The sequence below is a fragment of the Chitinophaga sp. NPDC101104 genome (genome assembly GCF_050277495.1).
In the GTDB taxonomy this organism is placed as follows: domain Bacteria; phylum Bacteroidota; class Bacteroidia; order Chitinophagales; family Chitinophagaceae; genus Chitinophaga.
The window spans coordinates 3,204,072-3,261,742 of the sequence record NZ_JBNNSF010000001.1 but is presented as its reverse complement, the minus strand read 5'-3'; the positions used below and the strand labels follow the sequence as shown (position 1 = coordinate 3,261,742).

Here is a 57,671-nt window from a genome sequence, read left to right as displayed (position 1 = left end):
AAAATATAACCGCCATGCTCGAGGCGGGTGGTGTCGGGCAGGTTTTGTATAATGAATTGTTCGATAAGCGCTACGGTCATATAACGGCGTTTGACCGCTAAGTTAATGCGATGCCGTACATTTGAAAAGTACTGGCAAGCTTGTCAGCTACTGACAACAAGTAAAGCATTCAGCATGGCCGCACCGCTCACGAAGAAAAAAAATCCGGCACCTTGTCCGTTCCAGGAGTCGATGGACTTACTTTCCGGCAAATGGACGATGTCTGTCATCAACGCACTGATGGGCGGGGTGTTGCGATTCGGGGAACTGGAGCGCGCGGTGCCGGGCATCAACACGCGCATGCTGGCCAGAACGGTGAAGGAGCTGGAGGAGCGGAAGATCATTTCGCGAAAACCCTATCCTACCGTGCCTCCCACCGTCGAATACTCGCTCACGGAAAAAGGTTTGGCACTCAAACCGGTGATGCAGGCGCTCCAGGCCTGGGCTATTTCCAATTATCACAAGGCGCAGGCTGCACAGGGCTGAAGGGCTGTCAGCGGATGTAAAACGTTTGGCTGAAAGCACCATTCACCGCCACGTCCCAGGCTTCAACTCGCACCCATTTGCGGCCGGCCAGTTTCGCTTCCAGCCGGAATTCCCTGTCGCCGAAAGCCTCCGTATCAGAAAGATCGATCCGCTCCCGGAATACTGATTTCCCGTCGCCAGAAATAATTTCAATGAACTGCATGGGGAACGTCCAGCGCAGGCGCAACGCGATCTCCGCAAGCCCGTTTGCGGGCAGTTGCAGGCTATCGCCGGAAATGCGCCCGTTGATCTTCAGGGACGGCATGAGCACTTCACCCGTTGTGCTGAAGAACCGCCCGTATTGCATGGCGTCCAGGATGGGCAGCCAGCTGTCCTGGTACGCCGGCAGCTTGTCTAGCATGAGGTAATTGACGTTCATATGGGCGTACATTTCGTTGTCGGGCGTGATGGTAAAAAGGTCGGCTTCGGCGATGACCGTTTTCCGCGTTCCCCAGTTGTTCATATCGTCGAGCAGATCGAGCACCCGCTTGCCGAGGCGCGGCTCAGAAAGATCGGCGGGCATGGCTTTCCAGGCTGCGCCCATGAACCTGTCTGACTGGAAAAAAGCTTCATGGTTGTAAATGTCCGGGGTGTTGACGGAGCCTTTCGTTCGCGGATGCGCCGTCCAGGCCAGGCCCTTTTCATCTTTGAGCAGTTGCAGCATTTCGGATTTATTGCCGATGTGGTATACTTTGCCGAAGCCTGGCCGGTCTTCGACATAGGGCGTCTGTTCCCGGCGCGACATCACCCAATATACCGGCCGCGGGAAAATATTCAGCCAATGCCCTCCGAAAAACTCGTTGGGCTCTTCCCCCGGTAACAGCAGAAAATCCTTATCCGACTGCTTTTCGCAAAGTTCGAACAGCGCTTTCAGCTGCGGGAGCCGCTTTTCGTCCGGCCCTTTGGGGTCGGCGGTATAATGGAATTCCGCCAGGTGCACGATGTCTACGCCCAGCCGTTTGAACACGTCCACGAACTCTGGCCGTTCCGGCACCGGCTTTCCCGCCAGCATCACTTTCATGACGAATTCGTTATGGAAATGGCTCGACATCGTTTTGAATCCCGGCAGCGGAACGTACCGGTCGTTATGCGTAAACCGTTTTACCGCGGCAAAGGCCGCCGTTTCGCTTTCCGTATCGAGCAGACAGAAAAAGTTCATGCGTTGCTGCGTGCCTGGCGGCGCGTTGAACCAGGGAACGAAGCGCTTGTCACCCTGCAATTCCTGCCGGATGCCGATCCCGTTTCCCGGCACCAATCCGCGGTAACCTTTGCCGAACCAGGTGAACCGGAGGTTGAAGGCTTCGTCCAGCGGATAGAAATACTGATGCGGCGGCGGGAATACGGCCAATGTACCCTGTTTCCCGGAAGCCGCGATGGAACGATATTTCACGGCAACGTTGCGGGCGGTATCCGCTTTTGCGGCAGTTGCGCGCATGAGCGAATCACCGGTATTGATCCATGAAAAAGTTTGCCAGTCGGTCGATGCGCTCGTCAAACCGGCATCGAACACGATCGCTTTGGCGTCTGATTGGGTGGAGACAACGGCCGCCACGTTGAAGAGCGGACTGCCGTGATAAAATGTGATTTCCAGGTTGCCTTCGAAGGTTTCTGCGGATATGGGCCCGATGGTGACGATCGTTCTGTTACCTTCCGTCCTCACTGCGGCGGTGGTTTTCCGTACCGTCAGAACATGGCTCTGGAAGGGCCTTTCGGGTACTTTATCGAAAAAAATGTTCCAGCGGTTTTGGGATAGCAGGTCTCTCTTTCCCACACTGATGACAAAAACCGGGTCAGCCTGTGCAGCGATCCGTTTGCCGTCGAGGGAAATTTCCTGAAAAAGCGGATGGCCGGGCGCCAGGTTGAAAACGACTTTGCCGGTCCGGGAGTTGCCGGCGGGCCAGGTTACTTCCATCTTACCGTTAATAGTCGGGTCAGCCGTTTGTGCTTTGGCAAAACAAAGGTTCAGCAGGGCGATCAAAGACAATGCTAGTTTCATGACGTGGAATTTCATCTTTCAAAATACAGCATGAAGCCGGCGCGCCGTTCGTCGATCCGTTTCTAAATCTCGTCAATTTGTTTCAGGAAGCCGGCAGCGGTCAGAGATAGAGATAGAAAGGCTGCAGCAGGGCGGAAAACGCGGGGGTATATTGCCGGTGCTCGTCGTGGATAACAAGCGTTTCGGCGGGTTGTGCTTCGCCTTTTCCGAAGATGCCGACCGAACGAAAGGGCGCATGCGCGGGCGACTGTTGTATGTCGAGGAGCGCGCGGAGGGAATGGCCTTGCGCTGTGGCAAGTTCCAGGAAAATCCGGAACTCCGCGTATGGCAGCAAAATCGAAAACCTGCCTGCCGGAGAAAGCAATCTTGCGATGGCATCGAGCAGATCTGCGTATCCCAGTGTAGCGGTGTGCATCGCAGCGGTGCGCCGGGCATCGGGGCCGCGAAGGTCGTTCTGGAAAAACGGCGGGTTGGTGATGATGAAATCGTAGGGCTCGGGATGGAAAAATGTCCGGATGTCGGATTGCACGCCGCGGAGCCGGGTGCGCCAGGGCGATTCGGCGAAATTGGCGATGGCTTGCGCGGCTGCAGTTTCGTCCAGTTCCACGGCGTCGATGATTACCGGTGTTTCCTGGGCGAGCATCAGGCTGAGGAGGCCCGTTCCGGTGCCGATGTCCAGCACGCGGGCGGGCGGGCACGATTGGAGGCTAGCGGCCGTCCACGCGCCCTGGATGCACGCGTCGGTACAGACTTTCATGGCGCTGCCGGCCTGCTCTACCCTGAACTGCTTGAACTGGAACCAGGAATTGCCCATGTTTCGCTTATTCGAATGCCGCGCGGGCCGTGGGAACGGTATCCGCAGGACTGAAAGCCCCGGCGAGGTATTTATAATGCGCCGTCATGGCGATCATGGCGGCATTGTCCGTACAATACTGGAACTGTGGGATGTAGACATTCCAGCCGTTTTGCTTGCCGAGCGCCTCCAGGGCATTGCGCAGGCCGGAATTGGCACTTACGCCACCGGCGATGCAAATCTCCGTGATCCCCGTTTCCTGTGCGGCTTTCGCAAGCTTGTTGGTGAGGATCGTGACGATGCGATGCTGGATAGAAGCGCAGATATCGGCCAGGTGGGTTTCCACGAATGCCGGGTCTTTCGCCGTTTTTTCCTGCAGGAAGTACAGGATCGACGTTTTAAGGCCGGAAAAGCTGAAATCCAGGCCGGGGATCTGCGGCTCGGGGAAGCGGTAGGCTTTGGGATTGCCTTCTTTGGCGTATTTGTCGACCAGCGGGCCACCGGGGTACGGCAAGCCGAGGAGTTTGGCGGATTTATCGAACGCTTCACCGGCGGCGTCGTCGAGCGTTTCGCCGATGACTTTCATCTGCAGCGGCCCGTCTACCCGTACGATTTGCGTATGGCCGCCCGAAACGGTGAGGCAAAGGCAGGGAAATGTTGGTTTGGGATCGTCGATGAAATTGGCGAGCACGTGCGCCTGCATATGGTGAACGCCGATCAGCGGTAGATCGAGCGCCAGGGCCATCGACTTGGCGAAGCAACTGCCGACCAGCAGGGAGCCGATGAGGCCCGGGCTTTGCGTGAACGCGATGGCGCTGAGGTCTTCCGGCTGCATGCCGGCTTTCTTCAGTGCCAGGTCTACCACCGGAACGATGTTTTCCTGGTGGGCGCGGGAAGCCAGTTCGGGCACTACCCCGCCGTATTGTTGGTGAACGGCCTGTCCGGCGATGACGTTGGACAGGATGGTCCCGTCGGAGATGACGGCTGCGCTGGTATCGTCGCAGGAAGATTCTATGGCAAGTATGTTAACCGGCATAAGTCCGCAAAGTTACGCGAAAACCACCGGAAATGCATGCCTTGTCGGCACACATGCGCCTAAACCGTTATATAAAAAGGACATGGCCTGCGGGAACGGCTGTTCGGGCTGGCCATGGCCTTTTTCGACTGGCAGGTGGTTATTTGTTCTGGGCCTGCGAGCTGCCGAAGACCGTTTTGAGGAGCTCGGTGACACGGGCGGCGGGGTCTTTACGGATTTTTTGTTCCTCCGCTCCTACTTCATGGAAGATGCCGCTGATGGCGCGTTCGGTGACGTAGGCGGTAAGGTCGGTGTTGACAGGTGTTTTGGAGAATTTGTTATAGACGGTGAATACGTCTGCCCAATATTTGGTGGCATCTACTTTCTTCAGGGCGTTGTTGATGACGGGGCTGAAGGCGGTGGTGAGCGCAGAAGTGGTTTTTTGCTTGAAATAGTTGGTAGCTGCAAAGTCGCCCCCGCGGAGGATACCGATGGCGTCGGTGATGGACATTTGTTTGATGGCGTTCACGAAGATGGGCGCGGCTGATTTGGCGGCTTCTTCGGCGCCGCGGTTCATGGCGAGGATGGCTTTATCGACAACGTTGCCCATGCCGAGGTTGCGGAGGGTGGATTCCACTTTCTGTGCTTCGGGGGGCATGAGGATTTTGAGCATGGCGTTGGCGAAGAAACCGTTGGGCGCGGAAAGGCGGCTGGCGGAATTCTGGGCGCCTATGCTGAGGGCTTCTTTGAGGCCTGCGGCGATCTGGAAACTGTTGGGCTGACCGGTGGTTGTGGTGGTGGGCAGCGTACTGAGGATCTGTTGAGTGGTCTCGCATCCCGAAAAGAGCGTCATGCAAAGGGCGCCGGCAAGGAATATGTGTTTCATCGGTTGATTTGAATTGCGTGCAAAGATATGGAGGGGAAGGCAATTGGTGTGCCAAAGAAGGAAACTGCATCCGGGGACGCCTATGCAGCCGTTTCGCCGGACTGGAGCGCCCGGAGCACGAAATTCAGTATCTCCTGAATTCGTCAATTACTCCTGATCGCCACAACCGGGTCGAGCTTGCTGGCGGTGTAAGCGGGAATGAACCCGGCAATGATCCCCACGATCCCGGAAATGGAAAACCCGAGGATGATATTGCCGATCGATAGCCCGATCTGGAAGGAGCTGAACATGTTCCTGGCGATCAGGGCGCCCCCGTAGACGAAGAGCAGCCCCAGGCCGCCGCCTACCATGCAAAGGATCATGGACTCGATGAGGAATTCCGTCAATATGACGCCCGGGCGGGCGCCTATGGCCTTTTTCAGGCCGATGATATTCGTTCTTTCCTTTACCGTCACGAACATGATGTTCGCGATCCCGAAACCGCCTACCAGTAACGCGAATGCTGCGATCATCCAGCCACCGGCGTTGATGTAGGTAAAGAGCGTGGTGAGCTCCCCCTGCACCGTCGTGATCTCGTTCAGGGCAAAATCGTTCCCGTCTGCCGGTTTCAACCGCCGGATGGCCCGCATGGCCCCCGTGAGGTCGTCTTTCAGCTGTGCGGTGGGGATACCGTCGGCGGAACGGACCAATATGGTCGTATTCGTATTCCAGTTCCGCTCGTCCACGATCGTACGGGCGTAGAGATAGTTCATAAGTACGCAATCATCGTTCAGCACCCCGCCGATCATGCTGTCCCCTTTCCGTTTCAGCACCCCGATCACCCGGCACTTCCGGCTGGATACGCGGATCTCCTTGCCCACGGCAGCTTCCACGTTGCCGAAAAGCCCGTCGGCGATGTTCCAGCCCAGCACTACGGCGTTGGAACTGCTGTTAAACTCGGAGGGACTGAAATACCGCCCGGCCGCCAGCTCGATGGTCTGCATCTTGTCAAGATCGGCCGATGTGGCGATGAGGGCTACCTGGTCCATATAGTCCGACCCGAATTCCACTTTCCGCCCGCTGGTGGAAAAGGTGAAAGTGGCGGCATCTGCCGAGCCTACTTTGTCTTTGATCTGGCGGACTTCCTGGAATTTGGGCTGCGGGCGGTTTATGTACTGCCACCATTCGCCCCCGCCGTCCCATGGCCATTTTTCGACATAGATCACGTTGGTGCCCAGCGAGTTAAGGTCTTTCCGGATGGAAGTCTCCATACTCTCGGTCACCGTCAATACCGCGATGATGCAGAAAATGCCGATGGTAATGCCCAGCAGCGACAGGAAAGTCCGCAGCTTATTGACCCGCAGTTCCTGCAGGGCCATTTTCAGACTGTTCCAAAATATCTTGAGCGATGATAGCATAAACCAAAAATAACATATAAACCAATGCCATCCGCCTCGAAGGCGCTCCTTTTTCCCGGAAAAATGTACCTTTGCAGCCATTTATAAAACGATGAAGTACATCAACGAGATCAATAAAAGGAAAACATTCGCGATCATCGCCCACCCTGACGCCGGTAAAACCACCCTCACGGAGAAGTTCCTGCTCTTCGGCGGGGCCATCCAGACGGCGGGCGCGGTGAAATCCAACAAGATAAAAAAACACACCACTTCCGACTTCATGGAGATCGAACGGCAGCGCGGTATCTCCGTTGCCACCTCCGTAATGACGTTCGAATACCGGGACATTCTCATTAACCTCCTCGATACCCCCGGTCACAAAGACTTCGCCGAAGATACTTACCGTACCCTCACAGCGGTCGACAGCGTTGTGCTGGTGATCGACTGCGTGAAAGGCGTGGAAGAACAGACCAAGAAGCTCATGGAAGTCTGCCGCATGCGCGACACGCCCGTGATCATCTTCGTCAACAAGCTCGACCGCGACGGTAAAAACCCTTTCGACCTGCTCGATGAGCTGGAAGAACTGCTCAACATCCGCGTACGCCCCCTCAGCTGGCCCATCAATGGCGGCAAGGATTTCAAGGGCGTATACAACCTGTACGACAAAAGCTTCGTTTCCTTCGCCGCCAACCGCAAGGCGACCGACGAGGATATCGTGCCGCTGGCCGATCTGTCCAGCTCCCGGGTCGACGAGCTTTTCAGCGCCACGGACGCTGCGCAGCTGCGCAACGACGTGGAACTGATCGAAGGCGTATACGATACCTTCGACGCGCAACCCTACCTGGAAGGCAAACTGGCCCCCGTATTCTTCGGCTCCGCCGTGAACAACTTCGGGGTCAAAGACCTCCTCGATACTTTCGTGGACATCGCCCCCATCCCGCGCGACCGTGAGGCTAGCACCCGTGAAGTAAAAGCCACGGAAGACAAGTTCTCCGGCTTCATCTTCAAGATACACGCCAACCTCGATCCCCGGCACCGAGACCGTATCGCGTTCCTGCGCGTATGTTCCGGACGGTTCGAGCGGAATAAATATTTCCACCACGTACGGCTCGACAAGGACGTGCGCTTCGCCAACCCCTACAGCTTCCTGGCGCGGGAAAAGAACATCGTGGACGATGCATTCCCAGGCGATGTGGTGGGCCTTTTCGATACCGGCAACTTCAAGATCGGCGATACGCTCACCGAAGGAGAAAACTTCTTCTTCACCGGTATCCCCAGCTTCTCGCCCGAACTGTTTAAGGAACTGGTGAACAAAGACCCGATGAAAACCAAGCAACTGGAGAAAGGTATTTCCCAGCTGACCGACGAAGGCGTGGCCCAGCTTTTCACCCAACACAACGGCAACCGCAAGATCATCGGCTGCGTGGGCGACCTCCAGTTCGAAGTAATTCAGTACCGCCTGCTCCAGGAATACGGTGCTTCCTGCCAGTTCAATACACTACCCTTCTACAAAGCCTGCTGGATCACCGGCGATAAAAAGAAGCTGGAAGAATTCACCCGCTTCAAAGGCGCCAACGTTGTGCAGGACAAAGACGGCCACCTCGTGTACCTCGCGCAATCAGAATGGTACCTCAATACCGAACGGGCCAACAATCCCGATATCGAGTTCCATTTCACTTCGGAGATACATAAATAACCACGGCAGCAATTAAGTTCAACGTGATTACGCTTTCAACTTTGCACGAAGGAACGATAGAAGCATCTGCGAAGCAAAAAGCTGCCGAAGCCCGAAAGTCGAAACAAACTTCCGTTGACCTAAAACAAAAGCTGGTTACCGAAGAAACATCATAGCAGAAGGTATTGCCCCGTCCATGAAATGCCCTGATTGTGGTAAATTAAACCGCCTGCCGGATAAACAGCCGGCGGTTTAGTTCTTGTGCGATGTAAGTGGTAAGCAGTTCAGAAATATGTTGCACAAAGGCAAACACTATTAACTCAAAATCACTTCTTTGGGTTTATACAACAATTGGGTTAAAAAATATCTTTCTGGATCTGGAATTGTCGGCAACCACTTGCCTGGCCGCCTTTTGCCGATGCCCGTGATAGCAGCATCAACGAGTCAAAAGTAATGAGAAAATAGATTCAAAAAACGAAAGGGCTGACATATTTATAGCTGTCATGTTTGTGTGTTTTGATAAGCACCTAATATATACCACTGCCCATCGTCCGCTATCAAACACGCGATCAACCCTCCCATTCCCAGGCCACCAACATCCGCACCGGGCCCACCATACCGGATTCCAGCAGCGGGTCCCCGGGAAGGTAATTATCCCAGGTGGAAATGGTCACCCGGCGCCCGGGATTCTCCTTGTTGCCCGTCCACCATGCAGGAAGCACCGTCATGTAATTGGCGGAATTAAACGTATTTTCTTGCGGCAAATGCGCATCGCCCACCTGGCGGTTCGGCCATAGCGTTGCCACGCGGATGCGCAAGCGGTTTTCTCCTGCTTTCAGCAACGGCGTAACCTCGATCCGGAATGGCTCCTTCCAGCACAGGCCCGCATCCTTCCCATTCACCTCCACCTGCGCCACCACTTCCACCCTCCCCAAATCGAGAAAAACCCGTTTCCCCTTTTGCAACATCGGCGCCGGAATTCCGATACGCTTTTCATAAGTTGCCACCCCTGAAAAATGACGGACGTTAAAATCCTTATGCCGGTGCAACGACGTTAATTCTGGAATCAATATCTCCGCCGGCGCGCCCCTTCCCCGTTCAAACTGCACCCGCCAGTCACCCTTCACAGGCAACACCGAACATTTATCTTTTACGACGATTTCCCTTCCATCCAGCGCATAACGGCCATTCCGCCACACCAATGCTTTCAGCTGGTTTTGCTGCCGGTTAAGTCGGATTATTTCCGGAAGCGCCGGCGGCGGGAGCTTCGCGGCAAAAAGCGCCGCTATTTTTTTTGCGCCAAGGGCTTCGTGGTACAACTTCGGATCGGTTGTGTTCCCCTCAAATACACTGGAATAGAGCTCACCCGTAGGTTTCGTTCCCAGACCAGGGATCACGGAATTCCCGCTCGCAGGCGCCTGACCGGCGAGCTTTCCGTTAAGGTAGATGGAAGGAGCGCCGTTTTGATAGACGACCACCACATGCGTCCAGCCGGAAATCGGTTGCTGAACGGTCAGCACGTCTTTCGCGAAGTATGCCGCTCCTTTTATACGCTCGCATACCCGTACCATCTGCTGGCCCGCTGCGATGCCGACACATGCGCATTTGCTTCCCCCGATATCCCCGCCTTCCGCCGGGAACACCACAAACCCTTTCCCCGGCATGGCGATCGTATCCGGCCTGATCCAGGTCTCGATAGAAAATGTATTCCTGACCGATAAATACTGGCGAATGCCAGGTGCTGTGTCTGCCGAAGTATTGGCCAACACCATTCCGTCCATCTTTAACACCGTTGCGCCTTTCACACTGACCGGCTTCCTGAAAACAACCAGCCACGATCCCCCGGGCGTAAATTCCATCGGCAACCGAATGCCGTGCTCCGTTTCCTCAAACATCACCGCGTCTGCCACGCTGCCGTCTTCCGCGTTCCACAATTCCGGCTGCTTTCCTTTCACCCTGAATTCCGCCTTGATCCGTTCGTGACGCCGCAACCGGTTGCTGACGAAGTAAATATCCATCTCGTCCGTTTGCCGGTGTGTAAACCGGATAGCCGCATCGCTACGGACAGCCGTGTAACTGAAATCCGCCGGCAAGCCGATGATGTCGGCCAGCAGCTTCCCGCGGAACACAATTCCTTTGCCCAGCTTACGTTCGGTCACCACTTTCCCGTCAAGATCGCCCCAAAGTTCGTCTGCCGCCGCGCGCAGTGCAGCTACATCGCCACCGAGACCCGGCGGCGCTTCGGGCTTTTCATTGACGGCCAGCCACATCCCCGCTTCCACTAATGCTTTCAGGCGCTCCAGCACCGGCAGTGAAACCCTGTTCAGCTGGATCATCACCATCACTTTATACGTCATGCCGCCGGGGAAAATGATGCGGTTGTTTTCGATGCGGATATCGGAAAAAAGCGCGTCCGGCCCCATGACGTCCGCTCCATAACCCGTTGGCCGGTTGGGTGAAACGTGATCGATGTCGGGAATGGTGGCGGAAGGCTCTTCCCCTTTGAAAAACACGAAATCGGCCGCGTAATGCCCCTGTTGCAGCATGTATTGGGTGCGGGTAAGGTACTTCGTCCAGCCATAGGCAAAGGGCGACCAGGTATTCGTCCTGTCGAAATGGCTACCGAAATGTGCCATCGAAAACCCGGGCGCCCCGTGTGCGAAAGGCTGATGCACCATCGTATGGAATACCAGCCGATTGATGCCCATCGCCATGAAATGATCGCCCTGGATTTTGAGGGAATAGGGATAGTCCGTCCACCGCGAAGTTTCCGGCAAACCCGTAAACGCTTCCGCGCCGATGACGCGCTTTCCCATTACATGTCCTGCTGAAAGCGCCACCGCGATGGCGTTCATGGAGCCAGGCGCGTACCGTGTCCAGAATTCACCCATCGGCACATCGAGCGGCGCGGCGATCTGCAGGCTGTCGAACATTCCGTCGCCATAAGGTTCTCCCCACAAATGCCAGCCTTTCGACGCACAGAAATCCTTAAAGCCGCCGTAATATTCCGTGGCTACCAGCGTGGCCTGCGTGCGTCGGAAATCGGACAGGAACGCGTTCGTGGCGTCCGTATCCTTCACAATGCGGCCCGTAAGCGCCGGTAGCCATTGCAAGACCGGATAGCCGCGCTGCGCAAGGAAATCGTCCGGCATGCGCGCCGTCCAGTTTTGCACGCCCACTTCCCAGCTGTCGATTTCGATGCCGCGGAAAGCAGGCATATTTTGCAATGATGACAAAAGATAATCGTCCATTTTCGCCAGCCAGTCGCGGAGCGCCGTGCGGCTGAACGTATCGATCACGAGGCCTGTTGCAGCATCGGGCTGGGAAGCGCCTAACTGACCGGTGGGCGTAAACCCTATCCGCATGACCGTCCAGTTACCCGAAGGCGGCGCCCAGCGTAGGGAGCCATCCGGTTGCAGGTGTTGCGAAAGGTCGATGATCGTATCGGGATCGATACCGGCCGCAGTTTCCGGGTCTTTCGTATTGGTGGGTACGTGCTGATAGAAATTCGCTTTCCCGGGCCAGTTCTGCACGCCGGCATGCGTATGCCATTCCAGGCCCGACAGCCAGGTGCCGATATTGGTGCGCAATCGGAAATATTTCGCTTTCACCGCGGGAAATACCGCGGCGCCGGGTGCGTTCATTTTCCGGAGTTGCGGCATGGTGATGGAACATACGGGGGAAAAGTGCTCGCCGTCTGTAGAGCTTTCCAGCCGGAAGGTGGGCGGGTTGTCGGGCGGGCCGTTGTAAACGTCTGCCGGAGGTTCCGGCCGGCGCCAGCAGGTGACGGAGCGGAATTCGCTTTCTTCGGCGAACCCGAATTCCAGCACATCGGTACTTTCGAAGCGGATGGCGGATTCGGGGTTTTGGTCTTGCAGCGCCTCCCCGTTCTCCCGTTGCCCGTTGCGCGTGAATATGGTTACCTGCGGAGCGGGGGCTTCCGGAAATGCGAGCACGGCGATATCGCGATAATAACCGAGTTTGGTGAAGGGTTGCGGCAGGAGGTATTGTTGCTGACGGGGTGTTGCCGGCACGGAGCGCCAAACGATTTGCTGCATGGCCTGGTGCGGCTCCACGAACATCCCGCCCGTTCCCGAAAACCCCGCGGAATGATGCAGGGTGATTTCCAGGCCGAGGCGTTCGGCTTCGCGCAGGGTATGCAGCACCATGTTCCGCCATGCCTGGCTCCCCATATCTACCGGCCCGCGCGGCGCCGCCGCTTCCACATTGAACAGGATCGCGCCGCCGATGCCCATGGCGGCCATGGATTCGAGGTCTTTGGTGATACCTGCTTCAGAAATATTCCCATTGAGCCACATCCAGAAAACCTGCGGCCGGTAACCGGCTGGCGGATGCAGGAACCCGCGCTCGTCGGGCGCGTCGTTCCCTTCACCCGCACGGCTCAACGATGGCCAGACGAGGAGGCCGGTGGCGGTGATGACCGAGCTTCGGAGAAAATCCCTTCTTCGCATAATTCCGGGTATTGAATGAAGGGGCAACATAATGATTTTCGCGGGAAGGGGCATAAAAAAAGCTCCGGGGAACCGGAGCCTTTTTGCGGTACATTATTGTGACAACAAAAGATTACAAAATTAATGTCCGAACACGATCACGCCAGATACCCTGGGCCTCGGAGGAAGCGGAATGGGCGGGGGCGGCGGAGGGAACGGGTAGCGTGGCCGTACCACTACAACCCTTTCCGGGCGGCGCTCGTATCGCTCATACCGATAATAATCATGGTGGTGGTGCCTGTCGTAATATACGTGCTTGTTTTTCTTGTAATGCCCACGGCCCTTGCCGCGGCGATCGTCATCGTCACAATCGTCGTCATGCCGGCGATAATCTCTTTCGTAACGGGAATCTCTGTCGTGCCTTCCATGCTGTGCTTTTGTGGCATAAGCTGCTCCAAGGAGGAGCGTCATGAGGATTAGCTTTTTCATAGCTCGCTGGTTTTAGATTGATATGGGTCCGTTCATCCCCTTTTGATCTGGGCGGTTGCCGAACTTGATATTTGTAAAACCAAAAGTATGCCAATGTGGAATTTTCGCCCCAAACCCGCCACACACCTGATTTCTACTGCAACTCCCATTTTACTTTCCTCCTTCATTCTGAAAAATAAAACACAAAAAAAGACCGTCACGAAAGACGGTCTTTTACTTTATTCTATTTGGACTTGATTGGGGGCTATGTTATGTGCGTAACATTATGCAACCATCGTGCCAAAATATCTTACATGCGGAAACATTTCGAAAAATTTGTGCTGCGGTGCCCACCGGAACTACCGCCCAGGCGATAAAGGAACGTAATTCCGGTAAAGGTATACCAGTCTTTGTATTTCGCAGAGCCCCGCTTAGCACCATCGAGCGGATAGGAGCCGCCATGCACTTCATCACCGCGCCAGGCCCAGTCTACCGCCGTCTGCCCCCTTTCGGCCAGCAGGGTATTATAATCGACATAGGTGGTACTCACATCGTCGAGATAATCGGTGAAAGTGGGCCGCAATCCCAGCTCGATGCCGATGGTAAAGCGGTCGGTCAGCAAATACTTGAAACCTACGCCGAAAGGGATGGAAATCTGGTGCAGAGCATACTGGCCACCGCGCTCGGGATATTGCGGCAAGCCCTGCCCTTCCGTACTCAGGCGGCGCAAAGGCACGCGGGCGCCGGAAGAATCTTTCGCCGTCGGATAAAAACTGAACAGCGCCACGCCGCCGAAAACATACGGTGTAAACCCTCTGTCGTCTATATCCAGGATATTCAGTTCCGCACCGAGATGGCCTTCCCAAATGGGCGAACGGAAGCTGAGGTTGCGTGCCTTGAGCGAAGCCTGGGAATTGTTCTTGTCATCTGCCTTGATCAGACCAAAAGTAAAGCCCCCGCGCAAAGTGAGCCAACGGTTCACGTCCCGTTTCACCAATAGCCCGATCATGGGCCCTGTGGTCGTAAAATCAACGCGCTTCTCCGTGAGATCGCCGTTGTAGTTGCTGATCCCGGCGGTTCCTCCGATATGCCAGTCCTGTGATTTGGATACAAAAGGGGCAGCAAGCAATAATACAATGCCGGTGATTCTTTTCAATGTGATAAGGTTTTTACGGGTGACTGATCTATAACAACGACACAAACCGGCAAAAAAGTATCCGGGTCCATACACAACCGGGCACGAAATTATACATTTTTTCTCTTTCATTACAATTATATATATATGATTTACAGTCCTTCCCGCCTTGGCGACGAGTTTATTCCCTTATTTTTGCCGCAGGTATGGAATTTGAAGCAGCATTGTTTAACCTTTCACCATATAAAACTGTAATTAATACGTGACTACCCCCCGCCGGAAGAAGATATTTCGCTGGATTATAGGAATTGTGCTGACGATCATTTTGTTGCCCGTGGTGTTGCTGCTGCTGCTGCAATTGCCGCCGGTACAGAATTTTATGCGCGGAAAAGCCGAATCGTACCTGCAGGAGCAGTTAAAAACGAACGTCCGCATTGGCGGCCTTCGCTTCTCCTGGTGGAATGCCATGAAGCTCACAGACGTGTATGTCGAAGACGAACGGAAAGATACATTGCTCTCCAGCGGTGAATTGTCCGTCAAATACAACCTCCTCTCCCTCCTGCGCAACAACCTCAGCGTACATGCCCTGCGCTGGGAAGATGCCGTGGTAAACGTGTACCGTCCACGGCACGACTCCGCGTTCAACTACCAGTTCGTCATCGATGCGTTCAGCTCGCCCGGTGCGAAAGAAGATACCCTCATCGAAGAAACCGGCACCACGCTGCGGTACAACATCGGCTCGGTGCAACTGGAGCGGATACACGTCCGCTTCCTCGACAGCCTCGGCGGCATGCTCGCCAATATTCAACTGGGCAAGCTCGCCGCTTCGCCGGACACGCTCCAGCCCGAAAATGGTTTGTATACCCTGAAGAATTTCGAAGTGGACGGCCTGAACGCCGACATCCGGCAGCTGTTCCGGCCCGTTGCCGACGTGCCCGGCCCGCCGGTGGCGGATACTTCGTCTGCCGCGTTCAATATGGCCGTCCGCCAATTGCTCATCAAAAATACCCGCTGGCTGTATTCGGATGAAAGCAGCGGACTGGAGACGACCGGCACCCTCGGGAAGCTGGAGCTCCGCAAGATGCGGTTCAACCTCCTCGAAACCCTCATCAACGCCGAAGAACTGACCCTGGAGAAAACAACGGCCAGCCTGGACATGCGCACGGCGATGGATACGGCCACGGCTCCGCCGGACAGCGGCTCCGCCAATACCTGGCGCGTCATAGCCGGTCAGGTCACCGTCCGCCAGACCGATTTCTCGATGAACAACCATACCGCCAAGCGGCTGGGCTTCCAGCAGGCGGTGGATTATAATTACCTCGCCCTCAAGGACCTCCATCTCGATGCCGGTAATATATATTATAGTGCGGACAGCACCCTCCTCACCGTGCGCGACGCATCCCTCAAAGAGCAGAGCGGCCTGGAACTGAAGCGCCTCCGCGGCCAGGTGCGCTACACGCCGCAGGAAGCGCAGCTGAAGGACTTTATCCTCCAAACCGGCGAAAGCCAGGTGAGCGCCGATGTCCAGCTCTTTACCCCTTCGTGGGACGCCCTGTCGGCCCACCCCGAGCTCATGCGGGTAACGGCCGACGTCAAGCCCTCGCAACTGGCCCTGAAAGAAGCGCTTTTCTTTGTGCCCGATATGCGCAGCAACCCTTCCCTGGCCCCGCTATGGAAAAAGCGGATCGACCTGAAAGGCAAGCTGGGCGGCAGCCTCGCCAAGCTGGAGATACCCGGCATCGAGGTGAAGGACAACGACAAAAATTACCTCTATATTAAAGGGGACGCCTACCAGGTCGCCGATCCCGACAAGATGGGCGCCGACATCACGACCCTGACGCTCCGTTCCACCCGCACAGGGCTGCTTTCCTGGCTGCCGCCGGGCACTTTGCCCGCAGGGATGCAATTTCCGGCCCGGCTGGATGTGGACGGGAGCATCCGCGGCGGCATGCAGCTGCTGAAGCCCGACCTCGCCATCAAAACGGACATGGGCAACGCCAACGTTCGCGGCGAAGTGGCCGATTTTATGGATATGGACAAGATCCGCTACCAGCTTTCGCTCGACACGCGCAACCTCCAGGCGGGACGGATTTTGGGGGATACGGCGATGGGGAACCTCTCCGGCAAAGTAACCGCCAACGGCAAGGGGACCGACCCGAACAAAGCCAACATCAAGGCGGGCGTCAACATCACATCGTTTACCTATAACCGTTATACTTACCAAAATATATTGCTCGACGCCACCCTTATCAGCGGAGCGTACGGCGCCAAGGGCAGCATCCGCGACCCCAATGCCCAGGCCCGCTTCGACCTGCGGGGACGGCTGGATACCCTGCACCCGGACATCGCGCTGCGCGCGGACCTCGACAAGCTCGACCTCCTCGCCACCAACTGGACCAGCAGCCCCATGACCATCAAAACCTGCCTGGAAGCTGAAGTCAGCAACCTGAGCCCCCGGAAACTGGACGGCTACGCGGCCATCTCCAAAATCCAGATCGCAGATGAAAACGACCTGTACATGCTCGACTCCATCCTGCTCAAAGCCAGTGTGGAAGAAGGCTTGCAGAAAATAGACCTCACCGGGCCATTCGGGTTCCTCACGGCACGGGGCGACTTTAATTACCAAACCTTCGCCACCGCCGCTACCGATATGGTAACGCGGCACCTCGAAGCCGCAGCGGCCGCCAAAACCTTGAAAAAAGGCGAAAGCCAATGGCTGAGCTTCAACGGCAGCATCGTGGTCCCGAAATCCCTGGCGAAGCTCCTCCCCGATATCGAACTGCGCAAGCCCGTGACGCTGACCGGCCGGATGGATACCGACAGCAGCCTGCTTTTCGCCAATATTTCCATACCCGGTATGCGGTACGACTCTTTCCGCGTGGATACCCTCGTGGCCAATTTGAGCGTGGATACCAGCAAAATGGCCGCCGATGTGCTGCTCGGGCGGCTGCGGCACCCGCAGATACCATTGGGCCGCACGCGGCTGGACGTATCCGCCGCCAACGGGCTCCTGGACTGGGACCTCGTCATGGGCCGGCGGAGCACGCCCAGGTATAAGCTCGGCGGCATGCTGCAGTATGGATTGAAAGACAGTCTGCTGATTTCCCTCAAAAAAGACCTGCTGCTGAACCGGCAGGCCTGGAACGTGAGCGGCGACAATAAAGTGCTGATCCTCCATGGCGGCGTGGCTTTTGCCGACATCGGCCTGCAGCGTGGCGCGCAGGAACTGAAGATCACTTCCGCTCCCCTGGCGCAGGGCGCGCTGCTGCCCGATCTGACCGTTCTGCTGAAGGATTTCAGGCTGAGCACGGTGACCTCGCTCGTGGAAACCGATACCGCCCTGGCGGAAGGGATCAGTAACGGCAGCATCACCGTCAGCGACATCGAAAAAACACCGCTGATCGACGGTAAATTAACGATCGACAGTCTTGCCGTGATGGGCTCCTCCCTCGGCAGGCTGGCGCTGACGGCCAATACCAACGCGGAAAAAGCCGTGGTGCTCGATGCTACGCTGAAAGGCCAGGGGAACGATAACGACTTGCGCGTGAGCGGTACTTATGCCGATGTGATGGACCTGAAGCTGGATATCACCAAGCTTAATATGAAAAGCGTGCAGCCGCTGACGTTCGGTAACGTCACGGAGATGAACGGCTACATGAGCGGCAATGCGACATTGCGCGGCACGATGGACAAGCCCGAGATCCGGGGCGCCATGCATTTCGAAAAGGTGTCTGGCCGCATTTCGATGATCAACAGCATCATGCGCCTGCCGTCTGAAGACCTGACGCTCGATGAGACCGGTGTCAAGTTCAACAAATTCGTCGTGGCCGACAGTTCCGGCAACGAGGCGGTCATTACCGGCGACATCCGTACGAAAGACTACGAATCCTTCAACCTCAACCTCGACCTTACCGCCGAAAACTTCCAGGCGCTGGGGCCGCAGGACCCGAAAAATAAAGAACAGTTCTATTACGGGCCGGCCTTCGTGGACGTGACGGCCCAGATCCGCGGCACGCTCGATCTGCCCAGGGTACAAATGAAACTGAAGCTCCGCGAAAAATCCATGGTAACGGTGATGATCCCCGAAGAAGAACCGGGCATCGCCGACCGGGCGGGCGTAGTCCAGTTCATCGACCCGGCCATGTGGCTCGATACTACGCTGCGGCCCAAACCCGACACCCTCGCCCGCGTAACGGGCCTGAAGGGGTTCGTGGTGAGCGCCGACGTGGAAGTAACGCCCGAATCCACCATGAAGCTCATCATCGACCAGTCTAACGGCGACTACCTCGAAGTAAAAGGTACCGCCACGCTCAACCTCACGATGGACCCCTCCAGCAAAATGAGCCTCACCGGCCGGTACGAGATCAATGAAGGGAAATATGCCATGTCGCTCAACCAGCTCATCAAACGCGAATTCCAGATCGTGAAGGGAAGCACCATCATCTGGACCGGCGACCCCATGAGCGCGGACGTCAATATCACCGCACGGTACGAAACCAACCCCGTGGCAGGCGACCTCGTGCAGGACGCCATGGAAAACGATAAACCCAACACCAACCGCTACCGGCAGAAGGTGCCTGTATATGTATTCCTCAAAATCACCGGCGAGCTGCTCAAGCCGGATATCGCGTTCGAGCTGGACATGCCCGAAAAAGAACAGGGCGTCCTGAACGGCGTCGTGTACACCCGTATCAAACAGATCAACCAGGTGCAGTCGGAACTGAACAAACAGGTGATGGGCCTGCTCGTCCTCAACCGGTTCATATCCGACAATCCTTTCGAAAGCCTCAGCAGCGGCGGCAACCCGGCGGAAGACATTGCGCGGAGCTCCGTGAGCAAGATCCTTTCCCAGCAGCTCAACAACCTGGCGGGCAGCCTCATCAAGGGGGTAGACATCAACTTCGACCTCGAAAGCGAAAGGGCCTACAACGATGCCGGCACCAAGGAAGAAGCCACGAACCTGAAAGTAGATGTGTCCAAGCGGCTGTTCAACGACCGGCTGACCGTTAGCGTGGGCTCCAACATCGGCATTTCCGGCGCGCAGACGCAGGGGCAGAACGCCAGTTCCATCATCGGCGACATGTCTGCCGAATACAAGCTGACCGAAGACGGGCGGTACCGCGTCCGCGCCTATCAGCGGAACCTTACGGAGACCGTTATCCAGGGCCAGGTCGTGGAAACGGGGCTTACTTTCATGCTGATCATGGACTACAACGAATTCCGCGAAATACTCGGTAAACAGGCCAAAAAGACCAAGACGAAAAAACTGAGAGACCAATGACCATCCGACAGATACGCATCCTCGCCATAGGGCTCGTTTTGCTGCAGGCCTGCTCCACCACCCGGACGGTGCCGGAAGGCGACCGGCTGTATACCGGGCACGACGTTACCTGGAAGCAGCCGCAAAAAGACCGGCCCAAAGATTTCTCCACGATCCGGTCGGGCATCGACGAGCGGGTACGCCCGGCGCCCAACCGCAAGTTCCTCGGCATGCCCATCAAGCTGTGGCTATATAATCTCGGCAACGAGCCCAAGGGCAAGGGGCTTAACCACCTGCTGCGGAACAAATGGGGCGAGGCGCCCGTGCTGCTGAGCCAGGTACGGCCCAGAAGGATCACGAACATCGTGGAAAGTTATCTGGAAGACAACGGGTATTTCCAGGTGACCGTGGAAGATTCCATTCGCAACCAGGGCAGGAAAAAAGCCAGCCTCCGGTTGACGGTGGAGCCCAATCACCGGTATACCATCCACCGCGTGCGGTTCGATACCGATACGGGCGTGATCAGTAAACTGATTATCCAAATGGCGAAGGAAACGCTCCTGAAACCCAATGATTTCTATAGTCTTGACCAGATCAAGAACGAGCGCGAGCGGATTCATAATAACCTGAAGGAAGAGGGGTTTTATTACTTCACGCCGGATTATATGATCGTACAGGTAGACAGTACGTTGAAAGGACAGGTGGATTTGTACGTGAAGGTGAAGCCCGGCACGCCTTCTACCGCGTTGCGGCAATATTGGATGCGGTCGGTGGAAGTGTTCCCGAATTACGACCTCACGCGCGACAGTACCCTGAAATCCGTTCAGGCGCGGGATTATGGCGGATATAAAGTGGTGGACCCCGATTCCCTGTTCAAGCCCATCGTATTCGACCGGTCCGTGTTTTTGCAGGAAGACAGTCTGTACCGCATCAGCTCACATAATATTACCTTGCAGCGCCTCGTGAACCTGGGCGCGTTCAAGTTCGTCCGGGGGAATTTCCGGCCGCTGCGCGACAGTTCCCTCCTTGCCGCGCGTTTTTACCTCACGCCATACCCGAAGCGATCGTTGCAGTTCGAGGTGAGCGGCACTTCCAAATCGAACGGGTTCGTGGGCAGCCAGGTGAAGATCTCCGCGCGCAACAGGAACCTGCAAAAGAAGGCGAACATCCTGGAAATCAACCTGGGCGGCGGTTTTGAAACGCAGGTGGGCGGCAAGACGCAAACCTATTCCACCAACGCATATAGCCTTAACGCGGAGGTGGCGCTCACGATGCCGCGGTTCTATACGCCGTTCATCCACTTCAATCCCCGCACGCCGTATGTACCGCGCACGCGGGTGAGCCTGGGGTACGAACTGCTGCGGAGGCCGAATATGTATACGCTGAACGCTATGACTGCGCAATACGGGTATATCTGGAAACAGACCAAATTCCTCGACCATACCCTCTATCCCATTGCGATCACGTATACCTTGCCCAGCAACCTGTCTGACACGTTCAAGGTACAGCAGGAACTGGACCCCGCGCTCAAGCAATCCATCGCCAAACAGTTCATTCTCGGCAGCAATTACACGCTGACATTCAATAACCAGGACCCGTTCAGGTATCATTCCTTTTTCGGTCAGTTCAATATAGACGTGGCCGGTAACCTTGCGGGACTGATCGCTACCAAACAGGAAGACGGCACCAAGCAGGTGTTCAAACAGGATTTTGCGCAGTATGTCCGGCTGAGCGCAGACGGGCGGCATTACTGGCGGTTGGCGAACAACCTCCGCTGGGTGAACCGGCTTTTCCTGGGGTATGGTTATGCGTATGGGAAATACGTGTCTGACCCTACCCAGCCGGCGACACTGCCTTTTATCAAGCAGTTCTTTACGGGAGGAAGCAACAGTATCCGGGCTTTCAGGGCGAGGACGCTGGGGCCCGGCGCTAAAAGTCCCCCTGATCCCAAAAGCACGAACCTGCTGCTGGCCAATGCTGCGGGCGACGTAAAGCTGGAATTCAACTCCGAGTTACGGTATAAGGTGCAGCAGCTGATAGAACTGGCGGCTTTCGTGGATGCGGGCAACATCTGGCTGGGCAGGGCCAAGCCGGAAAACCAGGAGCAGGTGTTTGCACTGAACCGGTTTTACAAGGAAATTGCGGTGGGCTCGGGGCTGGGCCTGCGCATCGACGCGTCTATCCTCCTGATCCGGTTCGATGTGGCGTTCCCGTTACGGAAGCCCGTTTTCAATAAAGGGTTCCTCTGGCTGCCGGATGCCATCGATATCGGCGACAGCAATTGGCGGAAAGAAAACCTGATCCTCAACATCGCGATCGGATATCCGTTCTAAAATATATGATCCCGACAGGGCCGGTTTGTAATGGCCGGCCTTGCCGGGATTCGTTTTTCAGAAGCGCTTGACGCGCACTTCCCCACCCCCTGCTTCACATTTTACTCCAATCGATTATCACCGCCACGACCATTCCCCTCCCATCATTTGGAAAAATTTTTACATATTTTTTAATTTTTAATTATGTATCGCACTGAGAAAATGATATAATATTGATATTCAATATGTAATGCTGATTTGCTTTCAATTCACGTAGATTGTCAAACCGCCCCAAAATAGCCCCCATAGCGGGTTTCATTACCTCTTTTTCATATTCATGTTTTTGTTCAATTAAGCATTAATACTATATTTGTCACCCGGGGTAAATTGTCCCGGATGATACTGAGAACATTATTCCTGTACCCAAACGAACGCAGATGAAGCACATCTCTACCCAATTCTGCCTTTTACTGCTGACCCTTGTACTGCCCGTGGCCGTGCAGGCGCAGCGCATTTTCGATCAGCAAGATCCGCTCCCCCAGCAATATTTTGAAAACAGGTACCTCGGCAACCCGGCCCTCGCGGGTGCGGATACCGGCCTCAGCCTGAGCATGGGCTACCGCAAAGCCTGGAAAGAAACCGACGGCGCGCCCGTTTCGTTCGCTTTGACGGGTGATTACCAGGTTTGCCGCACCCTCGGCGTTGGCCTTTCCGTGTTTAACGACCAGGCCGGCCCGCTGAAACAAACCCGTGTGGCCATGTCTTATGCATACCACACTTCCCTCAACGAAGACAATACGGAATTCCTCCATATCGGTGCCAGCGTATCGCTCGACAACAAGCGCGCCGAGCACGTGAAGCCCGGAACGCCCGAAGCCAAAGCTCTCCAGGGCTATGAAGGCTACAAAAACGCAATGGGCCTCGATCTCGGTATCGCCTATACGAACGGCGCCCTTACCCTGCAGGCCGCTATGCCGAACGTGACGCGCACCCTGAAGAACATCGACGAAAAGGAGCCCCGCGGCCAGTCGACTTTCGCGGTGACCGCATCTTACAAATTCGGCACCCGCAGCTACAAGATTTCTTCGATCGAGCCGCTTATCAGCTTCCGCCCCATGCTGAACTCCAACAGCGTGGTGGATGCCGGCGCCCGCGTGAGCTTCGCCCGGAATATGGTGAACGTGTTCGGGTTGTACCATTCCAACAAAGCCGTGACCGGCGGAGTGGGCTTCCAGTTTAAGAATTCCATCCAGGTGCAGGCGAGCTACACCAACCAGCGCTCCGGACTGGACGCATACGGTGGCAACTTTGGATTGGGAATCAAAGTGCGCCTTTTCAGTTAAGCAACAATTACAGGAAATATCCCGCAACCCGTTATGCATCAGCGATCCGCGATGTGTAACGGGTTGTGGCTTTTCAGGTTTCGTGATGGGAAAGTGGATTCAGGCCAAGTGGTTCCAGGGATAGAAAGGTACCAGCGACGAGGGTTCCAGGCTGCCATGCTCGGCGCTGTGGCACAGGAAACCTTCCGCCTCCGCAGCCTGCCGGATATCCGTTTTGCCGGAAAAAGAAATGGCGCGCACCTTCAGTCCATTCCGGTGGACCATGGCTGCCGGAACGTATTCGTCCTGCGCCACGGCCGGCGAGCGATGTTCAGCGTACGGGAGCATCAGGGGCCGGATGGGCTTCATGTTCCAACAGGCGCGGATGTAGGATTCCAGGAAAAGTTTGGCCGAAACCTGTACGGCGAAAGGGTCCGAAGGCATGAGCATGACGCGTGTTTTCGTAGGACTGTACCCGAACCAGAACGCCTGGCAGGGATGAGCTTTTACCTTACTGAACACCTGTTCCACGCCGGCTTCGAAGAAAGTTCTAGGGGAAATATCGCCGCAGAGCACCAGTAAATCCGCATCCAGCGAAGCCTCCAGCAGTTTTTGCATGCCAGGCGACGCGGCGGGAATGGTGGCGATTTCGCGCAGGGGGATCCCGTAATCCGACAATGTTCCTTCCACCGTGAGTTTATTGATGCTACCCTCACTTTCCCCAACTCCGATAAAGACTGCAGACGGCGGCATATACACCGAAACCTGCGTTATACCCGATTGGGACATGGTGGCGAGGTGGCGGCTGGTCAGCATAGTTCCCGGAGCGGGCAATGTAGCAGATGGGCCTTCGGGCGGTGTAAATTCGGTGATCACTTTGCCGGTGGCTTCCGTGACCGGGATGGAAGTTTTGCCCCAGGTGGTCCGGCAGGCGGCAATCTGTTGTATGGCGGCAGTAACACTGATCATGGCACGGCTTTGATTGTAGTGGCCTGAGGCAGGAAGCGCCGGCTGCTTTCACATACATGCAAGTTGGTTCGCCGCCGGTCTCCCCGCCCCGGGCCATCCAGGTAAGGGATTTTTGATCATCACTTACTCGTTTTCTCGTCTGTCGTTATAAAAATAACTTTTTCTTCGCCCAAATCTTAATTTTCAATCAAATTCCATGCATTATTTCAATAATTCCAAAATTCATTCCGAATATTTTAAGGGTTTCTTCCAAAACATATCGTATATATTTTTATGCTATTTGTATGATGTAGCAATGAAAATACCGCCAATTGGCAGCACCAACTGGCGGTAAAGACATTTGTGTAAAGCGGCTAAAAATTATATCCCACCCTGAATTTCACCGGATCGGTGCGTGGGACCTGGCTATTGTGCAGGAAATCGTACAGCAGGGTCATATTTCCCTTCAGCTTATTATTGATCTTGTATTTTTTGGCGATGCCCAGCAAGGCGCTGCGTGTCCAGACTTTGGCGTTGGCCAGTTGGTTGGGGTTGACGAAGGCGGCGTTGTAATTGTATTCGAAACCGCCGTTGACGAAAAACGTCCCTTTTAGTTTATAGTCCGCGAACGAGCGAACGCCCATGCCCTGGTGCGAAAACCGGATATGGTTGAAACCCGTTCCCATGCCCAATTTATAAGACGCTCCCATCCCAATGATCCCGTTTTTACTGAAGCGGTAACCGACCTGCCCGGCAAAATCACCTGTTGAGGGGAAGAACTGGTTGGAGCGCTGGAACTGTACATTGGCGCCGAACTCCAGCCGGGAAAGGAAACTTTTGGTCTTCATTTCATTGGGCTTGAAGTCAGGCATTTCGGCGGCGTTATCGAGATCAGGGAAGTTCTTTTTCAGCTCGTCCATCTGCGACCGTGCGGCATCCATTTGCTGGCGGATGGCTTGCGAGGCATTGGGCCCGCCGCCGCCCAGGCGCTCCTGGATCAGGCGTTCCACCTGCGCCCGGGTCTGCAATCCTTCCAGCTGCTGTTCTACGTTGCCGCCACCTGCAGCGGCGAGGTTGAACAACCGTGCGATCTGTGTATTGCGGGCCATGAAATCTTTATACGCCGGCAGTTTCTGGAGCAGCTCCATGGCTTTGGCTTCCGCTTTTTTGCGGTCGCTGAAAACGGACTGGTACTCCTTGAGTTGCTGCGCGTAGTAGTAAGCTTCTTTATTGATTTTCTGGAGATCTTTGGTCATGTTGGCGTACTGGCCCAGTTGGGATTTGAGAAGGTTGCGGCGCTCGCGGATGTAATTGCGGACCTGTTCGGCCTGCTTCAGCTTGTCTTGCAGCGACTTCACCTGTTCGATCGATTTACCGAGTTTCCCTTTCACATCGCCGGCTTTTCCGAGCAGGCCTTTTGCGTCTTTCAGGAACCCGAGGGTATTGGTGAGCGTGTCCAGGTAGCCGCCGGTTTGCCCATTGAGCAAACGGGTTGCGGCCTGCGTTTTACTGCTGAGCCGGGCTTGCAGATTACGCATGGAGTCCAGCGAACCGGTGAAGAGGTTTTTAGCGGCCAGGGAGTCTGCTTTCATCAGTTTGGCCTGGAGCTTTTTCTCCTGCCGCATCATCCGGTCGAGCGCCTGCCGGGTACGTTTTTCTACCTGGCGTTCGTATTTCTTCGATTTACCGGTGACCTGTTGCAGATATTTTTCGGGAACGGCCTGTGCTTTGGCCAGCAGGCTGTCCTGCGCTGCAACGCTGGCAGGCAGGGACAGTAAACAAACAAGGAATAAGGTATAGCTTCGCACGAAAATAGATTTATACGAAAGTTATATCTTTTCTTCTTTGGTTTTTTTCTTTTTGGGAGTTTTTTGAAGTACGCCGGTTTCGTTCACCACGTCGAGGTACATCAATCCGTTCTGCTGGTGGATCGTGCAGGACAGGGAATAGCGGAAGCGGTCGCCGATGATGAAGTCCATGGTGACGGTATCTTTCGCCAGTTTTACGACTTTTTTGGGATCTCCGAGGATGGAGGTCATTTGCGCCTGCGAGCAATTGGCCGGCAGCGGGAGTTGCAGTGCTTCGAGGACGCGCATGGCCATGCCGTCATGATCTTTCGTAAAGTCGAGTGAAATGGCGCGGGTTTCATCGGGGATGGAAACCGGTCGCAGGAAGGTGTTGAAGCCGCACAGCTCTCCTACCCAAATTTCCCCCATGAAATCATAATCTTCCACTTCCTGGTAATCAGGACCATCGTAAAAATCGCTTAGGCGAATGGCGTGAAAGTCCTGGTACGCAATAATATCCATACGATTGTCTGTTAAGTGTTCGTTGCTGTCTGCCGGGGCAAAAGGCCATCCGCTGGCAAAGGGCGCCAAAATTCAGGCGGCGTCAAGGGCTTCGTCGGACGTTCAGTTTGCATAGGTAGTCGGTATAGGTAAACCGCGGTGTAAATATATGGTTAATTCTTATATTTCAAAACGCCATGACCTACGAACGCATTGATTATAAGCTTAATATATAATTATATATATATGTTTAAGTCGATCAAATGCAGTGTGGAATGATGGGTTGAGGGTTGGCGGATTAAAATGTTGGCCGCTCCTTTTCCTGAAAAAATTTTAAAAGATTTTTGTGGAGATATGGCTACAGAAAGAAGAATAAAAAATGGGGGGATTACAAACCCTGCTGGTTGTAACCACCCCATTTTCCACCTTAAAACGCTAAGGTTTTACAAATCTCTTGACGATCTTCTTCGCTGTTGTGGTTTGCACCAGATGCACGAAATATATGCCCTTGTTCAGGTGCCCCACTGGCAGATCATAGCTAGAAGTAAAGGTGATCTTGCCGGTTACCGGGTCGCCGGACATATTGTATACCGTCATTTCAATGGGAATGGAATTTTCCGGGAAACGTATGTGATATACATTGTCAACGGGGTTCGGGCCGCCTACCACATTTTCTACCGTGAAATCCGATTTTGCACCGGAAATTGATATTGCATTAGACATTGCACTACTGCATGGATTTACATGCGCCATGCATGAATATGAACCCGGCAGATCAGCGAAGAACGTCGGGCCCTCGGAAGTGCCTACAAATTGGTTATCTCTATACCAACTGTTTATACCTGGGTAAGTCGACTGCAACGTTCGCCCATTCGCAGTAATCACGGGTGTGGGAACCGCGGCAACCTCTCTGACCGGGAGGCCAATCCGCAACTGGGGGCAACCGTCTTTCCTGCCGGCGATTTCATAAAATCCCGGCCGGGTAACCGCCAGCACCTGTCCGGTTTCCTCTGTGAGCAATATATTATCCTTATACCACTCGTATGTTTGAGCCGGTTGCGCTACAAGCTCTGTAGGCGCACCGCTACAAAGGACCGTGCCGTTCGGTCCGGTACCGAATATTACGGCTTGCTTAATTTTTCGAACCTCTACTTGCACGGTATCTACCGCCAAACATCCGGCCTGGTCAGTTACCGTCAGCACAAACATGCCGCCCCATCCGTTTTGAACGGTATGATAGGAAAGCGTATCGCCACCTGCCCATTTATACGAATAGCCCGCAATTGGCGGCGCTCCAATCCGGATCGGATCACCAGGCTCGCAGGTAACGGTGTCCCGGCCTGCATTGGCCACGGGTTTCGGTTGGACCTTCAATTTAATTGCCACCCCCGGCTTTTCATCCACGACACATCGAAATGAGCCATCCATTTCCATAGTTATCCTTTCTATCTGTAGTGTGCGTGTATCAACGCCTGAAAAACCATTACCATTCTGAAGGTCGGCAAACTGCTCACCGGATTTTCGTTGCCAGCGGTACGCCGTTCCGTTCATACCTGCAGTCAGTGAACCGGGCGAGCCTTCACATCGGGTTATCCGGATATCATCGCCTGTCCTGTTGGGGTAGATATACAAATTGGATTTCCGTTTTTCATTTGCCTGCGTCAATGCAATATCCGGTTTGGCATCGCCATTCAGATCACCGATGAGGAGATAACTGGTTTTTATACCATCGGTCTCAAATACCCCTTCCAGTTCCGGATTGCCTTCTGAGCCATCGTTGCGTTCAATTCGCAGCATTCCGTATGGGAAATCCGCCTTAACCCTGTCCGGCATTCCGTCTTTATTCAGATCAACGACATAGCTGAAAGGTCGCCATAAGCCCCACTCCCACTCCGTTTGCTCCATCTGGATGTTTCCAGGGGTGCTTACGTTACGGTAAATTGGAGCCCAACTCGATGAATTATGCGAATTCGGAATAAGGTCCGGCCGGCCGTCGCCGTCCAGGTCCTGCAGGGAAACAGGCCCCCAATGATAGGCGGTTACATCGAGCGGCACGGTACGGAATGAAATCCGGGCTGGCCGGCTTTCGTTCAAAAGAATGCCCCAGGTATATTGATCATGATGATTCGGCTTTGTTTTCAACCTGACGAGCATATCATCCATCCCATCGCCATCCACATCCCGCACCGCGAAAGATTGCTGATAATCAGCCATCACTGCACTTTCAAGGTTATATGCCGGCTCGAATGCGAATTGACCATTTCCCGAAATATTCCGATGGACTACCTGCTCAAACTGCGTATTGACGATCAGGTCCATCTTGCCATCTTTATCCAGATCTGAGAACCAGGCCATGCCGTACACATTTTCCTGTACCGGCAACATGACAGGAGCAGCGAAAGACAACTGGCCCGGAGAACTGGTATTGCGATGGACGTAAAATCCTTTTAAACCGAATGAATGTGTCACGAAATCCAGCTTGCCATCGCCATCAAAATCCCCTGCAATGTGGCTGCCATGCAAGCGGTCTCTCAGCGATTGTGGCACCGGCTCAAATTTAATGGAATCCAAAGTAGACCGGTTCATAAGGATTTCCACGGTTGCCGCCCGCACTTCATCCTGAGCGATATACATATCCGTAACCGAATATACGTCCAGCTTCCCATCGCCATCCAGGTCGGCGAGGTTGCCGTTGTTTCCGTCGAATGCAAAGATCGAAGGCGCTTCGAACTGTATTTCTTTGGATGGCTGCTGCAATATGGTAGTAAAGCTGACAGGCGAGCGCCCGATAAGAGATGCGTGATTTACATAAATATAAGCATCGGGTGCATTAGCCGGCACTTCTGCGGTTATACGAGTAGAATCGCCCGATAGTACCGCGGCTTTTACCGAGCCGAAGAAAACCGTCTGTTCGCCGGCGGCGCCCAGATGATGCCCTCGTATTGTTACTGTAGCACCAGGCAAAGCTTTCGCAGGCTCGATGGACGTTATTTCAGGGGCCCGGGGAGCGATGCGCGAGTAGCTCGCTTCACCGAATGGTGTCGTCAACTTCAGCGGGGCGTCCGGCCTCGGGCCAGCCGTGATTTCCAGTACAGAATCCGACAACACGCTGAACGTAGCGTTGGATAAGTTACCTAGTTTTACGGCGGTAGTTCCGGTAAAGTTCCTGCCATAGACCATGATATGCTGTCCTTCCCAGACCACCTCACGCGATACCGAATCGATAACCGGTCCGGCGGTGGCGTCGTTGAACCAAACCGTCGCCGATCCGAGCTTGTTTATTTCGAGGGTATTCTCTACCAGTAGGTCTTGCCGGCCATCGCGGTCAAAATCGGCCGCCGCCACAAGGAAGGGCTGCAACCCGCGGTCATGATTCGCGAAAACCGCAACTGGCGCCGCAAAGGCAATATTCTCCGATGATGATAAATTTCTCGCATAGCTGACTTCGTTGCCCCAATTGCGCACAAGTATGTCGGGCTTTCCGTCGTGGTCCATGTCTGCCATGTCCAACTGATCGATATAATACGGCGAACGCGTTTCGACCGGCGGCCCCCACTGCAGCTGGTCTGCTGATTCGGTCAAAGTCCGTATATGCAGGCTGCTGTTGCTTCTTTCCGCCTGTTTGTTTTGCAGCATTACTGCTTCAACAGTTTGGTCGCCATCCACATCTGCAAGGGCCTGAATAGACCCTTCCGTAACCGGCACCAAATTGAAATCAAGTTTTCCCGGTATGCTGTGATTGATCAGTATCTCCTTGTCGCTTACCAGCTCCGGCTTGCCATCTCCGTTGATATCCATGCACTGCAATATAGTTCCTGACAATGTCCGGAATTCGAGATCATCGAAACGGGTTTTCCCTGCCTGGGAGACATTCCGCGAAATATAGACAGAGTTGTTCCACCGGTAGACCAGGTCGAGCTTGCCATCTCCATCCAGATCGTAGGCATGATGCGATTTCCCCAATGAGTAATCCACCCCGATTGAATATGAATATGGTAATTGCTGGAAGGAAGGCTGGCCTGGACGTGAAGTGTTCCGATAAAAGCGAAGCACCCTGTTCGCGTCGTTCACCAGTAAATCCTCTTTACCGTCGCCGTCTATGTCCATAAGTGCCACTTCAAGGTAGTTCTCCAGCTTAATCTTGATAGGTGCGGCGAACATCAGGTCCCTTTTACCGCTGTTCAGGAAGACATATAATATAGTATCTCCCTTAGCCGTAGGGTCGAGGTCTGCTGCGAAATTACCATAAAGAAGATCCGTATAGCCATCTTGATCAATATCTGTAATAATGGGTTTCCAGTATGGACGATTTTCCGGGAAGTTCAGTATGATGATGCTGGAATCGCGGAAGTTACCCGGTGACGGAGGCGCTGTTTTCGGCAACCGCGGCACGAAGTGTCGGGGAGAACGGGCCGTCAAACCATTCACCAGCACATTGATATGCGAATACCCGGCTCCTTTCGGAACGATGACCGAAAGCGTGTTTTCTGTGGCACTCGTGACCTGCGCGCGCAGGGAGCCGAAAGTAACAATATTATCAGATGCAATGGCGCTGAATCGCAATCCTTTAATGGTTACCACGCTGTCTGGACAGGCCGCCGCCGGGTGGACGGCGAGTATAACAGGTGGCTGCAATAACTGGAAACCTGTGAGTTCGCCCATTGTGCCATGTTTCGTAGCCCTGATGGTGTTACCCGCGGATTCGGGGACCAGCACTTCGATCGACGCGGGTGAATGAACGGTAATTTTCATTGCTGCGCGGGTACCGAATGCAAGGGATTCCAGGTTATCCAGCCCGCTACCAGAAAGTGTTATGTACGAACCGGGCGCGGAGGCCATCGGTTGCGCGGCATGCAGGACCGGAAGCGCTTTAAAATCCGTCTTGAAAGCGATTCCGCCTGCCGTCTTCACTTCCACTTTCCCGTCGCCAGCATCACCGAGCACTACTTCCAACCGCTGCGGGGAAAGGGTTTGATACGAACGGGCGGGCAAGCCGCCAAACGTGATGCTACGGATGGCTTCCAGGTTTTCGCCCGTGATGATGATTACATCTCCTGGTTTGCCGGATTGAGGAGCGAAGCCCGTCATCACTGGTGGCTCAATGAAAGTAAAGCCTGCTTTCTCGCCCGTTCCCTGGCGAGATTTTACCATGATGCTTCCGGTGGTACCATGTTGTACAATAGCCTCGATGAGCGAGCTCCCGGTCCGCTTGAACTTAACAGGCACCCCTCCCATCGTAACTTCCGTGGTCTCGTCAAAGTAAAAGCCGTGGATCTTTACCGTATCACCTTCGCCCGCCGCCTTCGGCTCAAAATCCGTGATTAGCGGGTAAGTGGGAAACTCGAATCTGATGCGTATGGAATCGGAATACTGGTTGTTATAGGCAATGAGGTCGATGTCATCTACGTTGCTATACTGTATATAATCGTATTCCAGGTCATAAGTTGTACCCAATACCTTCCCGTCCACCATCCAGCGGAACTGGTGCGCGGGATTGCTCTCATTACGCAGCTTCACTTTTTTATGGAGGTAAAAACCCGTGGTATCTACCCCGAAACGGGCAACGGGGATGGCTGTAGCCTGAGCGTTGGTGCAAAGCTGCAACTGATTTCCGTATGTGGTCCAGAACATGTTACTATTTACAAAATGTAATTCATTCACAGGTTCGCTATAATGTGTGAAGTTGTTATCGCGCGGGATGCGGTCCCAGGTTCTGCCGCCATCATCCGTCCTATATATCTCTTTTCCATACAGAGCGGCCAATCCGCGTTGCTCATTTTCGAAATGCATGAGAATAGCTTTCATGGGCGCGGCTTTGGGGTCATTATAAAGTTGCCATGTCAGCCCCCCGTCGGTTGTCCGGTAAATTCCGCCTTCTTCCTGATGCCTGTTGATGGCAATCCATCCGTGGAGGTGATCGGAAAACGCCATAGCAGAGAGATAGGTATTTTCGGGAAGAGCAACCTCCGACCAGGTATTCCCTCCATCGGAAGAACGAAGAAACTGACCCGGGCCGGCATTTCGGCCCATGACGTAAACGTGGTTCGTTGTGGGTACGGCGAGGGAGTTGAAGTCGCTGACGAGATCTGTCCGCAAAATTTGCCAGTTCTTACCCCGGTCCGTTGTTTTGAGAATATGATGCCTGGAGATGGCGAACCCTGTGTTACCGCCTCCGGGGAAAACAATTTTTCCGACGCCGTTAATGCCGGCAGTCGGGGCTGCCTGGTTATGAAAAACGAGTTTAAAGGTTTGGCCATTGTCTGAAGAATAAAGGATCGCCGGTACGTTTCCATAGTCGCCACCCAATAGCAGCTCATCTTTCCCGAATGCGTGGACAGACTCGATCAGGAAGCCAAATGTGAGGTTTACGGCTTGGCCGTTAAAATCGACGTTATCGTTTTTCACTTCACGGCGAACATAAGTCGTGGCACTGTCTGGAGTGAAAAAAAACACGTTGTTTAATGTGGCAAAAAATCCTTCTTTCGGGGAATAGAAACTGAGGCCTTTAAGCGTTGCCCCGTTATCAATGCCCCGGATTTTTTCCCTTAATTGGGCGGTGCTGGAAAGGGAAAACAAAGTAGCCAGGACCAAACAAAGGAACAAGCGGCAGGGATACATATTAAATTATCAATTTAATTCGGTAAAGGGTTGATAATGATCGACTTGATGGTTTCCGCGAACATTTTACGCTCCAAATTTAATCCCAATTGATGAAATTGGCGAAAAATAAACAGATGCATTTTATTACTATCTCGCCTGCCGGTGTAATGATGTAAGCCAGGTCGAGTAGAGATATCTTCAACCGGCACGCCCTAGGCTCCCCTTCAGACCCGCCACCATAATATGCTTCCCTGCCAGGAAAACTCGGAACGAAGATTCTAATCCCACCCGCAGTGACAATTCAATCAATCCATAGTTTCTTACAAAAAGAACCCTTGAAAATCAATCAATTTTTCTTATTTTCGACTTCATAACATTATTATCCCGTACCTGCAGGCCCGGTTATCCCCTTCCGAACAACCGCGCTTGCGCAAACCTTAGCCATGAACCGAACCCAATAACTCCGCGTTAACCGGACCTGTGCGTAGCACTTTGTAATACCTCTTCCGGATATGCACCCTGATCTACATTAGACATCTTCGAAAATGCAATTCTATGTTGAAGCAAATTGTTTTCACAGCCGCTTGCTGTGTAACCCTCCCTTCCCTCAAAGCCCAGCAATCCTTCGGCGTTAACCGCGACAGCGTGAAGGCGACCGGTATGGAGCTCGTCGTCCGTAATGCCACGCGGAACGTGAACGGCTACCTCGTCAACACCGGCAACGGGAAAACCAGTTTTAAATCCATCGGCAACGCCCTGCAATTCACCGTGGGCACCGCCGGGTTTCCCCAGGCCGGCGATTCCGTGTACACCAACGCGGCCTGGAAAGGCCGGTACGTCAAGATCTGGCGGAACGGGCTGCTCGTTTGCACTACCTGTCCCGACAGTACTTCGGTAGACACCTCGCTGGGCAAAATCCTCTTCAGGCCGGCGCTCGCCCCCGCGGAGAAAATCTACCTGGAAGCCTTCCATGCCAGGGATTTCAGCTTCCTGCCTGTTTTCTTCCAGCAAGACGCATACGCCCTCGAAAGAAAATTCATTCACCAAACGCATCACCGCCAATAATTCCCCGACATGAGACGCTTGCAACCACTTTTGTTTATCCCGCTCCTCTTTCCCTGCTCGTCCCTCCTGGCGCAAGGCGCCCCGCTGAAGCTGGACCCCGACTCCGTGAAGATCATGAACGCCGAGCTCGTGCTCCGCAACAAGTCGAAAGACGTGAACGGTTACCTGTACAACACCGGCAACGGCGCCACCGTATTCCAACAACTGGGCAAAAGCATCCAGTTTAAAACCGGCGCGGCGGGTTACCCGGCCGCGGGTGACTCCGTGTACCAAAACGCCAGCCTCGTCAACCACACCATCAAAGTCATGCGCAACGGCCTGCTCCAATATCGCGACGGCACCAACGGCGTGATCGTGGACGCTTCGGCAGGGAGGATCACCTTCCGCCCTGCCCTGCAGGCGAACGATATTATTTTTATCGAAGCCATTTACGGCCTCGACCTATCCGTAAACGGCGCCACAGACGGCGGCGGCGGCACACCCTCCGCGTCTACCCTGCGGCTGCTGCCCGGCGCCACCGACAACGGCAACAATACCTTTACGCTGCGCTGGGCAACGAATGCCAAGACGCTGTTCCTCAGTCCGAAAGTGGTAGGGCTCGGCTCCTCCACCCTCGCGGGCACCGGGCTTTCCGCCCCGAACCGGCTGGGCGACAAGATCTCCACCTGGCTCACCAACAATACTTCCGCACACGCCTGGACCAACCTCGCCGTGCCGGGATACAGCACCAAAGACATCCTGCCGCTCGAAGATGGCGGCGTATCCGGACAGAACATCGAGACCGCCGTACAGTTGCGGCCCGACATGCTGTTCGTTTCCCTTCCTTCCAACGACCCATCGTCGGGCATGACAGTAGCGCAAAGCATGCAAAACCTCCGAAAGGTAGACAGCATCGCGCAGCACAACGGTATCACCGCGTTTTTCGAGACCACGCAACCACGTACCAACTACAACAGCGCCCAGCAACAAATGCTGAAGCAACTGGCCGACAGTATCCGCAGCGCCTGGCCCGACCGGTATGTGGAAGGATTTAACGATCTCGTAGACCCTTCGACTATCGCCTCCATCCTGCCCGCCTACAATAATGGAGATGGCATCCACCTCACTGCCGCCGGCAACCAGTTTATCGCCGACCGCCTGTTCGATCGTTGGTTGGGTTATTTCCAATCCATTACCGGCGTGAAGAAGTACCACATCGATTCATCGGTGAACCAGACCACCTGGGCGCCCTTCGCGCAGCAGGCGGATGCCAACGTGGTGAAATCCGTATACAACCGCTACAACACCGCCAAAGTCTATTTCCGGGTAAGGGCCGAGATGAAAAACGGGACGTTCACGCCCTGGTCGCCCGTTGCCACGCTCAGCGAGCCCGATCCATTGCCCGGTGTGAACGATTACACCTACCGCCTGCTGACCGACCTCGGCGGCGATGGCATCACCACGCTCAACGGCTCCAACCAGCCCGACGGCCGGCCTTCACCTTCGCCCGACGGATGGGGCAAATTCTGGAATAACTGGTTTGGCGTAGGCGGCGTGGAAGGCTTTGCGGCCAACGCGTCGTTCCCGGACATGCGCACCACCACCAACGAGATCACCAATATGAGCCTCCAGTTCATCGGCTCGCCCACCGGCTCGTTCGGGACTTCCCAGACGAAAGCTATCAACTACAACGGCTTCACCGTTCCCGTTGGCGATTATCCGCAGCAGGCGGTATACGACAACGTGTTCATCCACTCGTCGCTGAACCCCAACGGCATCGTGCTCCGCATCAAAGGAATGGTGCCTACCAATAAATATTACATCAAGATCTGGGGCGCGCGGCTGGACGATAACACGGCGCAACGTACGCTGCAGGCCCGGATCGGCAACGAAGGCTGGGAAACGGCACAGTCGGTGGAAACGAAATACCCCACCGCGGGTACGCCTAATTATCAGCAGGCCATCAAGTTCAACGGTGTAACCGGTGTGGATTCAGTGGATATTACTATGCGCGTAGGCGGCACCGGTACGTTCGCGCATGTCAGCCTCGTGGATATTGGCGTGGTAGGCCCCTTGCCTGCGGTACCGCAGATCCGCCTCCGCGATACCACCACCACGCTCAGTACCCTGCAGCTGACGGGCACGCCCATTAACGGCGCCGTGGTTACCACATATAGCTGGGAGCAGCTGTCAGGCCCGGGAACCGCCACCATCGCCAACGCCACGTCGGCCACTGCCAACATCTCGGCGTTGACGAACGGCACGTATGTGTTCCGCGTAACCGGCACCGGCGGCGGCAAAACCTACAAAGGTACTTCCACCGTGAATGTGTTCCCCAACAATGGCGGACTGAAAACGCTGCGCATCCACTTCAGCAAAACGGCGGTGCAGCCCATTCCCGGATGGCTGAACGTCTACGGCTCGCCCCACTCCCAGCGCATCACGATCACCGACCCCGCCACCAGCTGGACGATCGACAACCTGAGCCCCACGCCTGAATTCTGGGCGCCCTTCGCCAGCAACAGCGCCTCCGACATAGACGGTACCACCACCGGCAACAATACCGGCGTGATCCCGGACATCGCGCTGAAAGGCTACTGGTTCAACTACAGTCTGAAATGGGCGACAGGGATGGATAACCTCATCCTTACCGGCCTGAACCCCTCCAAAACCTACAAGCTGAAGTTCTACGCATCGCGCAACAACTCCGCTGCGGCGCCACGATACGGCGCATGGCGGATCAACGGCGGGGCCGAGATTTTGATGAACGCCTTCAACAACACTACCCTCGAGGAAGTGCGGACCGGCATATCGCCGGACGCGAACGGGAAGATCAATCTTTCGGTGCACGCTCCTTCTTTGACGACCAATGGCGCGTTTGGGTACCTGAATGCGTTGGTGATACAGGAGGAATAGGTTTCCAATTGCCGGATCAGGGTATGCCTGGAGAAGTTCTCCGGCATATATAAGCCGGGTTTAAGCCGGGTATATCCCGGATTTAAGACGGGTTTAAGTCGCCTCTTTAAAGAGCCGGCTTAAACCCGTTAAACATTCTATGCAATAGCCTGTTATAGTCAGCATATCATTATTGTAACTCCAAATAAGCATAATCTATGGCTATTGTAGAATCGACCATGGAAGTCACTGGAAGATTGGGTGAATTCGTCTATTACCGCAGGAAAGGAACTGACAAGATCATCATGCGCCGGTGCAACGGGCCTTCCAAAGAGCGCATCAAAACGGACGGCAAATTTGCACGCACCCGGGAGAACAATGCGGAATTCAAGGCCTGCAACCTGTTTGCGGCAGCGGTACGCCGACCGATGATTGCTTTCCGGCAAATCGCCGACCCGAACTATACCGGGCGACTCGTGAAGCTGGCGAAGGAAATCCAGCTGCGGGATGCCGAGCGCCCTCGCGGGGAAAGGGGTGTCTGTTTGTCGGCCAATAAGGCGTTGTTGCGAGGGTTCAATTTCAATAAGGAGCATCCTTTCGACAGCTTGTTACAACATCCGGTTACGGCGTCGGCAAACCGCGCAGCAGGTACGGTTATGCTCTCCTTCCCTGCTATTATGCCCGATATCAATCTGAGCCTGCCCTGGAAGTTGCCGTTTTACCGGTTTGTTGTCTATCTGGCGATGGTGGGAGATATTGTGTATCGTAAAGAGCTGTTTGAGCCGGTGGTTGCGCCTGCCTGGGACCGGAAGGTATCGGAATGGCAGCATCGGGATGCGCGGGCGGAGGGATTTGAATTGCAGCTATCGCTGGATGTGCCTGTTCTGGCCGATGCTTCCTTGATAGTGGCGGTGGGGATTGAGATGGGGATGCCGGATGGGTCGGGCGAGCTGAAGGGAAGGAAATATGCGGGTGGGGCGAAGGTATTGGAGGTGTTTTGAGTGCTGGGTAAATTTTCGAAAACTGAGGAAACCATAATACATGAGGTATTGTGAACCATATGAATCAGGAGAATTGGGGGCGCCATTTTACGCCCGGGATACAAAGATGTTGGAGTTGTTTAGAATGCATGATAAATCGGGAGAAGTGAGGAAACTGATATGGCGACTGCGCGAGGATACTAGAAGTTTTTTGGGTGTCTGTTTGAATCCTGTTTTACAGGCATATGGCATCGGCAACAAACTTCGAAGACCCTGGCCTGCCCTTGCGGAAGAATGACTCTCAAAATCACCAAATCTAATTCAAACTGATACGGATTCATTCACCAGGCAAATAACGCTATGTGTCTTTTGATTTAAGCCGCTGAATAACAGGTTTGCTAAGACCCGTTAACCGCATAATTTCAGTAATAGCATATCCTGACGCTTTCATGATGCGCGCCATTTCTCGGGCTTTATCATTCAAGCCAGCTTTGTGGCCGGCTTCCTTGCCTTCTTTGACACCAAGCGCTTTGAGCTCATACTCCAGCATGTACTTGGTACTCTTTTCCAGCTCCGCCAGCAGCCCATCTTCCGCAAAGCTGTAGTAGCCTTTGTCGCTGATGATGAAATGATCCAGCACCGGCACCTTCAATAACCGGCCGCATTGGATCATCCGATCCGTCATTTCACGATCAGCGGCGGAGGGCTTCAGCAGCCCGCTGGGATGATTGTGAACAAGGATGATCTTCACACTACGCTTCTGCAATGCCAGGCTGTAGATTTCCATCGGCTCGGCGATGGTGCTCGTCACGGAGCCCATGCTCACCAACTCGATCAGCAGGATCGTATTATCCGCCGCGAGGCCCAGCACCCAAAGGTGCTCCCGGTTCCGGTCAATCTTCTGCTCGCGCCGAAGCAGCATCCGCATGATTTCGTGAACGTCTTGCCGGGCTTCGATCTTTACTTTCTTCAGTTTACTCAATCGGATTTCCATTTTAGCGTTTCCCTTGAAGTTAGAACAACAAGGATAAACTGCAGTAGTTCATTTTATTCATTTTTCATGCATGGTAACAATGCTTCATCCTGCTTTTCTCATCACTCAACTTCACTAATTCCTCGATAACCTGTCTACGTTAAACAAATAAAGACATTTTTGTTATCTCTCCCCAACCACCTTTCTGCGTCACATGACAAGTTTCCACTTTCTCAAAATCAGGAAGCGCTATTCCATAATCAAGTAACAATCGCACTATAGTTTCTATATATGTAAAAGTAATACTTGTATCAAACCCAACATATAAATTAGATATCCCCAACCATAAGAGCGCTTCAAGCACCTTCGTAAATGGTTCATTCTGCGACAAATAATACAACGCCAGTTCTTCTCTTCTTTCATTTGAAATTGATTTACAAGGATTCAGATCAATCCTTTCTTCCAATATATAAGAAGGCAAATAGCTCTCGGCCTCGTCTTGCCATTTATCCAACATTTCACTTTCAACAAATTCTTTAAGTACAATATCCAATGACTGCGGAAGCGGCATTACATTTCCATGCTCAATTACGTGCATTAAGCATAAATACCCATATATGTACCTACCTGTAATAGAGAGTGAATGAAACTTCTCCATTTCAATGCCATTCATTTGTACCTGTTTTACAACTGATAATTTACTAAACGATAGATTAAAACGCTAGCTATAACCGCCGCTTAAATTGGGAGTGTCAGGTAAAGGTTAATTATCAATTACTTAGCGACCCGTACCCATTTCATTCCCTGACGTTGTAATTATGCGTTTCGAGTAAAAAATGTAGCGAGAATAAGCCATAATCTCCGTCGCTTTTTTCACCGAATGCATAAAATAGCCGAATGCCATTATCCAGCCGCATGCAGGCCGCTTGTAAATACATTCGCTTCTTATCAAATTCCCAGTCTATGTTCAGGCTGTGAAGGATTTCAACCAGTTTATCGAAAGTGGTGGTGGTATCAATCTTCACACGTTCTTCGCCCAATGAAACAAGGAAGTTTATGGGCCGGTTTTCGTCGAAGTCGATTTTGATTTCATAGCAGGTATCCTGGTTATCGAAGTTGATGGTCCAGGTGATGCCGTCCTTCAATTCTATTAAATAGCAGACTACATCGGGAGTTTCGATATAACTTTTACCAAGGGGTGCACCCAGTGCCGTTTCCATTTCGGCCTTACGCATGCCTACGTTGATTCCCAGACGGGAGAGGCCATTTATGAGTAAGTCGTTTAATAAAATATCTTTTGTCATCCTTGATTTGTCGTTACAATTAATTTGATCTGGACCAACATGGATGGGAATACGATTTTTAGTTCCATTGTGTTCATTAGTTGGTAGTCGTCAAGCGCTTTTCGATAGTGGCTTATGTAGGCTATAACTTCCTTCATGAGTTTTCCTAGGGAGGGTTTGACAATTAATTTTTTCCCCCGGCAAGCCACTGACCAGTCCATGATGTTATAAGAATTCGAAATCAAACTTCTCCAAAGGCTCGTCCACGCTATTTCTATTTCCGACTAATTCATTCCAACCTTTAAACCCGAGTTGAAAGCTCCGTGCAGAATAAAATCGTTTATAGCATTCAAAGCTATTCCAACTTTCTTATTGCAGTGAAAGCTAAAAATTATCATCTTCCAAGTATTCCGGCTTGAAATCGAAAGACAGGTTTTGATTGCTCATCTCGCCTGTTTTGCATATAAAGCTGACGGTAATTTCCCGATAATCATAGTTAAAATTTTGGGCTAAGATTTGGGAGTGAAGTTTGCGGGCAATTTCGCTCGCCAGGTAATTTAAACTGTCTTTTGTGTTCAATACCGCGCATTTAATTCCCCTTAACTCAAGATAGTACCACCCCCTGGCATGTTTCAACGAGCGAACTTCCGCCCGGGGATCTACTTCCCTGGCCACGTCGCAATTACAATGTTCCTCCAATGATCTTAAATATGCTGCTTCACTTTTGGTCAGGTCTGGTTGCGCAAGTTTTACCATATTATTACGGATATTCCAAAGCAATAAAACTACCACTATCGTAAGCGAAATGAAAAGTATGATACCGGAAAGTACAAATTGTCTTTTTGTCATAGGTTTAAGGGATTTTTTATTCATCTCAGATAATTCAGAAGAGCCTTTTCAGAAAAGTACAGCAACCATCAAAATGAATATGTAACGCACACAACTTCGGATACTAGAACATTAAAGTCAATAAATGGCTCCTTTAAAAAGTCAAAATAAATTATCTACAAACTCCGTAAAATTATACGCGACAAAGGTGCAGTTGTCTGTATAATGCCCATCTTGCACTTCTGGTTCTCCTTCATGAACCCAGAAGTAGATATATCCAAATATTTCTTGATGGATTGACATTAGGAACAAATTCCCAAAGGGATCAATACCAATTGGAAACGTTGAAAAAGGAATCCTGGAGCGAAATACATCTATCTGTTTATACAAATTCGCATATGTATCTCCATTATGCATTCCAGACAAATATTCAAGAATTGCACTAGGTAATCGGACACGGTTTGGAATTGGCTTTCCGCCATTATTCTCCAGTAAAAATTCTCTATAGTCTTTTGGTAATACTACTTTATTTGCATTTTCAAAATCAGCCAATTCAAGTTCCGTTAATCCGCCAAACTCATTTTTCCTTTCCACCTCCATAGTTGTCTTTTAATACATTTTTAATAGTCTCTTCCGTCCATTTTGTTCCTAATACAATTGAACACTTGGGTTATCGTGGCCCTCCTCAGAAATACTAAAAATATCGCCTCTCCCGGGCAGCCTACTTATCATGCATCATTAATAGCGTAATCAAATAATCGTCTGGCAACTTCCTCATCACTCAAATTTAAGTATTGCGGCGAGTTCGAATCCTCAATTGCATCCATAAAATAGTAAAAATTAAACAAATTTACATACACACTACCTTCATAAACAAGCTCTATATCCTCACTTATTCTCTCCATCTCAAAGAAGGCCAATTCGTTATCTAATCCTAACGGAGCCAGCATGAAAACCTCGATCACCTCCGATTCTAAATCTAGATTCTGCAGATGACAAAATTCATTAAAAGCTCCACCCTTTCTAAAATAATTAACTAGCTGTACTAAATTCATGTTATCATAATATATTTACCACATATAAACATCCCTCCACCTTGCAGTATAGTTTAATTTATTAAGTACGAAGCGCCGCCCGGTCGGGCGGTGCTTCGTACTTAATAAAAGTAACGCTAAATGATTCATGGGTACAAAAAACTTGAATCATCCTCATTAACAAACGCATCATCCTTATAGAATTTAAACAAATCTTTTCCACAAAAAGGACAATAAGCAATATTGTAAACAGGCACAGACCTATCTGCCAATGTATAACCAGGAGTAATGAAAAACCTATATCTTTTCTCCGTATCGATCAAATCCTTCGGTTCAAATTTTAACACCCGAATATTTAAACTATGCTCTCGGGATAATTCCAATTGATTTGCAAACTTCTCACAACAATATCTTTTCATTTCTCACAAATTAATTTAGGAAATTCTTATTGAACTGCTTCATTTCCTATAACAACGTATCCATATTGAGCACTATTGCCTGAATTAATTCCACTCTTCATTTAAAAGCCATGCATAATAATACTCTCCTCAAAAAGTGACTAGCTAAACAATATTGGTTACTCTACTTTCATTTTAGGCGCATAGCCATACCTGCCACTTAATTCCAAACTCACCATTTTAATGTCATGCAAAATTGCTGTATCTTTTGTGGTTAAATAATAAGCACATGAGAGAAAAAATGCATTGAGTGGATCATCAACAAAATATTCTCCATAGAAATCCCTATACAAACTACTATTCTTCTTAACGAAAATCTCGATGTAATTTTTCGGATCGGAAAGACTTTCTACATTAGAATTCTTGCTATAATTGGTTATCTCCTTATCACAAACCTCTTTCGTATTGAAAAAGAAAAAGTATATTAATACAAAGTTAACCAGTACAGATATTGTAAAACATATCACCAATAAACTATTACTCCTTTTTTTTCATCGCCTACATTTATACTTGCTTATTGTGAAATTGTTACTTGCTTGAACCCATCCCCTACTTCTATTATCCATAGAGACTTCGGGCTAACCTCCATTTGAATACCCCGTAAGCCTTATACTATCCATTTTTCGACAGCGCACTATTACAAGCTCCGGGGATTGAATCCTTCGGGATATTGGAACTCATATGCCGATCCACCCTTGCTAAAATCTGACAAATCAAAGCAAGAAAAATTATTTTTATTTACACTTGCAATTCCAATTTCAACATGTAAAAAGCGTATCAATTCCATCGCTGGTATTAACCATTGCAATTTCGACATCATTGTCAAACATCAAACGTTCATTTGAATTTTTTAATCCCTAATAGTCTCGACCAATCAGCTTTTTCACTTTTTTGAAATCCAATGGGTATTTTATCAAATAATACCGAATAAAGTATAAAAACCTCATCAAGTAAAACTTTCAAACTCCAATGAAGGAATAGAATTCATAATCTTATCCGCTTCAGCACTGTACACGTATTCAACTGTCTCAGGCACTTCCATTCGAGATAAACGTATTGCTCGAAGGGTTACTGAACACCAAAGTACTCCCCACCCCAAACGCTAACTCAAGCTACTAACCGATCTCCCCTAAGATATTTTATTAACAAGATAACTAACCCAATTAAAATAATTGTTATCACAGCATGGAAATATGGACTACCCTCCTCCCTCACCTCTTTAAAACTTTTCTTCCCACCTTTAAACAACCATATTAAAAAAGTACCTGGATAACTTAGTACAAATAATAAAACAATCCTGATTACCGCTTCCATAAACAAATATTAATTTTAATCATTACGCTCCCTTTGTTTCTGTGCATGCCTTGCATGTGGACCTGTAAATCCTGACTTTTGAGAACCAAGGCTCCCATTAGCCTCTTGTTTATTCTCTTCGCCTGGCACCCAAGGAGTAGGGTTAGGTTTAGGTGTCGAATTACTTGTGGTAGACCCGTCGGGTGCAGGTGCAATACCGTCAAAGATTGATTCCAGCACCTTCGGAACTGCAAAATCTTTAGCAGCCATATCTACAATTTCATCAGCAACTTTCTGAGCAGTCTTATTTCCAAACTTCACAGGCGCTTTGACCGGCAATCCCATCAGCACAACATCAACTGAAGCAGACATTATTTCCCGTCCATCTTCAAAAGAGATATTCCCATTCATCAAATGACTTTGCTTTACAAATTTCCAGTCTTCAAACTTATAAGGTACAGCCCATTCAACTTTATTATTAGGATCGTATGCTCCTCCAGAGTGAGGCCCTTCTTTATAAATTACATGCGCCTGATTAATGACAGGCATAACAAAGCCAGATCCAAAAATTGTTACGCTATTAATTGTGCCCTGAGTTAAATCTGACACCTGTGTAGCCAACCACCCCACGCCAGATATCGCATTCGCACGAGCTTTCATATACCATTCATCTTCAAGCCCATCTCTATCAACAGCCCAAATGGGTTTATTTCCAGCAAATTGAAATGGGGTATAGTAAGGATATTCCCTTGTTAATGGATCAACACTCAAGAACCTCCCCACCCTCGGGTCATAAATCCTCATCCCATAATCCTGCTGCGATCCCTCAACACCCTTCACCTCATTATCATTCTCCTTCCCGTTAAACCCATAACGATAAGAACTACCCCCCAAATTAAACATTCTTCCCGGCATTGCCATCCCAAAGGGATAATAATCCGTCATACTCACCACCGTGGCCTCCCGACTGCCATTATAAGCCCCCGAGACCGTGCCCACTACGTTCCCCAGGTGGTTCGTCAGCTCGTAGAGGGTTTTGCCCTCCTTGCCGTTCCATTTGGCGAGGTAAGACTCCCCGGCCCCGGCGTCCACATTCCAGACACCCAGCCTGCTGCTGCCATAGAGATGCTGCTCCTGCAGCGACGGCGCAGCCGCCGACGCCGCCTGGCCGTATACCGCCAGCGGATTGCCCTGCGCATCGCGGACGTACCAGGTACGCTGCGTTTGCGCGTCTTTCAGCAGGTCTTTGTAGATCCGGTTCCCGGAAGCGTCGTACTGGTAGGAAATCACCGACCCGTCGGTTTTGCGGATGGAAGCGATCTTGCCGTACACCGTCCATTTGATCTCCTCCACCCCGGATTCCCGGTCGCTGATCAGGTTGCCGATGGCGTCGTACTCGTATTTATAAGTGCCGTCGAGGTCGCCTTCGTAGCGGTGGATGCTGGTCTGCTTGTCTTGCAGCGTGTGCAGGCGGTTATTCAGCAGCTTCCGGGTGCCGTCGGTATTGTAGCCGTAGGCGTAATCATACCGGAGGTCGTCCATCAGCGCTTCCGACGCATTGTCTTTGTTGCCATTTCGCTTGTAGGAGAGGATGTTGCCGTTGGCGTCGTATTCCACCGACTCCCCGTAAGGCAATCCCGCCGCAGAAATGGCCGTTCCCGAAGATGCGTGCTGCTGCATCTGGGTCAGCCGGTTCAGTTGGTCGTACCGGTAGGCATAGCCTTTCGGGGCGCCACCGTCGAATTTCGACATCGCCAGGGTGGCCCGGGCGATATTCCCGTTAAACAGCTGCCGGCCAGGCGCCGCGGCGGTCGTGTAATCCCATTGCAGGTTGAACACCAGGTCTTCGTTGTTCCCTTTTGCGATGGATTTGTAATCTTCCCCGAAATAATGCAGCGAGAAGGCGTACACATCTTTCTGGAAAGGCGCGTTCGGGGTGTTGTCTACCCCATCCTGCCCCATATCGTTCGTGCCGTTCAGTTGCTCACCATTGATCGATTTCAGCCAGCCCTGCAGGGTATAGGCATAGTCCACGCCCTGCACATTGCCGCCCAGCTCCATCCGGGCCAGCGGGCCATGACGGTAGTAGTAATATACCGCTTCCAGCTTCGGGTTGATGACCGACCAGCCGTCCGCACCACCGCCCGATACGCCGGAATAGGCTTTCGTGAGGCGGTTTTCTGCGTCGTAGCGGTAGTCGTAGAAGAAATAGGAATTCGCGTCGTGCCGGAAGCGCACGGTCCGCACTTTGCCGCTCGCCAGGTCGTAGTTATAGTCGATCCGCTTGAATTTGAAGTCCGGCAGCTTGTGGAGCAGCGTTTTCACGTTGCCCATGATATCATAGCTGTAGAACGTTACCACCGGCTGACTGGCGGGCGTTTCGAACAATTTGGTGGCAGACACCCGCTTGCGGAGGTTCTCCTGGGTAATGTGCTGCTCCACCACTTCCGCGTTGGAACCGGTGCCGTAAGTACCGGTTATGGGAACATCGTACTCCGTAATGGTATAATACCGGCGGGACGGCAACCCTTCAGTTTCAAGCAAATCCGTTTCGGCTTTGGTAAGGAAAGGCTTGCTCCATCCGGCACCATCGCGCTCCCCTACTTCCTTGATGCGGCTCTGGCTATCATAAAGCGTATAGCTCAGACGGCCGTGCTGGATCGCGTTCCGCGATGCCACCAGTCTTCCCACCCAGTCGTACCAGAACTGGCTGGCGCCGCCATCCGGGGTTTCCTGGGCCACCACGCCGTTAAGCGTATTGAAGCTATAGGTACTATTGAGCGCATGCTGCGGATAGACCTTCGTATACCGGTTTTCCTGGCCCGTATTCTCTGAAGTAGTGGCGCTGCCGGGTTCCGCAATATTGAAACGGCCCCAGTGCTCACGGGGAACGCTGGCCACGTCGTTGCTCAGGCCCAGGCAGGCCATGTTGTATTGCGCCAGTATCTGCGCCGGGCTCAGCATAACGCTATAACCACGTACATGTTTGAGGGTAGACGAGTTCTGCGGCAGCTTCGGCTGTCCGTTCTCGAACCCGATCTCCCAGCCGCATGCGCCAGGCACATCGCTCGTTACGGCCGGCCGCAGCTCACCGTTCACGTATACGGCCAGCGAGCCATTGTCGAGCCCCATATTGTTCCCCTGCAGCACTACGTGCATCATGGGGCGCATGACGTTTTTGTTCATCGACACGCGGTAATACCGCGCCCGCTGGAAATCGATCCCCGGCGCCGTGCCGCCCAGCTTGTAGATATCGACGTCCATAAACTGATCGCCCAGGCAGGCGTTCACCATATAGCCGTCTACTCCGGTGGTCATGAGCACCTGGCCCAGGGGCATCTCGTTATTGTACAGCCACATCTCGATGGCGTGCGTGCCGGCATTGAGTGAGTTTTTCACGAACTGCTTCGTCAGCTCGATGTCCGTTTCCGTTACCGGCCCGCCGTAGAAGCAATTCTCTTCCGCTTTGGCGGTTTCGGTCATGGCGGTCATGCCCTCGTCGCTCAGCAGGCGCACCCCTTCCGGCGGCACCGTTTTCACGAGGTTGCCCGCCTGGTCGTAGTAATACAGCGTATAATGATATGTTCCGGTGGACTTGTACGTCACTTTCAGCCCGCCCGCCGCTTTGCTGCAGGCGCCGATATAATCCTGGCGATACTGGCGTTTCACTTCCGCGATGTACTGGTCGTAGCTCCGCAAACCATTGATGGTGGCTGTATGCAGCTGCGCCAAGAGGCAGGCGTAAGGATCGGGCGGCGTGCTCTTGAAAGGCGCCGTGTTGCACAGCGTGGCGCCGGCATTGGTATTTTCCTTCAGGCGGAGATATTGCGCATACCCCATCCCGAAACCCCATTTATGGTTCAGGTAATTGGTGATGATGCGCTCGTATTCGGGATGCGACGCCGTAAGGCCCGGTATTTCCCCTTCCACGGCCGCCCACGCAGCCGTCAGCTCCGATTTGGTGATGCAGCCTTTGGAATCCGCGCCCAGGAAGAGCGGCAGCTCCACATCTTTCTTCAGGATGTACTTGCAGGCGTCACAGCTCTGCTCCAGGTCGGCCAGCTCGGCCGCCGTGAGGGTCATGGCTTCGCCGAAGCGGCCCGTCAGGTATTGATGGAAAGTTCCGGTCCCCGCATCATTGAATTGCTGTTTGTAAGCTGCCAGGCGTTTGCAGATCTCCGGACCGGAATTGCTGATCACCGCATTGGCTGCCAGCAGCGGCGTGTTATAGGGATAAGGCCCGTCGAGCAGCCAGGGGTTGCAGTCCGGCGAAAAAGCGGTGATGCTGATGATCGTCTTGATCACCTCCTTGAAGCTGGACCCGCCGCCCGGGATGGTAACGCCCGTTGGCAGGGTGCTTGCGCCATAAGGATGGCTGATATCCACGCCCTTGTTGCAAAGCTCGATCAGCTTCGCCTTCAGTTCCGCGCGCTTCTGCGCCTTGGTGGTATTGTTCGAAAACTTGTCGAAACACTTCTCCAGCCGCTCCAGCCAAATGTCTGCCTGGTTGGCGCAGGCCGATTGCTGATACTGCGCGTATTGCGCCGCCCCTTCCGCCTGCAGCTGGTCCGCGTCTAACGGCGCGTTGAAATTCACTTCGTTCAGGCGCGACTGCTTGAATTGCAATCCTGCAGGACAGGTACCGCCGCCAGGCCCGCCGGGCATAAGCAGCATCGTCACCCCGGGTGTGGTGGCCATGAAAGCCGACGAAGAAGCCAGGCCATCGCAGATCACCACCCGCTGGTTCTGGAAGTACACGACATCGTCAGAATGCCCGGGCGCCGGGCTGAACTTTACGCAAGACGGGTAAATGGTATTGATTTCGGTGGTCCCCGCCGGGCATCCGGCGGAATTCGATACCACGTAGGTTTTATAATCCAGATGGACGAACTTCTCGAAATACACGCCATCGCTGCTCGTATACGCAAATTCCACATCGGGCGTACAGGGCGGTTGCGCCGCGCAGGTGAATACCCTGGCGTTGCGGTAATAGTAAGTATTGCTGCCCTGCGTCACCGTAAAGCATTCGTACCAGGCAGACGAGGGTGAGCCGCACAGCGTGCTGGTTACGCCGGAAGTCGGCGCGGTGAACGGAACGATCTCTATCGCGTTGGTACCATTGGAATATACGAAGTCGCCCGTGCGCGAGGTGGCGGTAAAAGAACCGCTGGATGCACAGGTCGTCTGCGGACAGGAAATCAGCCAGGCGTTCTGGATGTATTCCGTCAGGCCATTATACTTGATCGTAAGACAATTGTAGTAAGCGGTATCGGCCCCGGTACAATAGTTCGACAGATTGGGCAGCGAATCCCGCAGCCCGCGCTGGATGTAGTACCGCTTGAGCACATTGCCCGCGCCGATGCCGTCCCAGGTATTGTACCCGAGCTTCCGGCCGGAAGTGCCCAGCTCCAGCGTAAGCGCAACACCGCTGCAGGGCATAGCGCTGCTTCCCGGGCTTTGGCAATACACGCCTTTCACGCGCACGGCCGATTCCGGAATGGTAGCCGGGATGTTGAACGTATCTACCCACTGCCCCGGCGCAAACGTTCGGGAACTTACCAGCCCCGGCGTGCTCATGTACTGTTCGGGATAATACAAGTAGACGGTCGTTGAAGTCACGAGCGGCCCGCCTTCGTGGCGGACGATAACCCGGCGGTTGGCGCCGAACACCGAATCGGCCACCAGGCTGAACGCATCCGCATTGGGGCATGCGCCTGAAGAAGCGATGATCGGGATCCCCACTTTGCAGGCGTTCTTGCAGCGCAGCGAATCCCGCAGCTGCTGGTAATATTTTTGCTTCAGCTCGAAGTAGAGCTTTTTGTACATCTGCAGCTCCCGGTCAGGCACGCGGCAATTGGCCGGAGGCGCGCATTCCGTCCATGTTTTGAGGTCGAAGGCGGCATAAGGGTCTGCCGGCTGGTCGTCTGAACAGTACAGTATATAATCGATATACTGCCCGAGGTGTTTGGTCGCTACTTTATCGATCTTCTTTATCCTGTTCGAATACTCGTTCAGGTCTTGCTGGAACGCGGTCTTGAAACCCGCCCCACGCGCTCCGTTCGCGAAGAACGGGTCATAAGCCACGAGCCAGGTGGCGGTGTTGGTCGAAAACGATACCGGTATGTCGAAGCCCGCGAGATCGGCCGTTGTCTGCACCATGCTGCCGATGCGATCGTCCCAGCGCAGGTAGGCGCTGTTTTCTCCGCAATCCTCCAGCCCGCAATATTCCGGATGATAGGTAAGGAACCGGTCCGCGAACTCGGGTTTCCAATGCTCGACCAGCATTTTTACCGTAAACGAAGTATCGTTGATGGAAGTGGAGTCGCCGTTTTCCAGGTAGATCATGTGCTGGCGGTATGCAAAATCGTCGGCGGGCTTAACGGGCCATTCCGTACGCCAGTACAATGCCAGCACGTTCATGTCTGGCTCCAGCGGCGTACCGTCGGGTTTAAAAAGCGCATACTGCCCGCCCGGGCTCACATCCATCCGCAGCTTGTTGCGCAGCTCCTCGCAGGGATCGTCGCTGCAGGTTTTGCGCGCCAATGTGCATGCTGCGTCCATCACATCGAAGCGGCTGCCGGCCCAGGTATCGATCTGGGCACCGTTGGTCGCAAGGTTCACGCCCAGCGTCGCCATTTTGTCGCGCACACGCTGGATGAACCCTGCGCGGGTGCCCAAAGTAGTTTTACAGGTCTTGCAGTCGCTGAAGCAGCCGGCCAGGTCCAGTGAATCGAGCTCCTTTTTGATAAAATCGAACTGCTTGTCCAGGGTGCTGTTGATGTTGACGAACTGTTCGGCCTTCTGACGGATCACGTCTTCCTCCATCCGGATCTCCATCGTGATGTAGTATGCACCCGCCTTGTCGAAATCCAGGGTGAACTCATCGTTCAGGTCTGCCGGCTGTACCGTACAAGTCAGCGAGGGCGCCGTACCGTTTATGGTATAAGGCTTTGTGCGGTTGGCTTTACCCGCTTCCGGCAGGCAGTCGTCGAACACCGTCACCACCACTTTGTAACCGCATTCCGAGCAGATGTTGACGGCGCCGTTGGTGTATTTCGCAACGAGCCTGGGCACGTTCAGCCGGAATTTCATTTCCCCCGCCTGCTCCGCGATATAGGTCTGGTTGGCCGTCAATTGCAGGCGCGATGGGTCAAACGAAAAATCTTCCGGAGAAAACACGGTGTTGGTGCGATCTATCCGTGCCGGCTTGGAGGCCAACGCGTCGAGGTTTTCGGGGCTTTCCCCGCTCAGGGCCGTGGCGATCGTTTTGCCCGATAAATTGAGGTAAGAAACGCTGATCTGCCCGTTAGGATCGATCACCGTATTCTTGGAATAATGCGAGGCATGCCCCACGTCGTTCCCGAACATCCGGTACAGCTCTTCCTTTGCCGGCTTGCTGTAGAAATACCGGGTGGAATGAACGTTCTCTTCCGACGGGTTGCGACCCGGCTGAAACAGCTTGCCCACGCCGCCCTGCGACGAAATCCGGCCTGTATTGTCGTTCGTATAGATCTGCGCGCTGAACGGAAAACCCTCCGCGTCGGGCACGAACTTGTGGTTGCCTTGCGTACGGTATTCGTTTTGCGGCGAATAGTATTTACCTGCACCGTCTTGCGCGCCCAGCGCCTGGAACTTGAAGTCGCAGTTGAGCCCCGGCGCGCCCACATGCTGGAAATTGAGCGCGGTCCCGTTCACGAGCTTGTTCAGCTGCGGGTAAAAATCCAGCTTATCGCGTCCGAACAGCGGCGCCGGCAGGATGTTCACCGCCGCCCGGCCGTATTCGTCGTAAATCGTGGATTGCGCGATCGCGGTAACGTCGGCCGTGCCCGACACTACGTTCCCGTTGTTCAGCAACGTAACGGTCTGCCTGTTTTTGAGGGATTTGTCGAAGTAAGACACCACTTCCTTCCGCTTCCCTTCTTCCGCATACGTAGCGTTGTATTGCCAGTTGAGATCGGCATGGTGCCAGGTGTTCGTCAGCTCGATGACGCCCTTCACCGGGGTGGGACTGCCGCCCGTTGCCGTAAACGACAGATCGTATACCCATGGCTCTTCTTCCCTGATCCCGGTAGCTGCGTTCACCGATACTTCGCGGACCCGCACGAGGAGGTATTTCGAAAAATGTACGAGGTTGATATTGTACCCCTGCTCGTCGAGGGTAACGCGGGTGGCGTTGTTGCGGAAAAATTGCTGCAGGAACGCCGGCGTGCGCTGGTTGGCGGGGGTATTTTGTAAAAGGGTGCCCAATGCGGAGGTTTCGTCGATGAAAGTCCACTCCAGGTCGTAATGCTCTGCGCCCGCGGGGGCCGTCCAGTTCAGCACCACCTGGCTCACGCCCGTTCCCGACTCGGCGGCGAAAACACCCACCGGCGCAGCGTTCGCATCGCGGACGTAGCTCCTGTCTACGAACACCTGGCTCGTAAGCGTGAAGATCTCCGGCAGTTCGGCGCCCAGCTCCGCGCTGGAAATACTGTTCACCGTAATTTTCACCTTATGCCCGTTCTGGAAACGGTACACCTCCTGGGCTGCGTAGCTGGCACCGCTCGTATGGTCGTAATTCACCTTGAGCTTCACGTGGTCTTCCACGATGGGGTCTGCCTGGCCGGGGTTGCTCCAGTATTCCACTTTCAGGTCCACTTCCGCGGTGAAGGATTTACCGACCGCCTGCAATTGCGAACGGATCAGCGAAAAAGTAATTTCGTTGGAGACTTTCTTATTATTGATGAGACTCCAGTTCCAGGCGGGGTTCTCGAACTTCTCATCTTTCAAAAACAGGATATCTCCCTGGCTGATACGGCCGGTCAGCTGCTGCTGGTACGGTTCCACGGCGGCAAACAATGGCAGCGACTGCGCCAGCAAGCCGGCGAGGAAACACAGTATAAAGGATAAACGGGCGATAGTTCGCATATGATGCTGGAGTTATCGGGTCACAATTAATTCGTAGTCTTTCACGGCGGCAACGGCTTCGAACCGGCCGTTCCGCATCTTCAGTTTTCCGGAAATATCGAACAGCGGGGCCGGCGGCGGCCCAACGGTCCAGCGGCTGGCCGTGGCGCGCACGGTCTTGTCTTTGGCATCGTTCAGGGGGTCGCTGAAATCCGTGAGCCGGGTATAGCTTTCCCGGATAAACCCTTCCTTGTCGAAGCCTACGCGGTATACTTTGCAGGTGATGTGGTTCGGGCGGCGCAGCTCGATCCAGGTCAGCTCACCCGCTTCCTTTTTCGAAACGGTGTACCCTTCTCCCGTGAGGAAGGCGGCCATCTGCTTCGAATCGGGGAACACGGCCGGCGGGGCTTTACCGGCCGGGGAAATGAATATCTTCTTCACGAAATGGTCGATGGTGAAATTCCCCTCGGGCAGGCTAAAAGTTTCCTGCTGGCCGATCTTGTAATACACCCTATCTCCCAGGCGGGCGTAGTGGTACTGTTGAAACGAATTGCCGAGGGAGTCCGACGGGTCGGTGGTGGCTACGGAGCCGAGCACCTCGAAGTCGGTCACACTGTCGAGCCGGTGGAACAAGCGGCTCATTTCCTCGAGCGCCTCCAGTTCTCCCGGGGCTACCGGTGCGGCATCCACCGCCGGTTTTGCGGGTGCCGGATGCGTGGCCGTCCATTTACGGATCACCGGCATGGCCGTTACGATTCCGGCGGAGATGGCGATGATCGCGGCAGCGAAAAAGGTGATGCGCTTATTCATTACAAATTTCTTTTAATGTAAGTGGACCGGCTTTCCTTGATGGTCAGGATGCCTTTTTCTGTTTCTTTCTTCACGCGGATGAGGCGGCCTTGCTCGTCGTACTCATAGAAAGTAGCGAAGTTGTTGGCATCGAGCTCGGCCATGAGGCGCAGCGATTTGTCGTCGTACGCATAGGTTACCGCCTGCCCGTCTTTCGGGTAGATCCGGATATCATCGACGAGCGTGGTGGCGCCGCCGCTGATCAGGAGCTCCATGGGCTGCATGGTGGTGCTGTTGTAGACGGCTTTCCTGAACGTATATTCCGCCAGCTTCCACCCTTCCACATTGGCTTTCCAGGTACCGCTGAGCGTGGTACCGTCTACCGTGATCTGGACGGGCAGGGATTTGGTGCGCGGCTGGTTGTCTTTCATCCATATCGACAGGATGTATTCCTTTTCCGGCACGGGGTTGAAGCCGAACAGCTGCAGTTCTTTGACCGGCGCGCGCTCGTACTCCCCTTTCGCGTTGCGGACAAGGTATTTGCCCGGCGCATGTGTTTCCGAATAGGCGTACATCGTGAGGCGGATGGGGCTGCTCAGTTTGAGGCTGTAGTTGCCCGAGTGCGCATCGTCGGCATTGAGCCATTGCGAGAAGTTGGTCCCAACGATCCTCCGGATATCGAACCCGTCCATGATGCAGGGCGTGAAGCCGGAGCACTTGCGGTTGAAGTAATAGTCTTCGAAGCCCTCGGCATACAGCTCCCTGCTTTGCGCGTTGGTGCCCACTACCAGCGGCAATGCGCCGTTGAAGCCGAAGCGCGTGCCGGAATACTGTTTGAGCGCGTTCATATTCTCCAGCTCCTGGGAATAGGTGTCGTAAGCGGTGATCCATCGCGCGGTGGTCCAGTCGATATCGGTCGACTGCACCCATTTCTGGCTCCCGGCAGACCATTGCCAGAAAGGCCTGAACCGGGCGTAACTGCCGCCTTTGCGGACCACGTCCACCGATTCTTTCGGCGTGGCCTTCCTGTTGGTGAGGAATACTTTCTCTTCGGACGGGAGCCAGTTGCCGAGGTGGCCGGAGATGTACGGGTTGATAGCCTCTGAAATCTTCATGCTGGCGCAAAGGGTGCTGTCTTCAGCGAAGCACAGGTTGAAATGTACGTTCGGATTACAGGAATATCGCTGCTGCTGGATCGATCCCGTTGAATTACTGATCGACAGGTTATATGGAATAGACGCAGCAGTCATCAGATCGCTCAACTTGAAAACGACGTTCGGTTGATCGTTTCCTGACAGGTTCATCAGTTCCGCTTCCGTATTCCTGTAGATCTCGAAAGCAAAATTGTTCCAGTTGTAATTCCCGGCCTTGGCCGTTATCCAGATATTGTTCTTTCCCTGAACCGCCGGCACTTTTTGCACGAGCCAGCTAACGGAGTCGCGCGTCCAGGTCGGATAATCTCCTTCGTAACCGTAATTGTAGGAAGTGTTGAAGTTAAAGCTCATGTTGGAAGACGAACTGTAACCCACCCAATATTCTCCGGGATCGGGCAGATTGATGCAGAAGGTCATCTGCACGGTACCTCCCGCCTGCACGGTCGTATTGGGCCACATGCCGGCCGTGTAAAGCCTGCCTATTTGCGGCAGGGGCATCGGCGGCTGGCCGGAAGGCAGTCCGAAATAGTTGCTCTGCCGGTTCATTTTATAGTTGGTCGGCATCTGTTCTTCGTCGTAAATCCTGGCGCCGACGTACCGCACATCAGGTAAACCGATATGACCCGAGCGGTACACGATCCCCAGCGAATGATTCTTCGTCACGCGTTTGACGCAGGTCAGCCCGTCGTCGGCTTTCTCGTAACCAGAGGGGCATTCGCCGACCGCTGTGGAATTACAATAAGGGATCAATTCGTCGGTCTGGTAATCGGGCAGCCCTTCACCGGCCGCGCAGCGGTACAAGGAATATTGTATATTCTTGCTGCCATCTAGGATGAAAGCTTCATACGGCATGCCGTCTTCAATTGCCTGATGCGAGTCGAATACAACATCAATTATATTCGGGTCTCCGGTCAGCAATTCCTCACGCGAATTGTCATAGATCTCAAACGCACCGCCGTAATCCTGGTTTTTATTTTTCAATTTGAAGGTAATCTCATTGTAGCCTTCATGTAAGTAAATGCGCCGCATATTCCAAACAGACCAGTTGCTGGTAAGCGTCTGTTCTGCATAAATCATATCATTGTTGATTTTAACTTCAACCCATTCGTCGCCGCCAAAGCCGATCCAAAAATCTCCAGAACGGTCTACCTTAAACTTCCGCTTGAGCATACTCCATCTTTCGTTATCGCCAAACTTCGTCCAGATTGCATTTTTCCTGAAGCGACCGCCATTGTCGGGCGCCCAGAAACCCTGGTTTCTCCATTCGAAGAAATTGTCGTCGTAGAATTCAGCACGCTTCGCATACTCTGTCTGAAAGCCAGCTACCTGTGAGGTCGAATTATAAAAACCGATATTGCCTTCGATCATCCGCGCCGGCTCCAGGCAACGCGTACCGTCCTGGTTCAGCACCCATCCTTCCGGACAGGCCTGGCTTTTGCAGGAAGGCGGCTGGCCCCAGTCTTCGGCGAACAGCACGGCTTTGGCATCGAGGGTCAGCAGCCTGGTAAGGTCTTCATTATCCGGGAAATCCAGCCGCAAGTCGGTATAGGGCTTTTCCAGGCAGGTGATGGTGCCCGCCACGGCGCCCAGCAGGTTGCGGTTCCCGGAACGGATGATCTTGTAATCGCCCTTCATGCTTTTCATCATCACACCGTACTTGTTGATCAGGCGCACCGGACAGGGATCGTTCGGTATGTTGGAAGATATCACCCAATACCGGGTTTGCAGCGTTCCGTTCAGGTCGAGCATTTCGTCGCCGGGCGTTAAGAAGCTGCGGTACCTGGGATCGATCAGCCCGTCCTTATCGACCGACATTCTTTTCAGCAGCATATCGGCCGTCTTATAAGCATGTCCCATTTGCGCGTACATCCAGTAGGCGGGCAATGAAACGGAATACACGGGGTCGTTGAACTCGTTGTCGGTAGACGTTACCACCGGCACGCCGGTATTTTTATCGAAGAGCAGATTGGTGGAAGTGATCTCCGACCCATCGACCTTCTTCACGATCTTTTTGGGCACCCCGAAATATTGCACCGTTTTCACCACCGAGGCCGAACGGAACAGCCGGTAATCCGAGTTGGAGGTGATGGGGAAGTGCGGGATGGGGATCACGAACCATAGGATGGGGATCACGTCGGCGCCCACGTTGATGGCGAGGCCGGAATTATTGGTCTCTCCTTCCCGCATGTCCACGATCATGTCCAGCTCGCGGGAAATGACCTGGTTTTTGGTGATAACGCCCCGTTCGTCTACCACGTCCACTTTATTGAGCAACCGCTGCGCGCCGCCGCGCTCTTCGGAATTGTAGTGGTACTCGGTAGACGAGATTTCCTTGCGTTGCTGGTTGAATACACGCTCGGCTTTCGGCTTACCGTGCATATCGTTGAGCCGGATCACGTACCCCTGGCTCATCGTGAGCTCGTACACGCTTTTGCTCCCGAAAAACGAGGCCAGTGCTGGCCGCTGGTTTTCCGCGCGGTCGAGCCCCGTGGCGGTCACTTCCGTCGGGAAATCTTTGGCGGTATAAAATTCATGCTGGAGATAGCCCGTCTGGCTGACGCCGGTGCCTTCGCGGCCCGAGCGGCTTTCCACTTTCACTTCGCTATACCCTACCACCGGCGCGGGGAACAGGCTTTCGCCGAAGGGCTCTTCGAGGTAGTATTCATTGTTAAGCGCCTTGCGGTTCACCTGCGTATAAGGATCGGGCAGGCGCCAGGGATTTTCGTCACCGCCCAGCGAAGGCTCGTAGCTGGCCACGCCGGAGCTTACCTGGCTGCCGTCGGGCGCGGTGGTCGTATAGGTGTATTGAAGAATGGATTTTTCTTCCGGACCGCCGTCCCACACTTCGCGGGTGATGAGCTGTTTCACGCGGCCGCCGCCGCCTTGTTTTTCGGCTGTTGCCACCCGGAAAAAGCTGCGCTCGGCTTTAATTTTATTTCCAAACCGTTTACGGACGGCCTTTTCG

General features: G+C 53.4%; 31 protein-coding genes (2 of these 31 cut by a window edge). 8 read left to right on the top strand and 23 right to left on the bottom strand.

The features are described from left to right. On the bottom strand, positions 1 to 80 hold the beginning of the coding sequence (locus ACQKLP_RS13090; RefSeq protein ID WP_427323197.1) for a DUF6194 family protein. The gene continues 334 nt to the left of window position 1, outside the view; 80 of the gene's 414 nt are visible here — the first part of the coding sequence; it begins with the start codon at positions 78 to 80; its stop codon lies beyond the left edge, outside the window. Positions 81 to 174: 94 nt separating this feature from the next. On the opposite strand from ACQKLP_RS13090, the gene ACQKLP_RS13085 reads away from it, so the two are divergent. Then, positions 175 to 525, top strand: a complete 351-nt coding sequence (locus tag ACQKLP_RS13085; RefSeq protein ID WP_427323196.1) for a winged helix-turn-helix transcriptional regulator — start codon at positions 175 to 177, stop codon at positions 523 to 525. Positions 526 to 532: 7 nt separating this feature from the next. Here ACQKLP_RS13085 and ACQKLP_RS13080 read toward each other — a convergent pair whose 3' ends face one another. From ACQKLP_RS13080 to ACQKLP_RS13060, 5 genes are all read right to left on the bottom strand, one after another. Next, positions 533 to 2,560, bottom strand: a complete 2,028-nt coding sequence (locus tag ACQKLP_RS13080; RefSeq protein WP_427323195.1) for a hypothetical protein — start codon at positions 2,558 to 2,560, stop codon at positions 533 to 535. 100 nt (positions 2,561 to 2,660) lie between these two features. Beyond that, entirely contained in the window at positions 2,661 to 3,374 is a 714-nt protein-coding gene (locus ACQKLP_RS13075) for a tRNA1(Val) (adenine(37)-N6)-methyltransferase (RefSeq protein WP_427323194.1), read from the bottom strand. Positions 3,375 to 3,381: 7 nt separating this feature from the next. Next, positions 3,382 to 4,389 carry a tRNA (adenosine(37)-N6)-threonylcarbamoyltransferase complex transferase subunit TsaD gene (gene tsaD, locus ACQKLP_RS13070; RefSeq protein ID WP_427323193.1) on the bottom strand — a complete coding sequence of 336 codons (1,008 nt, stop codon included), beginning with the start codon at positions 4,387 to 4,389 and terminating at the stop codon, positions 3,382 to 3,384. A gap of 139 nt (positions 4,390 to 4,528) precedes the next feature. Then, on the bottom strand, positions 4,529 to 5,254 hold the full coding sequence (locus ACQKLP_RS13065) for a DUF4197 domain-containing protein (protein ID WP_427323192.1): 726 nt from the start codon (positions 5,252 to 5,254) through the stop codon (positions 4,529 to 4,531). Between the two features lie 143 nt (positions 5,255 to 5,397). Continuing rightward, entirely contained in the window at positions 5,398 to 6,651 is a 1,254-nt protein-coding gene (locus tag ACQKLP_RS13060; RefSeq protein WP_427323191.1) for an ABC transporter permease, read from the bottom strand. Between the two features lie 91 nt (positions 6,652 to 6,742). Here ACQKLP_RS13060 and ACQKLP_RS13055 point away from each other — a divergent pair, with 91 nt between their 5' ends. Next, on the top strand, positions 6,743 to 8,326 hold the full coding sequence (locus ACQKLP_RS13055) for a peptide chain release factor 3 (RefSeq protein ID WP_427323190.1): 1,584 nt from the start codon (positions 6,743 to 6,745) through the stop codon (positions 8,324 to 8,326). Positions 8,327 to 8,874: 548 nt separating this feature from the next. Here ACQKLP_RS13055 and ACQKLP_RS13050 read toward each other — a convergent pair. The 3 genes from ACQKLP_RS13050 to ACQKLP_RS13040 all read right to left on the bottom strand — a co-directional run bounded on the left by ACQKLP_RS13050 (position 8,875) and on the right by ACQKLP_RS13040 (position 14,380). Then, positions 8,875 to 12,777, bottom strand: coding sequence for a glycosyl hydrolase (locus ACQKLP_RS13050; protein WP_427323189.1), 3,903 nt, complete (start codon positions 12,775 to 12,777; stop codon positions 8,875 to 8,877). A 120-nt stretch (positions 12,778 to 12,897) separates the two neighbouring features. Continuing rightward, positions 12,898 to 13,245, bottom strand: coding sequence for a hypothetical protein (locus ACQKLP_RS13045; protein WP_427323188.1), 348 nt, complete (start codon positions 13,243 to 13,245; stop codon positions 12,898 to 12,900). 289 nt (positions 13,246 to 13,534) lie between these two features. After that, the gene (locus ACQKLP_RS13040; protein WP_427323187.1) at positions 13,535 to 14,380 is read right to left on the bottom strand and encodes a DUF6089 family protein; all 846 of its coding nucleotides are present in this window, start codon (positions 14,378 to 14,380) and stop codon (positions 13,535 to 13,537) included. Positions 14,381 to 14,669: 289 nt separating this feature from the next. Here ACQKLP_RS13040 and ACQKLP_RS13035 point away from each other — a divergent pair, with 289 nt between their 5' ends. The 3 genes from ACQKLP_RS13035 (at position 14,670) to ACQKLP_RS13025 (ending at position 23,274) form a co-directional block, all read left to right on the top strand. Beyond that, positions 14,670 to 19,640, top strand: coding sequence for a translocation/assembly module TamB domain-containing protein (locus ACQKLP_RS13035; protein WP_427323186.1), 4,971 nt, complete (start codon positions 14,670 to 14,672; stop codon positions 19,638 to 19,640). Next, positions 19,637 to 21,952 (top strand): BamA/TamA family outer membrane protein, encoded by a 2,316-nt coding sequence (locus ACQKLP_RS13030; protein WP_427323185.1) that lies wholly within the window; start codon positions 19,637 to 19,639, stop codon positions 21,950 to 21,952. The genes ACQKLP_RS13035 and ACQKLP_RS13030 overlap by 4 nt, the downstream gene beginning before the upstream one ends. 416 nt (positions 21,953 to 22,368) lie before the next feature. Beyond that, on the top strand, positions 22,369 to 23,274 hold the full coding sequence (locus ACQKLP_RS13025; protein ID WP_427323184.1) for a PorP/SprF family type IX secretion system membrane protein: 906 nt from the start codon (positions 22,369 to 22,371) through the stop codon (positions 23,272 to 23,274). Between the two features lie 99 nt (positions 23,275 to 23,373). Here ACQKLP_RS13025 and ACQKLP_RS13020 read toward each other — a convergent pair whose 3' ends face one another. The 4 genes from ACQKLP_RS13020 to ACQKLP_RS13005 all read right to left on the bottom strand — a co-directional run bounded on the left by ACQKLP_RS13020 (position 23,374) and on the right by ACQKLP_RS13005 (position 33,107). Further along, positions 23,374 to 24,222, bottom strand: a complete 849-nt coding sequence (locus ACQKLP_RS13020; protein ID WP_427323183.1) for a hypothetical protein — start codon at positions 24,220 to 24,222, stop codon at positions 23,374 to 23,376. Between the two features lie 353 nt (positions 24,223 to 24,575). Continuing rightward, positions 24,576 to 26,009 (bottom strand): hypothetical protein, encoded by a 1,434-nt coding sequence (locus ACQKLP_RS13015; RefSeq protein WP_427323182.1) that lies wholly within the window; start codon positions 26,007 to 26,009, stop codon positions 24,576 to 24,578. Positions 26,010 to 26,030: 21 nt separating this feature from the next. After that, positions 26,031 to 26,510 carry a hypothetical protein gene (locus ACQKLP_RS13010; protein WP_341839436.1) on the bottom strand — a complete coding sequence of 160 codons (480 nt, stop codon included), beginning with the start codon at positions 26,508 to 26,510 and terminating at the stop codon, positions 26,031 to 26,033. Positions 26,511 to 26,924: 414 nt separating this feature from the next. Next, the gene (locus ACQKLP_RS13005) at positions 26,925 to 33,107 is read right to left on the bottom strand and encodes an FG-GAP-like repeat-containing protein (RefSeq protein ID WP_427323181.1); all 6,183 of its coding nucleotides are present in this window, start codon (positions 33,105 to 33,107) and stop codon (positions 26,925 to 26,927) included. 537 nt (positions 33,108 to 33,644) lie between these two features. Between ACQKLP_RS13005 and ACQKLP_RS13000 the strand changes: the two genes are divergently transcribed. The 3 genes from ACQKLP_RS13000 to ACQKLP_RS12990 all read left to right on the top strand — a co-directional run bounded on the left by ACQKLP_RS13000 (position 33,645) and on the right by ACQKLP_RS12990 (position 38,029). Continuing rightward, on the top strand, positions 33,645 to 34,154 hold the full coding sequence (locus ACQKLP_RS13000) for a hypothetical protein (protein WP_427323180.1): 510 nt from the start codon (positions 33,645 to 33,647) through the stop codon (positions 34,152 to 34,154). 9 nt (positions 34,155 to 34,163) lie between these two features. Continuing rightward, complete coding sequence (locus ACQKLP_RS12995; protein ID WP_427323179.1) at positions 34,164 to 37,049, top strand: SGNH/GDSL hydrolase family protein; 2,886 nt, start codon at positions 34,164 to 34,166, stop codon at positions 37,047 to 37,049. Between the two features lie 197 nt (positions 37,050 to 37,246). Beyond that, the gene (locus ACQKLP_RS12990; protein WP_427323178.1) at positions 37,247 to 38,029 is read left to right on the top strand and encodes a hypothetical protein; all 783 of its coding nucleotides are present in this window, start codon (positions 37,247 to 37,249) and stop codon (positions 38,027 to 38,029) included. Between the two features lie 337 nt (positions 38,030 to 38,366). Here the strand turns inward: ACQKLP_RS12990 and ACQKLP_RS12985 are convergent, their stop codons facing one another. The 10 genes from ACQKLP_RS12985 to ACQKLP_RS12940 all read right to left on the bottom strand — a co-directional run. Further along, the gene (locus tag ACQKLP_RS12985) at positions 38,367 to 38,990 is read right to left on the bottom strand and encodes a JAB domain-containing protein (protein ID WP_427323177.1); all 624 of its coding nucleotides are present in this window, start codon (positions 38,988 to 38,990) and stop codon (positions 38,367 to 38,369) included. A gap of 151 nt (positions 38,991 to 39,141) precedes the next feature. Next, a complete protein-coding gene (locus ACQKLP_RS12980) occupies positions 39,142 to 39,654 on the bottom strand; it encodes a hypothetical protein (protein WP_427323176.1) in 513 nt (170 codons plus the stop codon). Between the two features lie 124 nt (positions 39,655 to 39,778). Then, complete coding sequence (locus ACQKLP_RS12975) at positions 39,779 to 40,285, bottom strand: hypothetical protein (RefSeq protein WP_427323175.1); 507 nt, start codon at positions 40,283 to 40,285, stop codon at positions 39,779 to 39,781. 363 nt (positions 40,286 to 40,648) lie between these two features. Further along, positions 40,649 to 41,113 (bottom strand): hypothetical protein, encoded by a 465-nt coding sequence (locus ACQKLP_RS12970; RefSeq protein WP_427323174.1) that lies wholly within the window; start codon positions 41,111 to 41,113, stop codon positions 40,649 to 40,651. A gap of 141 nt (positions 41,114 to 41,254) precedes the next feature. After that, positions 41,255 to 41,692 carry an SMI1/KNR4 family protein gene (locus ACQKLP_RS12965; protein WP_427323173.1) on the bottom strand — a complete coding sequence of 146 codons (438 nt, stop codon included), beginning with the start codon at positions 41,690 to 41,692 and terminating at the stop codon, positions 41,255 to 41,257. Between the two features lie 128 nt (positions 41,693 to 41,820). Next, entirely contained in the window at positions 41,821 to 42,147 is a 327-nt protein-coding gene (locus ACQKLP_RS12960; RefSeq protein ID WP_427323172.1) for a hypothetical protein, read from the bottom strand. A gap of 125 nt (positions 42,148 to 42,272) precedes the next feature. Then, positions 42,273 to 42,545: a hypothetical protein gene (locus ACQKLP_RS12955; protein WP_427323171.1), complete on the bottom strand. Its 273-nt coding sequence runs from the start codon at positions 42,543 to 42,545 to the stop codon at positions 42,273 to 42,275. Positions 42,546 to 43,913: 1,368 nt separating this feature from the next. Continuing rightward, positions 43,914 to 52,784 (bottom strand): RHS repeat domain-containing protein, encoded by an 8,871-nt coding sequence (locus ACQKLP_RS12950; RefSeq protein WP_427323170.1) that lies wholly within the window; start codon positions 52,782 to 52,784, stop codon positions 43,914 to 43,916. 12 nt (positions 52,785 to 52,796) lie between these two features. Continuing rightward, a complete protein-coding gene (locus ACQKLP_RS12945; RefSeq protein ID WP_427323169.1) occupies positions 52,797 to 53,573 on the bottom strand; it encodes a hypothetical protein in 777 nt (258 codons plus the stop codon). Continuing rightward, positions 53,573 to 57,671: the 3' portion of a hypothetical protein gene (locus ACQKLP_RS12940; RefSeq protein ID WP_427323168.1), read on the bottom strand. 3,140 nt of this gene lie beyond the right edge of the window; only the last 4,099 of its 7,239 coding nucleotides appear in the window; the start codon falls outside the window, past its right edge — the gene reads right to left on this strand; it ends in the stop codon at positions 53,573 to 53,575. Before ACQKLP_RS12940 ends, ACQKLP_RS12945 begins: the two co-directional genes overlap by 1 nt.

What these genes read in the sequence shown, in the direction of transcription:
- ACQKLP_RS13025 (WP_427323184.1), top strand. Translation starts at nt 22,369, where the DNA reads ATGAAGCACATCTCTACCCAATTCTGCCTTTTACTGCTGACCCTTGTA.
- ACQKLP_RS12950 (WP_427323170.1), bottom strand. Translation starts at nt 52,784, where the DNA reads ATGCGAACTATCGCCCGTTTATCCTTTATACTGTGTTTCCTCGCCGGC.
- ACQKLP_RS12970 (WP_427323174.1), bottom strand. Translation starts at nt 41,113, where the DNA reads ATGACAAAAAGACAATTTGTACTTTCCGGTATCATACTTTTCATTTCG.
- tsaD (WP_427323193.1), bottom strand. Translation starts at nt 4,389, where the DNA reads ATGCCGGTTAACATACTTGCCATAGAATCTTCCTGCGACGATACCAGC.
- ACQKLP_RS13055 (WP_427323190.1), top strand. Translation starts at nt 6,743, where the DNA reads ATGAAGTACATCAACGAGATCAATAAAAGGAAAACATTCGCGATCATC.
- ACQKLP_RS13000 (WP_427323180.1), top strand. Translation starts at nt 33,645, where the DNA reads ATGTTGAAGCAAATTGTTTTCACAGCCGCTTGCTGTGTAACCCTCCCT.
- ACQKLP_RS12975 (WP_427323175.1), bottom strand. Translation starts at nt 40,285, where the DNA reads ATGACAAAAGATATTTTATTAAACGACTTACTCATAAATGGCCTCTCC.
- ACQKLP_RS13050 (WP_427323189.1), bottom strand. Translation starts at nt 12,777, where the DNA reads ATGCGAAGAAGGGATTTTCTCCGAAGCTCGGTCATCACCGCCACCGGC.
- ACQKLP_RS12945 (WP_427323169.1), bottom strand. Translation starts at nt 53,573, where the DNA reads ATGAATAAGCGCATCACCTTTTTCGCTGCCGCGATCATCGCCATCTCC.
- ACQKLP_RS13075 (WP_427323194.1), bottom strand. Translation starts at nt 3,374, where the DNA reads ATGGGCAATTCCTGGTTCCAGTTCAAGCAGTTCAGGGTAGAGCAGGCC.
- ACQKLP_RS12990 (WP_427323178.1), top strand. Translation starts at nt 37,247, where the DNA reads ATGGCTATTGTAGAATCGACCATGGAAGTCACTGGAAGATTGGGTGAA.
- ACQKLP_RS13065 (WP_427323192.1), bottom strand. Translation starts at nt 5,254, where the DNA reads ATGAAACACATATTCCTTGCCGGCGCCCTTTGCATGACGCTCTTTTCG.
- ACQKLP_RS12980 (WP_427323176.1), bottom strand. Translation starts at nt 39,654, where the DNA reads ATGAATGGCATTGAAATGGAGAAGTTTCATTCACTCTCTATTACAGGT.
- ACQKLP_RS13010 (WP_341839436.1), bottom strand. Translation starts at nt 26,510, where the DNA reads ATGGATATTATTGCGTACCAGGACTTTCACGCCATTCGCCTAAGCGAT.
- ACQKLP_RS12995 (WP_427323179.1), top strand. Translation starts at nt 34,164, where the DNA reads ATGAGACGCTTGCAACCACTTTTGTTTATCCCGCTCCTCTTTCCCTGC.
- ACQKLP_RS12965 (WP_427323173.1), bottom strand. Translation starts at nt 41,692, where the DNA reads ATGGAGGTGGAAAGGAAAAATGAGTTTGGCGGATTAACGGAACTTGAA.
- ACQKLP_RS13060 (WP_427323191.1), bottom strand. Translation starts at nt 6,651, where the DNA reads ATGCTATCATCGCTCAAGATATTTTGGAACAGTCTGAAAATGGCCCTG.
- ACQKLP_RS13005 (WP_427323181.1), bottom strand. Translation starts at nt 33,107, where the DNA reads ATGTATCCCTGCCGCTTGTTCCTTTGTTTGGTCCTGGCTACTTTGTTT.
- ACQKLP_RS13045 (WP_427323188.1), bottom strand. Translation starts at nt 13,245, where the DNA reads ATGAAAAAGCTAATCCTCATGACGCTCCTCCTTGGAGCAGCTTATGCC.
- ACQKLP_RS13020 (WP_427323183.1), bottom strand. Translation starts at nt 24,222, where the DNA reads ATGATCAGTGTTACTGCCGCCATACAACAGATTGCCGCCTGCCGGACC.
- ACQKLP_RS13030 (WP_427323185.1), top strand. Translation starts at nt 19,637, where the DNA reads ATGACCATCCGACAGATACGCATCCTCGCCATAGGGCTCGTTTTGCTG.
- ACQKLP_RS12955 (WP_427323171.1), bottom strand. Translation starts at nt 42,545, where the DNA reads ATGAAAAGATATTGTTGTGAGAAGTTTGCAAATCAATTGGAATTATCC.
- ACQKLP_RS13085 (WP_427323196.1), top strand. Translation starts at nt 175, where the DNA reads ATGGCCGCACCGCTCACGAAGAAAAAAAATCCGGCACCTTGTCCGTTC.
- ACQKLP_RS13080 (WP_427323195.1), bottom strand. Translation starts at nt 2,560, where the DNA reads ATGAAACTAGCATTGTCTTTGATCGCCCTGCTGAACCTTTGTTTTGCC.
- ACQKLP_RS12960 (WP_427323172.1), bottom strand. Translation starts at nt 42,147, where the DNA reads ATGAATTTAGTACAGCTAGTTAATTATTTTAGAAAGGGTGGAGCTTTT.